The sequence below is a fragment of the Pantoea sp. ACRSC genome, assembly GCF_022346785.1.
Classification (GTDB): Bacteria; Pseudomonadota; Gammaproteobacteria; order Enterobacterales; family Enterobacteriaceae; genus Pantoea; species Pantoea alvi.
In genome coordinates, this window is the sequence record NZ_JAKRNN010000026.1 from 1 (window position 1) to 56,411 (window position 56,411).

Consider the following 56,411-nt stretch of genomic DNA (forward strand, 5'->3'; position numbering starts at 1 on the left):
CAGTCGAACCTGCGCAGGTTCTCATCCTGCACGCTAACCCGCGGCGCACAGAAACGAAAAAAGCGCCATAAGGCGCTTTTCTCTGAACTGGTGGGTCGTGCAGGATACGCCTCGGCCCATCCAGGGCCTCGCCCTGCGGGTGATGCTGCGCATCAGCCTGAATCGCTCCGGCGATTCAGTCGAACCTGCGCAGGTTCTCATCCTGCACGTTAACCCGCGGCGCACAGAAACGAAAAAAGCGCCATAAGGCGCTTTTCTCTGAATTGGTGGGTCGTGCAGGATTCGAACCTGCGACCAATTGATTAAAAGTCAACTGCTCTACCAACTGAGCTAACGACCCGAAGTGGTGGGTGATGACGGGCTCGAACCGCCGACCCCCTCCTTGTAAGGGAGATGCTCTACCAACTGAGCTAATCACCCACTTCGGTACTGCTTAACAAGAGCGTCATCTGACTGAGATATGGTGGGTGATGACGGGCTCGAACCGCCGACCCCCTCCTTGTAAGGGAGATGCTCTACCAACTGAGCTAATCACCCATATCTTATCTCTTGTTCACTGCGGGCCACCTTTAGAGTGGTGGGTGATGACGGGCTCGAACCGCCGACCCCCTCCTTGTAAGGGAGATGCTCTACCAACTGAGCTAATCACCCCCGCTGTGTGGAGTCGCATTATAGGGATCCTTCGAAGTGAGTCAACGCTTTTTAAAACTAAAATGCGCGTTCGCTTTAAAATTAGACATCACGCGCTGCTTTTAGCCAATATGCTGGTTTTATTAGCAGAAACCCAGGGCATTCCCCCTTTGCGCTGGCGCACAGTCATTGAGGATTCAACGCCAGGTGCTAGAATGTGCGCACCGTTTTTTCGCGTCTAACCCATTTTTTGTCATCCAGACAAAGAACCTGCGCATCTAAGGCACTGCTGAATGAAAATCAAAACTCGCTTCGCGCCCAGCCCGACCGGCTACCTGCATGTCGGCGGCGCACGTACCGCGCTCTACTCCTGGCTCTTCGCTCGCCATCACCAGGGCGAATTCGTCCTGCGTATCGAAGACACCGATCTCGAGCGTTCAACGCCGGAAGCCATCGAAGCTATTATGGACGGCATGAACTGGCTGAACCTGGACTGGGACGAAGGCCCGTACTATCAGACCAAACGCTTCGACCGCTATAACGCGGTTATCGACGAGATGCTGGAAGCGGGCTCCGCCTATAAATGCTACTGCTCTAAAGAGCGCCTGGAACAGCTGCGCGAAACCCAGATGGCGAACGGCGAAAAGCCGCGCTATGACGGCCACTGCCGCGACAGCCATGAGCATCACGCGGCGGATGAGCCTTGCGTGGTGCGCTTCCGCAACCCGCAGGAAGGCTCGGTCATTTTTGACGACCAGATCCGCGGCCCGATCGAGTTCAGCAACCAGGAGCTGGATGACCTGATTATTCGCCGCACCGACGGTTCGCCAACCTATAACTTCTGCGTCGTTGTCGACGACTGGGATATGGGTATCACCCATGTGATTCGCGGCGAAGACCATATCAACAATACGCCGCGCCAGATCAACATCCTGGAGGCGATCGGCGCACAGGTGCCGGTCTACGCGCACGTCTCCATGATCCTGGGCGACGACGGCAAAAAGCTCTCCAAACGTCACGGCGCTGTTGGCGTCATGCAGTACCGCGACGACGGCTATCTGCCGGAAGCGCTGCTCAACTATCTGGTGCGTCTGGGCTGGTCCCACGGCGATCAGGAGATCTTCTCTGTGCCAGAGATGAAAGAGCTGTTTACGCTTGATGCCGTGAGCAAATCCGCCAGCGCCTTCAACACCGAAAAGCTGCAGTGGCTCAACCACCACTATATCAACAGCATGCCGCCAGAATATGTGGCAACGCATCTGCAGTGGCACATTGAACAGCAGAACATCGACACCCGCACCGGCCCGGAACTGGCGAAGCTGGTGACGCTGCTGGGCGAGCGCTGCAAGACGCTTAAAGAGATGGCGGCTTCCTGCCGCTACTTCTATGAGGAATTTGACGCGTTCGATGCCGACGCGGCGAAAAAACATCTGCGCCCGGTGGCTCGCCAGCCGCTGGAAGTGGTGCGTGACAAACTGGCCAGCCTTACTGACTGGACGGCGGAAAACGTGCACCAGGCGATTCAGAGCACGGCAGACGAGCTGGAAGTGGGGATGGGCAAGGTCGGTATGCCGCTGCGCGTCGCCGTGACCGGCGCCGGCCAGTCGCCGGGCCTGGACGTTACCGTCGAAGCCATCGGACAGCGCCGTAGCGTAGCGCGTATTGAAAAGGCGCTGGCTTACATCGCTGAGCGCGAAGCGCAGGCCTGATAAACGAAAACCGGAAGCGCAAGGCTTCCGGTTTTTTTTATTCTTCGCTGATTCCCAGCCGCTGCAGCACACCTTTTATCCCTTCACGCAAAATCATTGCGGCAAGTTGATCCTGCTCATTCTGCGTCATTTGCTGTACAGAACTTAATAGTAATGCCGGTAAGGCGTTCTGTTGTGCAGTGTAGGAAGCGTTCGGCTCGTTCAGGTTACGTAGGGACTGGATAAAGCTTTTCACGCGTTCATCAATAAGAACCACGCGCGCCTTACCTCCCTGTACGCCGGGCTTTGGCATGGTGGTCCAGTTTTCGCGCTTGATCCATTTATTTACCGTTTGCCGGCTGTAACCTGTTTCTTTCGCGAGTTCTTCCGGGGTTAACCATTCCTTTTTCACGATGCTGTCCCTGTTTAATACATTAGTTCCACATATTACAGCAAATCGTTACGCGTAAAAGTTACAGGAACTGTGGAAGCCATTGGACAGCGCCGTAGCGTAGCGCGTAGTGAAAAGGCGCTGGCTGAGATCGCTGAGCACGACGCGCAGGCCTGATAAACGAAAACCGGAAGCGCGAGGCTTCCGGTTTTTTTATTCTTCGCTGATTCCCAGTCGCTGCAGCACGCCTTTAATCCCTTCGCGTAAAATCATCGCGGCAAGTTGATCCTGCTCATTCTGCGTCATTTGTTGTACAGAACTTAATAGTAACGCAGGTAAGGAATTTTGTTGAGCGGTGTAGGAAGCGTTCGGCTCGCTCAGGTTACGCATGGACTGGATAAAGCTTTTCACACGTTCGTCGATATGGATCAGTCGCGCCTTACCTCCCTGTACGCCGGGCTTCGGCGTGGTGGTCCAGTTTTCGCGCTTGATCCATTTATTAACTGTTTGCCGACTGTAACCTGTTTCTTTCGCGAGTTCTTCTGGGGTTAACCATTCCTTTTTCACGATGCTGTCCCTGTTAAATACATTAGTTCCACATATTACAGCAAATCGTTACGCGTGAAAGTAACAGGAAGGCAAATTGCCTTTTGCCTCACGACAAAAGGCAATAAAAAATTACTGCGCAGTGCCTACCGCTTCGGCGGAAGGACGGAAAGCGAGGAAGTAGGCGAGGCCGACGAATACTGCGCCGCCGACGCCGTTGCCCAGGAAGACAGCGACGAAGTTCGGCAGATACTCCGCCCAGCTCAGCTGACCGGCAAAAATAGCCGCAGGTACGATAAACATGTTGGCAACAACGTGCTGGAAGCCGATGGCGACGAAGGCCATGACCGGGAACCACATGCCGAAGATTTTCCCTACCACATCTTTACTGGCGAAAGCGAGCCACACCGCCAGGCAGACCAGCCAGTTGCAGCCGATGCCGGAGATAAAGGCGTGCAGGAAGTCCGCATGCACTTTCGCGCTGGCGATAGCCACGGTTTTCTTCAGGTAGTCGCCTTCGGTCATGCCGAGCATATGGCCGAAAAACCAGGCGATGGCCAGGCTGCCGATAAAGTTGGCGATGGTGACCCAGAACCAGTTGCGCAGCACGGCGAAACCGCTGATACGGCGTGCAAACCAGGCGACCGGCATCGTCATCATATTGCCGGTCAGCAGTTCGCCGCCCGCCAGTACGGTCAGGATCAAGCCCACCGGGAAAACGGCAGCGCCCAGCAGACCGCCGAACGAGCCCCAGTCGGCCGGCAGCGAGTTAATCACGTGCAGGTCAAGCAGGAAGCCGGTAGCGATAAAGGCGCCAGCCATAAAACCCAGAATTAATAACGTCGGAATGGAGGCGCGGCTTTTAGTGACGCCAGCCTGAATCGCCAGTTGAGCGATCTCTTTAGGTGAATGCAGCGACATAGTATCTCTAATAGTATTGATAGCTGTGACAGGGATGGTGTTGTTATAAGGCGTGGGCAGCGATGTCCACTTGATTAGCGGGCTAAGTTTTACATGGCTTTTAACGGAAAACAAGAAAAATCCTAAAGGGTGTTTAACCGTAATTTAACCTGTCGCAGCGGAGAAAAAAGGCGACGCCGCGGTATCGGCTGAGCGCTTCTTTCACGCTGAATAAACGCCGCTGAAAACAACGCGATCCGGTATTTGCCGCCTTTTTCAGCGATCAAACGCAGTTTTTGATTTTGCCGTTGACACCCCGAGGGCGGTTTCATATTATGCCGTCCGTCGAGAACATCCGACGGTTTTTTCGGTTCGGGGCTATAGCTCAGCTGGGAGAGCGCCTGCATGGCATGCAGGAGGTCAGCGGTTCGATCCCGCTTAGCTCCACCAAATCGAATCCCAACGATTTGGCACTGAAAAAACGATTCCAGATGTGGGGGTATAGCTCAGCTGGGAGAGCGCTTGCATGGCATGCAAGAGGTCAGCGGTTCGATCCCGCTTACCTCCACCAAATCTTCATTCCCTTCTCATTCCGAGAAGCGAAACTTCAGTAAAAAGTCACTTTACTCAGTAATTGCCACAGTTTTGTTAGTGGGCAATTTGAGAGTCTAGCATCCCTGTGGTCTGTAGTTAAGTAGCTCGAACAGATAGCAGTTCCCAACTCGAAAGCTAATGACGCGCCACCGTCTCTAAACACCTCTCTCAAAACTTTCATTCGTTCCACACTTAGCGCGGTGTTCCGTAATGCCATGTCGTGAGACAGCACAGGGAATAAACAGGCGATAGATGGGAATCCTAACCAGATCGGGAAAGTGTCTGGCTCTGCCACGGTTTCAGCCACCGGAGTATAACGGCTACCTGATAAGAGAATGAGTGAAAGCAGAACCCAGATGACGCCTACGGCGCTGATCGGTTAGTACCCCATCACGGCGCTTATGTCTCTGTTGACTTGATTTTGGCTAGGTAAGTTTTAAGATAGATCTCAATCAAGCTCTGCAGAGGAAGCTAAATGAAAAAGCCTTTTGTAAATAACAAAGGAAAAGGAATTTTTAGCAGGCAAGATTGGATAAATGAGTCACTCAGTCTTTACATTTCGGCTAAAATTCTTAGAAAACAGAGCATAATTAATAGCGGAACATCCTTAAAAGTTGAGTGTGCAGACATTAATGCATATCACCCTAGTATTTTGATTACGGCTTCAAACAAAAGTAGTAGGCTTTTAATCGGATATTCTCTCGAATTATTACTTAAATCTGCTGTGCTTTTAATGAATTACGGGGCTAAGAAACAGACGATTGAAGGGAAGTTTAGAAAGTATGGACATGATCTTATTTTGATGGCGCAAGATTTAGAGTTGCCAATAAGTAAACGTGATTCAACATTGCTCTCTTATTGTTCAGAGGATATACGTAGCTATGCCCGTTATCCAGTTAGTGTTTATGAAGACGACCATTATAATAATGAATTTAAGAAAAGGCATTCTAATTTAGCTGATGATGATTTATTTAGTGAAATAGTTCATCTATACGATCGTTTAAAATCGATAATTGTCAATTTGGATAATAGCGTAGAAGATTGCGCTGAATATACTGAGCTAATTTTCAAAGACCTTACTCTATTCATGAGGGTTGGCGGTGGAATAAAAGCAAGGGCTATAGTGAGTTATATAGGTAACTATCCTACTGAGAAAAGAACTAAAGCTCATTTGAAAGTTATTTTGAATAATTTTCCTAATGGTTTAGCCCGGCTGTACACTACCTATTGGGATGAATATGATTTTTTTGAAGATAATGGGAAGGTGCTTTTACCGCTTAGAGATAAATAAGTGCATCGATTAAAGTACTATAGGCTTATTTCAGGTGTTTTAGCTTAAACACTCATGATTATAAAATTTCATGTGCTGTAAAGAGGGGGGTAGTAATATGATTTGGTTTCAATTAAAATTTTTTAAATAGTACTACTTTTAAGTGGCGTTGAGGTTGATTCTTTCCAGTTTTCGCTGCAGCCAATTGCCATCTTTCAGAAACCTTTTCAAAAAGGAGTAAATGTTATGATACCTTTCGAAGCACCTTTTCATAAAGGAGATGCATTTAATTGCCCTTATTGCAATGCTTATTCTAGGCAATCTTGGTACGTACTAAAGCATAATTGGGGGGTAGGGTATCGTGCGGTCCCTATGGATGTAGCAGAATGTCAACGCTGTGAAAATTTCAGTTATTGGTATGAAGAGAAACTAATTATCCCCTCCGCTGCCAACGTAGAAATGCCAAATATAGATATGCCTGAAGATTGTAAAGGTGATTACATGGAGGCACGATCTATTTTGAACTTGTCTCCTAAAGGAGCCGCAGCACTGCTACGCCTTTGTTTACAAAAGCTTATGAGACACCTTGGTGAGCCGGGTGATAATATTAATAAAGACATAAGAGCGCTCGTGGCTAAAGGACTTCCTGTCAGAGTCCAACAAGCCGCAGATGCTTGTAGAATTGTAGGTAATCAAGCAGTGCATCCTGGAGAAATTGAATTGAGCGATTCACCGGAGCTTGCACAAAGTCTTTTTAGTCTGCTCAATATTATTGTTCAAGATAGAATAACCACTCCTCGAATGATTGAAGATACTTATAACAAAATGCCTCAGAGATTAAGGGATTCTATTGAAAAGCAGGATAATTCATCTAAAAATCCGTTAAATTAATGATTTTAAAAGAATAAATTTAGTATTCTTGTATGAGGTGGCAAGAATAGCTTTTGTCACCTTAACAATTTGCTCAAATATTACTTTTTATACGCGAAAGGCTTTTTTAACAGGGGCGTGCATATCATCAAGGTTTATTAGATTTATCGGCACGGTTAAAGCTTTAGCCAATATTAGACGCTTTAAAGTCATGGACGGAATATTTTACATCAACAAGGAGTTTTAGTATAAAATACTTTAAGTGTACTTCCCTAATATTTTCTCCAGAAAATTATTAGTAATTTCCCTAGCTCTCCTCGCTTTTCATTATCTGAGACGCTAAGCACGCCCCATCCTACCTAAAAAGTATTCACTCAAAATATCAAAATATCATGAGCAATAAATGTTACTGGCTATCGGCATTACATAGCAAAACTTGTTTTGAAACCGCTTGTTTTCACTCAATTCAGTAGCGATTTAACATAATGACCATTTCGTGTACTTGACTATTTTAGTCAGGTATTACTTTTTACTAACTTCAAGCGCCAGCGAAGATAGCAGGGCTATTTGATCGCACAATCAAAGCATTTGAGTGGAAAGCAGGCCAACTTTTCTTGTTCAGAAAATTTGTAGGTAATCCGGCACGAACTGCTAGTTTTTAAGTTTTGAGGCTTTCGCCTGAAATTGACCGCAAACCATATGAGGACAGATTCATTCATCTGCAAACTAATTTCATACTGAAATAGTATCATCTGCAATCATTGGTGTTGCGATTTTCTCAAAGTAGAAAAAAATTATGAGTTATGGCCGACATTGTACGGTTTTGACCGCATGAAAGAGAAGAGGGAAAAGTTTGCTTAGCAAAGACCGAAGCAAGGCAGCTTGCACAATGTAGGCGTAGATAGATAACAGAGGGCAGGGCACAGCCTCGCAAGCCTTCTCCTGCCTGGCTTTAGGCACATTTGCAAAGTGAGCAATAAAGTTAGCAAAGTAAAATCATAGTTACTTTCAAAGTAAGATTGTCATTGCTGGTTAGTCTCTGAAGAGTCCTGACGGGCACATTTACCTATGAATTACCCGGCTTTTATCCCTCTATAAGCATTGAATATTAGTAGACTAAGCAGGCGCTCCTGGTAGTGGCTAAACTGATTTATGGTAAAACACATCTATTAGCTTAATACAGGTAGGTTATATCACTGTAATAATGGTGGGATATATTACTATGATATAGGGGTGTATTACTGTAATAAGGGTAGGGTACATTACTGTAATAAGGGTGGGTATATTACCGTGATACACTATAAGAATAATATAAGATTAATAGATAAGATTAGTTATAAGATCAGTAGTTATAATCCTTTCTTCTTTTTTTCTGCTGTTGTTAATACATATTGTGGGCTACTACATATGTAGTTACCGGATTAGCCCACAGTAATGATCGATGGACGTCTGTCCAACGCTCTCGCTACGCTCACCGCTTAACCTTGTGCAAGCAGTTCCTACGGAACTAATCGCAATGCACATGTGTAACAGTTCTGACCTGTACCGATAAACCCGATACATGCCAGACCTTAACACTCCTAACAAACTAACCAAGAGAAGATAAACAATTTCTCTTACTTAGTTTTACTCGTGCTATCTCTGTAAGCAGCTATCAGCGTTGCGTTATCACTACACTTGATAGATGCAAACATTCGTTAGACCAATCGAGATAGATCTCTCTTGGACTCATGCCAGGATGTGTAAATGCCTGCCATCGGCTGAGCCTTGACATACATAAACACTCGTTAGCTAAATCCCTTTTACTTTATGCAAGGATTTTAGACTCGTGTAAGTCAATCATCACATAGGCAGCAATTGCACCTTTTAAAGTACACCGATCATCATAACAGGCTTCACAGAATCCATTTTAAGGCGCTTTCTCAGATGAGGTAATGCGTTTGTATGGGTAAGAGCATAGAACCGCTTAAAATCGCTTACAGAGCGTTTTAGAGGGATTCACAGATTTGAGAGTTAACACTATGTGCTAAATCCTGCTGATTGATGTACCTCCGTTCACATTGCGCTTGCTTTTTACCTTGCGATATGAAAATATTGTCATATAATCGGAAATCTTTTCTTGACAAATTAATTGATACCTGATAATATAAAGATAGGTTACAGAAACAATTCTAAATCAGGAGGCAGTAATTAAGAGATCAGACCTAACTGATCTTGATTATGATTTTCTAGCAGGCTTGGTCTCAGGTAAATACAGCAGGAAGCAATATCAAACTTTCATCTCTTCTTATCCTAAACATCCTAATGCACCTCGCATAACTCAAGCACTGAGAATTCACAAGATCATCCAAGCTATCTCCGAATATACGGAGAGTGGCAAATGAACAAATTATCTAACACTCAAATCTTCTTCGGTCAGCTTATACGCAGAGAATATACGCTAGAAGAGTTAGAGCAAAGGTTAAATAATCCATATCTGGATACTCCAGAGATAAAAAGCAGTCTCAAACTGGCGATCACGGCCTATAGACGCCTTTATAAGTCGCATAGCCGATCCTGACGAAAAGAGATTAACCAAATGAAATTGAATTTTAAGGCAGAAACATTCCAGCGCCTGATTGCAGAAGCTAACAAACAGGGTATGCCTGTAGCTGCAATGGTATCAAAGATTCTGGATGAATATACAAATAACCTTAATAAAGAGGGAAGCAATGGAAGAGAAAGACAATAAAAAAGCACCACCACATTTGCAAGTCGATTACCGCATTTTGCAATTAACAGTAAAAGATAAAGATGGCAAAGAAATTGTTAATGCTAAGACATTATCAGCGAAAATAGTATACGCATACCTTTTAGGATGGCTAAACAGTTCTGATGACGTTTTTCCAGGTGCTAAGCGCATCGCTAAAGATACTGGCGTAGGCACGCATCAAGTTGCAGGAAGATGCGTTGATGATTTAGAAAAATGGGGTTGGATTAGCATAGAAAGACGCCCCGGCTATTCTCATAAGTACACAGTTAAACCTATTGAGGAAGTTATCAGAATCAACGATCAAAAGGGTGATAAGCAGCCGGTAGTCAATGAACCTGTTTCAGAACCTTTTGAGACAGCGCCAGAACCAGAACAACATTCTATTACTCGCAATTTTCACAGCTATGATGGTTTGTTTGATGATGATCAGGAACCATGCTGGGACGCTCAACCTAAGCAGACTATATCTCACGCTACGCATTCAGATAATAAATACGATCCAGGAGCGGTAGATCTATTTGCTTCTGACAATAAGCCAACGGTTACGCCTCAAGAAGCTTTAGCGCGCTGCTTTGTTCAGTGGTATGAAGAAGGAAACTTTAGGCAATGCACCACTTTTAAAGAAGCGGTGACGTGTTGTAAAAGTCTTATGCTGAGCGAGAAAGGCAGAAGTATAAATGTACCGGCAGGCTTTGAAAACTATATTATGACAAATCATAGTGGCATTTATGAACATTGGGGCGTAGCATTCTGATGCTAACTATATTCTTAACAGTAATGCTTTTGCACTTTATATTCACAACTAAACCCTAAGAGGGCCGCAAGGTAAAGCCAAGCGGCCTTTTTATTACCAAAATCTTATGGAGGAATTTTTGTCGTATGTGACACAAACCAGTTATAAAACAGCAGAACTATATGCAGTAAAGCCACAAAAGAAAGTAAAAGCGTTACCAGAACCTTACGCAGTAATCCTTAAATATTTCGAACCAGCGCCTTTGAGCAGTGCAGAACAGGTAATCATAAATGATATCGTATCAAACTGCCCCGGCGTCTATTTCAAACCTCGAAAGCAAGCTAAAACAATCATCACAGGTGAGCCTGAGAAATGGCAAGCGCTGGGGTTTGAATCAGAACTTGAATATTACACCAGATTTAACCTGCAAGAAGATACAACACATTATAACGGATATGAGCTTCAGTTAGCAGTATTTGGTGATCAAATAGATGAATAACGAATTAACACCCCTAACACGCTGGCGAAACTACCGTCAGATAATTGACTGCTATCTACAATACAGATCAGCATCGGTATTATCTCGCAGATTTAAACTAACACATTCAGAGGCTACAGCGATTGCAGCAGTTATAACAGAGATGGAAAATAACAATAATGAAGAATAAAGATTTTGAGTTTTATAATGAACAGATTAGCTTTGTTAGGAATGATCTAGCCGGAATTATTCGCCGCAAGGTGTTTCGTTATTATGAAGAAATTCAAAGAGGGATTTCTTCTCTCCTTGAGATTCTAGAAGAGATTTACAAATACTCTTATGAGTCTGCCAACGTTAACCAATTTGATAAGGCAGAGATTCAGAGGTCAATCTTAGAACTGCTTGAACATATCAAGGCAGCAAAGAAAGTATTAAAGGATATGTATCAACTTCAGGGTGAACTCCCTCAAGAGGGTTCTAATTTCTTGCTTGATAATTCTGGATTAAGGATTATCACCCAAACAAATCTCGTTAAGCTAAATGATGACTCAGTAAACGAACTTAAATATAAAATGAAAGAGGGCAAAAAATGGAAGTAATCTATAACAAAATTAAATCTGGGTTCGAGGCCGTAGAGCACATTATCCAAAGCCTCTGTATGGATGAGTACAAATCACCAGATGCATACTTCAGTAACTTCGAGTTCGTGCAAAACCATTACGTATCACTGCCCGAACTTGCTAACCTAGAATTCCTTGAATGGCTAGCATAACGTGACTCAGAGCTATATTGTGGGCTTGTGCGATGGGCTTCTACAGTGAGTGCAATTGGTGGGTGCATCGCTAATCTGTACCTGGAAGAGAAAAAGCACACCTCTATGCATTAAGTTGCATAAAAACTCATATTAAGTGAATAAATATGTTGACTGTAGTAAACATATGTGTTAATATAAATATATAGGGTGATTCTTTCAGCGGATATTACTCCATACCTTGTGCATAATTTCCATTATCTATTTTGCACCTCTCGTGCCGCTCTGTGCGAGCCTCCAAAACTGGCGATTACCCAGAAGAGCATCTTCTCTAAAGTTGTTTCCTTTTATCAATAGCCATTCTCCGTATGGCTATTTATTATGTTATTTTAAATAAGATAACATAATAAATATTGATTTACTCTCAAAGCAGCTTTCATATTGGGCTGCTTTCTTTTTATGGAACGTATAATGAATAATAAAATTCCTGTCACTCTATTTGTTGACTCACCAGAAATAGCAAATGACCTTTTTATCTTGGCAAAGCAAGCAGGCATTGAAGCTATCAAACCTGAAAGTGATGTAAACAAATCAACTGATATTACTTCCGCTCACAAAATCATGCTTATGAAAGCTAAGACGCTAGAAGCTGATATTTCTAAAAGCGATAATTCAACTGTAGAACTGTCATACGGCGAGATGCTTGCACAGAACTACCTCAATAAAAATAAATAATGGAGCCTCTTACCTATGGCACTGATTAAATATGAATCTCAACCGTATTCTATTACGGATGTTATATCTCACGAGCTAACCAGCTTTAGTCGAAAGGTGATTACTGTAAATCTTGCTCAGGACGTTGAGCCAGGTTCAGTTATTGATAATTCTGGCGCTATCGTCACTTCTGCGAGCACATCGGCCAACGTAGTGCTTGAGTATAAAGAAGCAGGCAACGCTGTTCCTGTCCTTTGTGCAGCTACTAATGTTTGGCTGAAAAAGTTTAGCCTGAAATGTGATGATGTTGAAAAAGCGGTGGAACTGCTGAGTGCAGATCCCGCTGTTCGTTTCTCTGATGCCGACGTTAACGGCCTTCCTACAACCTAATTGACCGTGTAACGGTTTAAATGCGTCAAGCATTTAACTCAATATGTGAGCAACCTAATAACTATAAAAGGATAAAATATGGCCTTTAACTATTCTGCATTCAAAATGGCGGATTTAATGCCGCTATTCGAAGTAATGCCTCAAGAAAATTACCTTCTGCAATCTCTGAATATCTTTGATAAGGTTGGTTCTAAGTCTATTGATGTATCACTCGATACTATGGCTGAAGATAACCGCACTCTGATCAATGATCCTCAGAAGCGATTTTCGTTTCAACATAACAGCACAGCACGCGATAAAGCGAGCAATTACCTGATCGAGATCCCGCATTTTCATCGTGAGGACACTGTAAGCGCCGCTGATTTCCAGCAAGGCAATCGCAAAGCAGGTACTGAGCGTGAAGAAACAATGATGGACATTGTGAGTGAATACGTTTCTAAGCATTCAAAAGCACATAAGCGCACTGTAGAAGCTGCTTACGCTCGTGCACTGTTTACCGGCACTGTGAATACTCCCTTTACTGATGAAGCGCCTTTGATCGATTATGCAGATTCGTTTAATGCTCCATTTATGACTGATACTCTTGATCTGACTCAAGTAGCTACAGATATGTTAGAGGTGTTTGATTCGTATCTGAGTCGTGTCTCTGATGCAACACAGGGATTATATTCTGATGTTCGCCGCGTAATTGTATTTGCAGGCGCTGACGCTTATTCAAAACTCCGTTTTCACGAGAGTATGAAAAGCGCCTTCCAGTATGTATCGCCACTTGATGCAGGCAATGTAATTACTCAGCGCCGCGAGATTCTCAGCAATATTCAAACCTTCACAATGCCTGGAATTTCAGTAGATGTTGTCAAAGTAACTGACCCGCTTCTGACTCCGTTCATTGGCAAGAATGAAATGATCATGCTGCCTGTGTTTACTGCCGGTACTGGTGCTTACAAACACGTATTCTCTCCTGCTTCAGTAGATACGAACCTGGCTCGTCTGGCTGGCCCGCAAGAGGTATTCAGCTATCAGTACGAGAAGCCACGCGGTGAAATTGAGATCGTAAGTGAAGCCGGAATTCTGCCAGTAAACCACGCTACCGCCTTTACTCTGAAGGTTACAGCAACCGTCTAATGCATAGGTTTTTTATTGTGCTGGCCTTGCTTAGTCTGGAAGCAGCACTTTATAGCGGATTGTTAGCGGGAATGTCCCATTACTTTCCGCTTCATATTTTTATCCCTATGTTATTTAAAGGTGTGTGAAATGGCAAAAATTACAATTGTTGATGATGCGGAAAATACTTTAGAGATAGATTGTCACGATGATGATGTTTTCCAGTTTCTCGATTTAGCCGGTCTCGCACGCGAGCATGGACTATCAAAGCAAGTTCTTTGTAACCGCCTGGCACGCAGAATGCCATTAATAATTGCTCTCAAAACTGAAAAGCGCAGTTATTCTAAAAAGTGATCATCAAGTCTAAATAATAGCCCTGCCCTTTTAGGGTGGGGCTTTTTTATGTGCGTAGCTAACTGGCTATGCAGATACTATGGAGTTTATATAATGACAAATAAAATAAATGCTGCAACGCTCGTTAACAGGGTTATTTATTCTACTGACAGAGCCAGCCTTAAACGTGTCCGAGCTGAATTAAAGAGCCTGCAAAATCAGTTTAGTAAAAATGCGACGATGCAAAGCAAGCAGACAATTGCGAATGCTAAAGCAGCAGCGATCGCACAGGTAGCAGCAGCACGCTCTACTGCCATTGCACAGAAGCAAGCTAACCAGACAGCACAACAATCGGCTAACCAGGCTGCGAAGCAGCAAAGGGCGCAGCAGGCCGCACAGCAGAAGATAATCAGTGCACAGCTAAAACAGCGTGAGAAGGCACAGAAAGCCGCTGACAAGGCTAAACAGACGGCACAGACACGTGACCAGAGAGCTACTCTCAAACTCAAAGATGCAGCTTTCTCTATAAGCCGGATGCAGGGATTAGACGGCGCTCAACGTTATGCAGCAATTCAGCAGGCTAAGCAGTTAACAGACCAGTACCGTAAAGGTGCTATCGATCTTGCTGAAATGAACCAACAAATGAAGTTTTTAAGAGTAAATACTTCAGCGGCTGCGCGACAGGCACGCAATCTTTCACGTAAACAAGGCCAAAAACCCGCTACAGGCAATTCTAAATGGTTGGTCGGTGCTGCGCTTACTGGCGTTGTAGGCGGTGGCGCTTATGCGGTAGGACGTGGACTAGAGACAGCAAGAGATACGCTCTCAGAGGCTACAGAACGCAATGCTGACCGCCTCAAGCTTAGAATGCAGGGCATTAGTCCAGCAGAAGGCGATGCGATTATCCAGCAGGTTTATGCACGTACCGGCACACGCTTAAGCCGTGAACAACTGGCAGACCAGGCAAAAGATTTTCAGGAGAAAGCCGGTGAAGCTTCACAAGGTACATTCAAGAAGCAGAAAGACGGTTCTTATAATTTCTCTGGCGGCGGTGAGCTATCCGACCTGATACAGGCGATCACTAACAAAGGTGGTGTTGATGCTGGTAAACAGGTTCAGCAAAACATTCAGTCTATGAACTGGCCGCAGTTCCTGGTCTACGCAAAGCAGCTACAAAACCAGTTTGGCTTCACTCAGAAGGAAATGACCTTCTTCACAGAAGCGATCAATGACGGATCTCTGACCTTCCAGGCTATCGACGCTAACGGCAAGAATGTTACTGACGCTATGAAGCGCATGGCCGAAAGTGGCTTAGCAGCTACTAATCAGCAGATAGATGCAATTCAATGGCTATCAAGCCTCTCTAGCGTGACACAACAAGCCTCTGAGAACTTAGGCGACGCATTTAGCGCGGCATTCGCGGATAAGCTGAAATCACTAGGTGTTAACGCTGACAGCGCTATTGATGCATTCAGCGAAACTAAACCAATCGTTGAAGAGTTTGGCCGTTCTCTTGCCAGCCTTACTTCCTGGGCAATGAGCATTCTCAAGCATATCCCTGGCAGCAAAACCTATAACGAGAATGCATATCGTGATGCTCAGGATAACTACAACGAGCATAAAGACGATAGCGCCTTATCCCAATGGTTCTGGAAGCGCTGGAGTAGCAACAGCACAGCAGGCGATCAGGGATGGCAAGACGCAGCGAAAGGACTTAATAGACAATCGCCGGTTGTGAATATGGCAACAGGAGAAAACTCAAACATGTTCAGCAATGGATATGCTCAGCGCCAGATGCCGCCGATTAACAACAATCTTCAAATGAAGATCCAAGTAGTCCCGGATGGATCAGCCTTTGGTAATGCTGTTTCAGCACATGCCACTGATATTTTTAACAATGGTATCAATGATATAAGCTTTGATATGAACAGCAGCATGTTAAGGGGGTAACAGATATGGCTTTAAGTACCTCTACAAGTAATAACTCTGGCTCTTCGACTACAGAAGAATCAAAAGTGACTTACCTGTTTCTGGCTTCTCGTCTTTATCCATTTGGCCTGAGTGGTGAAGTTAAGACAGACGACAAAGGCCAGTTAGTTAAATCTGACGATCAGCAAATAATGTCGCTCGATGTCACTACTAGGTTTACTAACGACTGGAGCGGGGAAGTAACACGTTACCCGGTTAGCCAGGGTTCAGAGATTACTGATCACATCACCATCAGAAACAGCAAATTCACGCTGGAAGGTATGATTAGTGATATGCCGTTTGAAAAACATCCGGCAGAGTTCTTTGGCAGCTATGGCACAGGCTCTTATCGTGCTATGGCCGCTGTAGAGACTTTCCAACAGATGTTTGAGGAAAAGGTGGTGTTTACTCTGTTTTCTGAATATCAGCAGATCGATAACTGTGTGATTACGTCAGTTAACTTTGAACAGTCTGGAGAGTATGCCGTGCATTTTGCTATCGGGATTGAGCAACTCAGGTTTGCATATGCAAAAACAGTGACTCTGAATGTTAGCTCAGCTACGAAGAAAAAGACGGGCAGCAACAAGAACGGCGGCGGCACAACTAAGGTTCAGATGGACCCAACGAGCTACCAACAAAACCGGGATGCTGCACAGAAGGCAGCAGATCGGACAGGATGACTTGAACATTAATCACTACATATAGTGTTTTTTTGCACATGCATATCAATATGTGCCATTTTTACTTGACGCCGTTCCGTTTGCTATCTAGGATTTTCTTTAGAGGGCAAGTGCCGTGCTTGCTCCGATGCCTGAAGGGGGGCGCTATGACTCATAAGATTGGTCGTGATGCAAAAACTGGGCAGTACATTCCTGTGAAGGAAGCTAATAAGCGACCTAACACAACGGTTGTAGAGACAGTAAAAACCCCAAAGAAAAAAGGTAAATAGTAAAAAAATATCAAGCGTCCACTGTGGCGCTTTTTGTCTATCTCTGGAGACTATACGCATGGCCATAAATATTTTTGTAACTTACGATCTGATAAAAACTAAAGACTATCTTGCTGTTCATACCGCTATTAGAGCATTAGGAACTTGGGCAAAAGTAACTGAGTCTAATTGGTATGTTCGAACTCAATATGATTTAGAAACGTGTTTTAATCATGTGCGAAAGTCATTGGACGCAGATGACAAGTTAATATTGGTAGATGCAACAAATAATAGCGCTAGATGGAACAATATTGACCCAGTTGAAGCCAAAAAAATAGTTGATAATTGGCAAAAATGACTACAGGCGGCGTTGCCGCCTTTTTTATTTTATTTATTCATACTCTATCAAATCAATTAATCTTTTAAGCTCTTTGATGTCTGCGCCTGCTGAATAAATCTGGTAAGAAATTGTTTTAGCTTTTTCGTGTCCAAGCAGTTGATTAGCGCGTATTTCTGGCACTTCTTTCCTGTCTAGCTCAGTGCTGAAATTATGCCTTAAACTATGGAACACTTTGTTCTTAACGTTTTTACCTAACGTTTTAATTCTTGCCCTAGTAAACGCTTGACTATACCAGTAACTTTTCTTCCCATCCGTTCTATCAGAAACGCTTGCCCGATAAAATAGATAGCCAGAATGACTTCCTTTAACCAGTCGCTCAACGATGGCAAGTAACTTTGAGTGTATTGGAATGACACGAATAGCATTTTTGTTCTTGCCTTCCTTAATGTCGAAACACTTAATCCCGTCAATCTCAATTATGTTTGTAACCCGAAGACTTGCTAACTCTTCCAGCCTAGCACCAGAATACAGCCCCATCATTGTCAGGTCATGCAATTCACCATCCAGCGAATCGAGTAACAAACGTAACTCTGCATACGTAAAAGGCTTATAGCTTTCGCTCTGTGCATTATCAAGCTTATGGCCTCGGAAGGGGTTTAAATGCGCTTGTGGCGCATCCTGATAACGCGAAGCAGCATAATCGAACAACATCCCTAAGTTAGCTACATAATGCCTTACAGTCTGCGCTGCACGTTCCTTGCTGGCGTATTCAATAAAGTTTGTCACCATTGTTCGGTTAACCTGCGTTAGCTTCACATCCTTCCGGCTCAAAAACTCCAGAAACAATTCAACGCCTTTGTTCAGCTTTGACAAGGTTGTTAGCTTCCTCTTCGCCTCATGCTGAAGCAGATAAATATCTGCAAGCCGCCTTAGAGTAGGGCAGGCATTAACGGAAAAACTAAAGTTGTCCGGCGTATTCTCTACGTGATTACGGAGACGTTTAATCTCAGTAAGCACAGCATCAATCCTCTTTTCGGTTTTAGGTTTTACTTGCTCACGTAGCAGATTAAATTCAGCGATCATTGCATCTCTGAACAATCTGGCTTCCTGTATGTCTCCTGTGCCGCTCGATTTGCTGTATGAGGTGCGGCCCTGAAAGAGTCCTCGCAAATAGGGAGGGATGATAACGCGGGTGTACCAGATACCATCTTCTGAAAGGAACAGATAGGAGTTTCTACGATCTTTGTGCTTGATCTTCTTCATCGGTCTCTTTACCTTTGATCGGGCAATTCACAAGGTAGAGTGTGAAGATGTGGGGGGAAGGCTCCGGCTCGTTACCTCAGGTAACGGATAGCTCAGCTGGGAGAGCGCTTGCATGGCATGCAAGAGGTCAGCGGTTCGATCCCGCTTATCTCCACCATTATCTCACGCCTGATCCCTCAGGCAGCGTCTCAAATAATCCCAAAAAATCGACGAAAGCCTTGCCGCGCGCAAAAAAAGAGCGACATTGCTGCCGCCCTGTTTGCCTACGCCGTTACGCTTTGCTTCTCCGGCTGCAGCACGCGAAAGCCGTGCGTGCCGTCGCGATCCAGCTGCGCCACCAGCCCATACTCCCAGTCGAGATAGGCCTGCATCACCGCCGGTTCGATATCGGTACCTTCATACGGGCGACGATAGCGATCGATGGCGGGGGAGAGCAGCGTCTGTTCGCCAGCTTCCGTCGGCAGCCCGGCGTTGCGCCAGGCGGCATTGCCGCCCTGCAGCAGCCAGACCGGCTTGCCGGTTAGCGCTGCTACCTGCTGCACCGCATAGCCCGCCAGCAGACTACTGCCACAGGTCAGCACATAGCGTTCGGCCTCGGGCAGTAACGCGCTGCCCTGCTGCTGCAGCGTTGAGCGCAGCAGCCAGGCGGCCCCAGGAATATGGCTTTTTATATAGTTGGCGCGCGTGGTGAAATCCAGCACCTGGGTATCGCCCTGCTGTAGCCAGTCGTTCAGCTGCTGCGGAGAGATCGCTTCGGCCGCAGGCGCTGCGGGCAGCTGCGGTGACCAGCCGCCCGTGGCGCTGAAGTCCTGGGGTTGCAGCCCCTCCAGCACGGCGGCTTCCCAGCCCATCTGTGCCAGCCAGGAGGCCGTCATGCTGGCGCGCACGCCGTCGTTGTCAATCAGCACGATTCGCGCGCCGCGCACGCTGGCGTAGTGATCGGTTTCCTGCACCAGCTGGCCGCCCGGCACGTGACGGCTGCCTGGCAGATGCCCGGCGGCGTACTCGTCGGCGTCGCGCGTGTCGAACAGATAAGTTGTGCGTGGCGCCTGCTGCCAGCGGGCCAGCGTTGCCTTATCGATGCGCGCCACGCCAGCGCGATCCGCCACCTGCCGCGCTGCCGCTGCCGCATGGCGACGGGCGGTTTCGCTGGTCTCGCCGTAGCGGCGCGCCTGATGCTGCTCCAGAGCGAATCCCGCCAGCGTCCAGCCGATGGTGCCGTTGCGCAGCGCATAAACCGGATTACGGATGCCGGCGTTAACCAGCGACTGGGTGCCGATAATGCTGCGCGTGCGGCCCGCGCAGTTGACGATCACCGTGGTATCGGGGGAGGGGGCGAGATCGCGCACGCGCAGCACCAGTTCCCCGCCCGGCACGCTGATGCCGCCGGGAATCGACATGGTGTGGTATTCATCAAAGCGGCGCGCGTCGAGCACCACCACGTCAGCCTGGTCGCGCAGCAGCGCGTTGACCTCTTCAGCCGCCAGCGATGGCGTATGGTTGTGGTGTTCCACCAGCTCGCCAAACGCTTTGCTCGGCGAATTCACATCGATAAACAGCTCGCCGCCCGCCGCCTTCCAGCCGGCAAGGTCATCTTTAAGCAGGCTGATAGCGGTGTAACCCCAGGCCGCCACGCGCTCCGCCGCCGCCTGCGCCAACCCTTCGCCGTTGTCGTAAAGCGTAATCGCCGTATCGCGGCGAGGAAGGCGATCCAGCCACTCCAGCTCCAGCTTCGAGAGCGGAATGTTCACCGCGAACAGCGGATGCCCCTGCGCATAGCGCGCCTCGTCGCGCACGTCGACCAGCGCCACTTCCTGCTGCTGGCGCAGCGCCTGCTGAATCTCTGCGGCGTCGCGCAGAGGAAAAGTTTTAGCCATGTGAGAGATCCCAGATATTAGGTAAGTAGCGGTTGCTGTAACCGGAGATAAAGGGCTTTTCGCTGCCGTCATCGCGGTAGACCGCGCGTTTTACCGCGCCGATATTGGCGCCGTAGACGTGGATGCTGACAGAGACGCGATCGTCGTAAGCGTTGCTGACGCGATGGATATCGCCGACGCGCGGCGATACTGCCTCGATCTGGCCGGGGTCGAGACGAACCGGTGCGCCCGCCGCCGCCAGCCCGCCCTGCGCCGGCCGGAAGCTCTGCGACACTTCTGCGCCGCGCAGCATGCCGATTAATCCCCAGACGCGATGATCGTGCACCGGCGTCTGCTGGCCCGGCCCCCAGACAAAGCTCACCACCGAGAAGCGCTGCTGCGCGTCGGCATGCAGCAGATACTGTTGATAATGCTGCGGATGCGGCTGGGCGAACGCCTCATCCAGCCAGTCGTCGTGCTGCAGCAGCGGACGCAGCAGCTCGCTGCCGCGCGCCAGAATGGTCGCCTCGTCCGGCTGCCGATCGAGCAGGGCGGCGAGCTGCGCCACAAAGTCGCGCAGCCGCTGATAGTTCAGAACGCTCACGATTTGTTCTCCTGATAGTGCCGCGCCACCTGATTCGCACCGCTGGCCAGGCTGAAATCGAAGGCGCCGCTGACGTCGACCGCTTTTGGCAGCACCTGATAGCGATGGAAGAAGTCGGCGGATTTTTGCAGCGTCGCGATAAGAGAGGAATCGAACACCAGCGGGCGAATGCGCGCGTCGGCAATCCAGCTGCTGGTGATGGTGGTCGGCATATTCAGCGATTTGCCCAGCGCCTGCGCGAACGGCTGCGGATGCTGCGCCGCCCAGACCTGCGCCTTCGCCAGCCGCGTCAGCAGATCGGCGATGGCCTGGCGTTTCGCCGGGTCGGCCAGCGCCTCTTTGCGCGCCAGCGCATAGGAGTAGCCCGACATAATGCCGCTGCCGCCGCCCTGCGGCACGCGCACCGTGCCGTCAACCTGGGTTGAGGTAGCGATATAGGGCTCCCACGGCGCCCAGGCGGAAACCGCGCCGGAGGTCAGCGCCGCGCGGCCATCCACCGGGCCGAGAAAGCGCAGCGTCACCTCGTCCGGTTTCAGTCCGGCGCGCTCCAGCAGGCCCAGGATCAGATAATGGCCCCAGCCGCCGCGGTTGACGGCGATCTGTTTGCCTTTCAGATCCTGCAGGCTGTGGATGCCGGCGTCAGGGCGCGTCAGCAGCGCGATGCTGTCGGGATTGTTCTGCCAGGCACCCACCGCTTTTACCGGTGCGCCCGCGGCATAGACAAACAGAAAGGGCAGATCGCCGGTAAAGCCGACATCCAGCGCCCCCGCGTTCAGCGCCTCCTGCACCGGCGCGCCCGAGTCAAAGGCGGTGAGCTTCAAATCGTAGGGCAGATTATTGAGTTCGCCGGACGCTTTCAGCGAGGCGAAGCGATCCCCTTTGACATCGCCGAGGCGCAGCGACACTTTTTCAGCGGCCAGCGCGTGGTTAAGGGTGAGCGCCAGCGCGATTCCGGCAAATAAGGCGGCGAGACGCATCAGGCGCTCCTTTTGACGCGCGTCAGAGCGGCGACTTTTTCGCGCGTCAGCGGCAGCAGCTCGCGGCCATACTCTTTCGCGTCGTTGAGGGGATCGAAGCCGCGGATCAGCACGCTGTCGATGCCAAGGTTGTAGTAATCCAGCAGCGCGTCAGAGACCTGATCGGCCGTTCCCACCAGCGCGGTGGAGTTGTAGCCGCCGCTGACCAGCTTCGCCACGCCGGTCCACAGCACTTTATCGTGGCGGTCGCTGGCGTTCGCCGCCGCCAGCAAGCGCTGCGCGCCGACGCTTTGCGGCTTCGGCAGGCCAAAGGTATAGCCCGATTCAACCAGCTGCTTCTGCGCTGTCTGGTAGATATGTTCCGCGCGTTCCCAGGCCTCTTTCTCGGTTTTACCGATAATCGGGCGGAAAGAGATATTAAATTTAATGTCGCGTCCTCTTTTCGCCGCGGCGGCGCGCACGGTTTGCACCGTTTCCGCCGCGCCCTGCAGCGGCTCGCCCCACAGCGCGAAGACATCGGCGTGGCGCGCGGCGACCTCTATCGCCTCGGGCGAAGAGCCGCCGAAGTAGATCGGCAGTTTGCTTTGCAGCGGCTTGATCGCCGAGAAGGCCTGCTCGGCCTGATAAAAATCGCCCTGATGATCGTAAGGCTGCGCGGAGGTCAGGCTTTGGTTCAGCACATGGAGAAATTCGTCGGTACGCGCGTAGCGTTCCGCCTTGTTGAGAAAGTCGCCGTCGCGGCGCTGTTCGCTGTCGCTGCCGCCGCTGATGATATGCACCGCCAGGCGTCCGTCGGTCAGGTGATCGAGCGACGCCAGCTTGCGCGCCGCCAGCGTCGGCGAGACAAAGCCGGGACGGTGCGCCAGCAGAAACTTAATGCGTGACGTGCTGGCGGCGGCGTGCGCTGTTACCAGAAAACCGTCTGGTTGATCGGACCAGTAGCCCACCAGAATCCGGTCAAATCCCGCCTCTTCATGGGCGCGGGCAAAATCAGCAATATAATTTTTATCGAATAACGGCCCGCTGGCCGGAATGATTTCAGAGGCCAGACGATGGCCGATCATACCCAGAAATTGAATGCTCATGCGCTTCTCCCGATGTTGAGTAATGAAAAAACTACGGGGCGACGGGCCTGAGATGAAATTCGATATTGTGCAAAGGATTTGCGGGAATCGGGGAAGGGCGACGCCGCGCGGCTGAGGCGGTGCGACAGGCGTTATATCAGTCAGGAATAATTAAGAATAAGCGGAGAGAAGCCGTGCTGACGTGAATGACAGGGAACCCTCGCGCCCTCGCTGGCGGCTCGTCCCGCGCACTCCCTTACGCAGGTGTCATTCACGTCCTGAATTTATGTGCCGTCTGCAGGGCGAGAACCTGTCTCGCCCCTTATTATCAGAACGCCAGCACCAGACCGGCGATGGCGGCGGAGAGCACGCTGACCAGCGTTGAACCGTAGAGCAGCTTCAGGCCGAAGCGCGACACCACGTTGCCTTGCTCTTCGTTCAGGCCTTTGATCGCGCCAGCGACGATGCCGATAGAGGAGAAGTTAGCGAAAGAGACCAGGAAGACCGACAGAATGCCTTCAGAGTTCGGCGACAGCTGGCCCGCCAGCTTCTGCAGATCCATCATCGCCACAAACTCATTGGAAACCAGCTTGGTAGCCATAATGCTGCCGACCTGCAGTGCTTCGTGCGCCGGTACGCCCATTACCCAGGCGAACGGATAGAAGACGTAGCCCAGCACGCCCTGGAAGCTGATGCCGAAGATAAAATCGAACAGCGCGTTCAGGCCGGAAATCAGCGCGATAAAGCCGATCAGCATCGCCGCGACGATAATCGCCACGCGGAAGCCGGCGAGGATATATTCGCCCAGCATCTCAAAGAAGCTCTGGCCTTTATGAATATCCTGCAGCTGCAGATCCTCTTCGCTGTCGACGCGGTAAGGGTTGATCAGCGACAGCACGATAAAGGTGCTGAACATGTTAAGCACCAGCGCGGCGACCACATACTTCGGCTGCAGCATGGTCATATAGGCGCCGACGATCGACATGGATACGGTCGACATCGCGGTCGCGGCCATGGTGTACATGCGGCGCTGCGACATTTTGCCGAGGATATCCTTATAGGCGATAAAGTTTTCTGACTGTCCCAGAATCAGAGAGCTGACGGCGTTAAAGGATTCCAGCTTGCCCATGCCGTTGATTTTAGAGAGGACGGTGCCGATGCCGCGGATCACCCACGGCAGAATGCGGAAATGCTGCAGGATGCCGATCAGCGCGGAGATAAAGACGATCGGGCACAGCACGTTGAGGAAGAAGAAGGCCAGGCCTTTCTCATTCATGTTGCCGAACACGAAGTTAGTGCCTTCGGCCGCATACTTGAGCAGATGATCGAACAGGCCGGCGAAGCCTTTTACAAACCCGAGGCCCGCCTCGGAGTTGAGGAAGAACCACGCCAGCAGCACTTCAATGACCAGAAGCTGGACAATGTAGCGAATACGAATACTTTTACGGTCGTGGCTGACGAGTAACGCCAGCACGCCTACCACCACCAGTGCTAAAAGGAAGTGCAAAATATGGGACATGCTTGCTCCAGATTTGAGGAGGGTTGTAATTTGCTGCGTATTCTATGTAACGCGTTACTTAAAAACGAGATCAATTCCACATTATAAGGATTCGCTATCACCCCTTTTCTCAGAAAACTCTTACCAGTCACAGCCTGTTCACAAAATGTTCACACCTAATATCCACAAATTCATTGTCTATAATATGTCCGAAGCGTAGAGTGAGGTGCGTTGCACATTTTTTAGCAAGTCTCGCTTTACCGTAAGGTATAGCAATGGCTATACTTTATAGCACTATCTATCACAACGATAACGATAACCTCATTTCACTTGCCGCGATCAGACCATAAGCTGCCATGGTAAAAACGCGTTCAGACAGGTAGAGAGATATGTTTGAGAGCCGTACCGCCGAGCGTGCCGCTCGCGGAGTCAGAAAAATCAAGCTCGCGCTGCTGGGGCCGGCCTTTATCGCCGCCATCGGCTATATCGATCCAGGTAACTTCGCCACCAATATCCAGGCCGGTGCGGCCTACGGCTATAAGCTGCTGTGGGTCGTGGTGTGGGCCAATATCATGGCGATGATCATTCAGCTGATGTCCGCCAAGCTCGGCATCGCCACCGGTAAAAACCTCGCTGAGCATATTCGTGACCGCTTTCCGCGCCCGGCGGTCTGGTTCTACTGGGTGCAGGCGGAGATTATCGCCATGGCGACCGACCTGGCGGAGTTTATCGGCGCAGCGCTCGGTTTTAAGCTGCTGCTCGGCATTTCGCTGCTGCAGGGCGCCGTGCTGACCGGCGTGGCGACCTTCCTGATCCTGATGCTGCAAAACCGGGGTCAGAAGCCGCTGGAGGTAGTGATAGGCAGCCTGCTGCTCTTTGTGGCGGCCGCCTATATCGTTGAGCTGTTCTTTTCGCAGCCGAAGGTTAGCGAACTGGTGACCGGCATGGCGCTGCCGTCGCTGCCGACGTCGGATGCGGTCTTCCTCGCAGCGGGCGTGCTGGGCGCGACGATTATGCCGCACGTTATCTACCTGCATTCGGCGCTGACGCAGGGCGGCGAGAGCGGCAATAAGAGCCAGCGCTACTCGTCGACCAAGCTGGACGTGGCGATCGCTATGACTATCGCCGGCTTTGTTAATCTGGCGATGATGGCGACCGCCGCCGCCGCGTTTCACTTTAGCGGCCACAGCGGCATCGCCGAGCTGGATCAGGCCTATCTGACGCTGACGCCGCTGCTAGGCCATGCGGCGGCGACGGTGTTCGGCCTCAGCCTGGTGGCGGCGGGTCTCTCCTCTACCGTGGTAGGCACGCTGGCGGGTCAGGTGGTGATGCAGGGCTTTATCCGCTTTCATATTCCGCTCTGGGTGCGTCGTCTGGTGACTATGCTGCCCTCGTTTATCGTGATTATGGCGGGCTGGGATCCGACGCGCATTCTGGTTATGAGCCAGGTGCTGCTGAGCTTCGGCATTGCGCTGGCGCTGATGCCGCTGCTCTCCTTTACCGGCAACCGCGAGATTATGGGCGAGATGGTCAATTCACGCCTGATGCAGAACGCTGGCCGCGCTATTGTGGTGCTGGTAGTCGCGCTCAACGCCTATCTGCTTGTTGGCGAAATCCTCGGCCTGTAAAGGTAATTCACAGGCTGGCCCGCGTATGCCGGGCCAGCCGCGCTTTTAACCGCCTGTGCTGCCGCCCTTGGCGGCCCGCCTCAGCTCATTTACTCTCGGTATGCAGCCGTTTTCTCTTTTCACACAGGAGTCAGGTTATGCATGCACTGGTAGTGGTCGCCCATCCCGATCAAGATTCTTTTACTCACGCCGTCGCGCGGGCGCTAACTAACGAGATTCGCGCGCCGCACACCTTTGAAATAGCCGATCTGATAGCGGAGGGGTTTGATCCGCGCTATGCCGCCGCCGATCTGGCGCTGTTCCGCAATGAATCCGCGCCGCCCGCCGATGTGCTGGCCGAGCAAAAGCGCATTGATGGCGCCGACGCGCTGGTGCTGGTTTATCCCGTTTACTGGTGGTCATTTCCCGGCGTGCTGAAGGGCTGGATCGATCGCGTCTTTACTCACGGCTGGGCATATCAGGAGAGTCCCGACGGCAAAATCGACAAGAAGCTGGGCCGCCTGCAGGTGCATCTGCTGGGAATTGGCGGGGCAAATCTGCGCACCTATGCGCGGCGCGGCTACTATGCCGCGATGCGCACGCAGATCGACGAGGGCATTTTTGACTATGTCGGCGCGCCGGTGAAAACCTCGGAGCTGATCCTGCTGCCTGACGCCGACTCGCCGGAAGCCCATCTGGCAACGGCGCGGCAAACGGGACGTCGGCTGTTTGCTGATTAAAGGCCGCTCAGCGCCGGTATTGCGCAGCGGCCTTTAGCCGCGCCATCAGTGATGGTGGTGGTCATGGCGATCGTGGCGATCGTGATGGCGCTGCGCGTCGCGCCAGTGGTGGCGACGCTCGCGCTCATGCCAGCGTCGCTCGCGCTCCCACTGCTGATGACGGCGCCACTCTTCATGGCGCCACCAGCGATGGTTATTATACTGATAGCGGTCGTGCCACCAGCGTGGCTCGCGCCAGCGGCCGCCGTCCCAGTAATAGCCGCGACGATCCTGGTCTCCCAGATTCAGGGTCACGCCCGGCGCCAGGCTGATAGAAGCGCCGGCAGCCTGAACGTTGTGGATCGCCAACGGCGACAGGCAGGTCAGCAAAGCAGCAAAAACAGCAAATTTCATCTTCTTCTCCTTATCAGCGACAGCGCCGCTGTGGTGCAGGCGTTATGCCCGCGCATTGCTTGTGTAGCGATTCAGAGTGTCGCTGACAATTGTGAGGAAAATTGGAAGAAAAAGGGGATTGAGACAATTCTGTCTGCAGAAACGCCCGGCGCGGCGGCCGGGCGGGCAGGGATTAGAGCAGCACGCCTTCGATAGCGGAGAGTTCGGCGATGGTAAAATGCTGATTAGCCAGCATCTCCACCGCGTCGTCGATCTGCGCGGTTTTGCTTGCGCCGATCATCACCGAGGTGACGCGCGCGTCGCGCAGCGTCCACGCCAGCGCCATCTGCGCCAGCTTCTGGCCGCGCTGCTGCGCAATCTCATTCAGCTTGCGCACTTTTTCCATTTTCTCGTCGGTAAGCTGATCTTCGCGCAGGAACTTGCTGCCGCTCGCCACTCGCGAATCCTCGGGAATACCCTGCAGATAGCGGTCGGTCAGCACGCCGCCCGCCAGCGGAGAGAAGGCGATGCAGCCGACGCCGTTGTCGCCCAGGGTTTCCAGCAGGCCATTTTCCGGGCCGCGTTCAAACATTGAATAGCGCGGCTGATGGATCAGACAGGGCGTGCCGAGATCGCGCAGAATGGCGATCGCTTCTGCCGCACGTTCCGCCGGATAGTTGGAGATGGCGGCATAGAGCGCTTTACCCTGACGTACCACCTGATCCAGCGCGCGCATGGTCTCCTCCAGCGGCGTTTCCGGGTCGGGGCGGTGGTGATAAAAAATATCTACATACTCCAGCCCCATGCGCTTCAGGCTCTGATCGAGGCTGGAGATAAGGTATTTGCGCGAGCCCCAGTCGCCATAGGGGCCATCCCACATGGTGTAACCCGCTTTGGTGGAGATCACCAGCTCATCGCGAAACGCGCGGAAATCTTCGCGCAGAATGCGGCCAAAGTTCTCTTCCGCCGAGCCCGGCGGCGGGCCATAGTTATTGGCCAGATCAAAATGGGTAATGCCGCGATCGAACGCGTGGCGCAGCAGCTCGCGGCTGTTGTCGACGCGCGTGTTGTCGCCAAAGTTATGCCACAGGCCAAGCGAAATCGCGGGCAGTTTTAGCCCGCTGCGGCCGCTTCGGCGATATTCCATTTGCTGATAACGACCGGGATGCGGAAGGTAGGTCATACGGCTTTCCTGTCAGAGGGAAGAATTTTAAAGCGCAAGAATAGCAGTGTATGCGCTTACACACAGTCACACTGGGCTGCAAAACGCATACTTACAGAATAATCCCCCATCGTAACGCCGGGTTGCCACTTTTTTGTTCAGCCGATTGCGCTGCTTTCTCGCCGCTTTTGCAGCATAGCGGATACTCAAACCAGACATCGGGTGAAAGGAGTGGCATATGCAACGCTTTACCGTAGGAGATTATCTGCTGACGCGTCTGCAGGAAATGGGCGTCGGCCATCTGTTTGGCGTGCCGGGCGACTATAACCTGCAGTTTCTTGATCGGGTGATTGCCCATCGCGATATCGGCTGGGTAGGCTGCGCCAACGAACTCAACGCCGCCTACGCCGCAGACGGCTACGCCCGCTGTCGCGGCGCGGCGGCGTTGCTGACCACCTTCGGCGTCGGCGAGCTGAGCGCCATCAACGGCACTGCCGGCAGCTTCGCCGAATATCTGCCGGTGATCCATATTGTGGGCGCGCCCGCCAGCGGGGCGCAAAAGCGCGGCGACTGCGTACACCATTCGCTAGGGGATGGCGATTTCCGTCACTTTCTGCGCATGGCGGGCGAAGTCAGCGCGGCGACGGCGCAGCTCAGCGCGGGCAACGCCGCGGCGGAAATCGATCGGGTGCTGGCCACCGCGATGCGTGAAAAGCGGCCGGGCTACCTGATGCTGGCGGTTGATGTCGCCGAGGCTGAGGTGGCGCCGCCCGCCGCGCCGCTTGACGCTGCGCCGGGATCCAGCGAGCAGGCGCGCCGCGCGTTTCGCGCCGCCGCCGAACAGCTGCTGGCGCCGGCGCGCCGGGTCGCGCTGCTGGCGGACTTTCTCGCCGGACGCTGGCAGCAGCAGGCGGCGCTGGCGCAGCTGCGGCGGCTGCGCGCCGTTCCCTGCGCCACGCTGCTGATGGGCAAAGGCGTGCTGGACGAGCGCCAGCCTGGCTACGTCGGCACCTATGCCGCAGCGGGCAGCGAGCCCGGCATCTGCGAGCTGATTGAGCAGACCGACGTCACTGTCTGCGTCGGCGTGCGCTTCAACGATACCCTGACGGCGGGCTTTACCCAAAACTTTGCCGCTTCGCAGCTGATCGATCTGCAGCCTTTCGCCGCCAGCGTTGCGGGCGAGCGCTTTGCGCCGCTCAACATGGCGGATGCGCTGGGCGAGCTGGAGGCGCTGTTTGCGCGCTACGGCGCAGGCTGGGCGCTGGCGCCGCAGCCGCAGCCGGTCGAAACCGCGGATGCGCGCGCCGATATCAGCCAGAGCGCCTTCTGGCAGGCGATGCAGCGCTTTCTCCAGCCGGGCGACATTATCCTCGCCGATCAGGGCACCGCCGCCTTTGGCGCGGCGGCGCTGCGCTTGCCGTCCGGCGCACAGCTGCTGGTGCAGCCGCTCTGGGGCTCTATTGGCTATACTCTTCCGGCAGCCTTCGGCGCGCAGACCGCCGCGCCTGCGCAGCGGGTGATCCTGATTACCGGCGACGGCTCGGCTCAGCTGACGATCCAGGAGCTGGGCTCGATGCTGCGCGACCGGCAAACGCCGATTATTTTCCTGTTGAACAATGAGGGCTATACGGTGGAGCGCGCCATCCACGGCGCGACGCAGCGGTATAATGATATTGCGCAGTGGAACTGGACCGCGCTGCCGCAGGCGCTTTGTCTGCATGGGCAGGCGCAGAGCTGGCGCGTCACCGAATGCGTGCAGCTGGAAGAGGTGATGGCGCGTCTGCAGGCGCCCGACTACCTGACGCTGGTCGAGGTCGTGATGCCCAAAGACGATCTGCCGCCGCTGTTGCACAAGGTGACGGCTTGCCTGGCGCAGCGCAACGGAGGATAAGATTCGGAGTGTTGCCGCTGTCAAGCGGCTTGCCGGACGGGTAGGCTGTGCTCACCACCTTCAACGCTCCTCTTTTGTCACGGCGAGCGTTGTTGTTTTACCGGCAGACTTTTATAGTGTCCTGCATCTTAGGGACCCCAAGCGGAGCAACAAAAGAATGACAACTTATGCCCTGGTCGGCGACGTCGGCGGCACCAACGCCCGACTCGCCCTGTGTGAGGTGGAAACCGGCAGCATCTCCCAGGCCCAAACATTCTCAACATCAGATTATGACAGCCTCGAAGCCGTCATCCGCCACTATCTTGGCGAGCAGCTGCAGAACGTTAAAGACGGCTGCATTGCCATTGCTTGCCCTATCACGGAAGACTGGGTCGAAATGACCAACCATGACTGGGCTTTTTCCACCAGCAAAATGAAAGCCAGCCTTGGCTTCGATCATCTGGAAATCATTAACGACTTCACCGCCGTTTCGATGGCGATCCCGATGCTGAAGGCTGAGCACGTGATTCAGTTCGGCGGCGGCGAGCCGGTGAAGGATAAGCCTATCGCAATTTACGGCGCGGGCACCGGGCTGGGCGTCAGCCATCTGGTGCATGTCGATCGCCGCTGGGTCAGCCTGCCGGGCGAGGGCGGCCACGTCGACTTCGCCGCCAACAGCGATGAGGAGGATTTGATCCTGGAGGTGCTGCGCGCTGAGCTGGGCCACGTCTCCGCGGAGCGCGTGCTCTCCGGCGCCGGTCTGGTGAATCTCTATCGTGCCATTGTGAAGGCGGATAACCGCGTACCGGAAAATCTCAAGCCAAAGGATGTCTCTGAGCGTGCACTCGCCGACAGCTGCACCGACTGCCGTCGCGCGCTGTCGCTGTTCTGCGTGATTATGGGGCGTTTCGGCGGCAACCTGGCGCTGAATCTCGGCACCTTCGGCGGCGTCTATATCGCGGGCGGCATCGTGCCGCGCTTCCTGGAGTTCTTTAAGGCCTCGGGCTTCCGCGCCGCCTTTGAGGATAAAGGGCGCTTCCGCGACTACGTTTCCCGCATTCCGGTCTATATGATCACCCACGATCAGCCCGGCCTGCTGGGCGCTGGCGCGCATCTGCGACAGACGCTGGGGCGGATCCTGTAACCCCTTCTGAAAACGGCCTGCGGGCCGTTTTTTATCGCCCTTACGCCTGTTTATCTACAGGCGCATCAGCTCGCGAAAACGCTTTGCCTTGCTGCGGCTGACCGGCACCTGAAACGCCAAATCGCGCAGCCTGAGCAGGTAGGTATTGTTAAACCAGGGTTCAATCTCGGAGATTTTGCTCAGGTTCACGCAGTAGGAGCGATGACAGCGGAAAAAACGCTGCTCCGGCAAACGGGCGCAGAACTCGCTGATGCTCATCGACATCACATAGGCCTCGCGCCGCGTATAGACAAAAGTTAGCTTCTCATGCGCCTCCACGTAATAGATATCATCAATATCCGTCACGATAATGCGATCGTCTTTCACCAGATTCACCGTGTGCGGGCCATCGGCGATCGGCGCCTGCGCCACGCTCTGCTGCTGCCCGGCGGCTTCCAGCTTGTTGAGCATGGTGACGATGCGCGCCTCGTGATAGGGCTTGAGAATATAGTCGAAGGCTTCCAGCTCAAAAGCCTCTACCGCATGCTCTTTCCAGGCGGTGATAAACACAATCAGCGGCCGCTGCGCGAACTGACGAATATTCTGCGCCAGCAGCATGCCGTCCAGCGACGGAATATTGATATCAAGAAAGATGACGTCGACGCGGTGCTGCTGCAGATACTTCAGCACCTCCAGCCCGTCGTCAAAGCAGGCCTCGATTTCGATCTTGCTGTGCTGCTGGATCATCCAGCTCAGCTCCTGCTGCGCCAGAAATTCATCTTCGACAATAATGGCTTTCATTACACGCTCTCCGCGACGGCAGGCGGCGGCTCGGTCAGCAGCTGTCCGCTCTTGCTCAGGGTAAAGGCGATTTCGGTGCCGGGCTGCAGCCGGGTAATCTCGAGCCCCTGGCCGGTCAGCAGTTTGACGCGGTGATGCACATTCAGCAGGCCGATCTTATTGCCCGGCATCTCATTATTCGCCACGCGGCGCATCACCTCGTCGCTGATGCCCGGCCCGGTATCGCGCACGGCGATACGCACCCGGTCGCCATACGCCTTAACGCTCAGCGTCACCACGCCTTTGCCGCGGCAGGGCTGAATGCCGTGTACAATGGCGTTCTCCACCAGCGGCTGGATCAGCAGGCTGGGCAGCGAGAAGTGAAGATCGTCGTCAATGTCATAGATCATTGACAGTTTGTCGCCGAAGCGCGCCTGTTCGATGGCGATATAATCTTTTACCTGCCACAGCTCGCGTTTGATATCGATCGTCTCGTCGTCGTTCAGCTCAAGGTTGTAGCGCAAATAACGGGAGAGATTGATCACCAGCTGCCGCGCCGTATCGGGATTCAGGCGAATAGAGGAGTTAATAGCGTTTAGCGCGTTAAACAGAAAATGGGGATTAATTTTGCTCTGCAGCGCGCGCAGTTCCGCTTTATTTGCCATTTCACGCAGCTGCTCAGCGCGCGACACCTCAAGCTGGGTTGAGATCAGCTGCGACAGGCCGATCGCCATCTCTTTCAGCGAGCCGGTAATGCGGTGCGCGCGGCGGTAGTAAATCTTCAGGGTGCCGGTAACCCTTCCTTGCTCCCGTAGCGGAATAACGATCATCGAGTGAATATCCCGGGTGCGATGCGCCTCATCGTTGTTTTTAATGATGATTTTTCCCGTGGCCATCGCCTGCGCGGTGGTGGGGCTGATGCCGTCGTCGCCGTTCTGGTAGTTCTGCTCGCCGTAGCCGACGTAGGCGAGAATATGGGTTTTATTGGTAATGGCAACGGCGTCAGCGTTGATATCGTTACAGATAATTGCGCAGATGCGGCGCAGCGAGTCGCTGTTGACGTCGCGGAACAGCGGCAGCGTTTTGTTGGCAATATCCAGCGCCAGCTTGGCCTGACGCGCCGCAATCGCCTCTTTCTCGCCTTCGACGCTCTGCACCAGCAGCACAATCAGACCGATGCTTGAGGCGCCGAGGATCATCGGCAGCGCAATCTCCGACACAATCGCCAGCCCAAGGGATATCGGCTTTGCCCACAGCACAATCAGCAGCATGGTAAGGCTCTCGCACAGCATGCCGCCGATGATGCCGACGCGCCAGCGCTGCGCTTTCGGCACGCGGCGGTTGATGGCACCGGCCACGCAGCCCGCGATAATGCTGGTAATCAGGCAGGGCACCGAGGTGACGCCGTGGATATCGATAAGAAAGCGGTGCAGGCCGGCGATAACGCCGGTGGTGATGCCGACCCAGGGACCGAACAGAATGCCGCCGGCCATCACTGCGATCACCCGCACGTTCAGCAGCGAGCCGTCGACGTGAATGCCCGACCAGGTGCTGAAGAGGGCAAACAGCGAGAAAATGGCGATAACGGCGGCTTTCTCCAGCGGCGCATGTTCATCTTTTTGCAGCAGCTGGCGGAAAAGCTGGGTTCGGGTCAGGAAGAAAAGGCAGATCAGCATCAGGGCGGCGCGGTCAAACACCGCCAGCAGCATATCGAAGTGAGAGATCACAGCCAGCCTTCAGGTCATAACAGGGAGAGGCCTATGATAAAAAATGTGATCGCGATACGCCAGTCTGCAAAAAGAGTGAGCGCTTCCTTCATGTTGTGGATCAATTTTCACGGCTGAAATGGTAAAAAGGGGAAACCTGAGTAGCAAAACAGGGAAGGTTTTTCGCCGACCGCAGGCTGGCGAGCCGATAGCGTTTTTATTCCGACAGCCCTTATGGCTATCCTCACCGGGAGCAGTTCATGCAGTTAATCACGCCGCGCCTTACCCTCACCACCCTAAAGCCCGAAGACTGGCTGCTGTTTCGCGCCGTGCATGAAGACGCGGCCACCATGACCTGGGTTAGCGAAATACCTGACGAGGCGGATTTGCGCCAGCGCTTCAGCGAGCGTCTGGCGCCCTGGCAGGTCAGCAGTTTTCATATGCTGTGCGTGGTGGCGCGCCTGCGCGACAGCGGCGAACCGATCGGCCTGTTCGGCTGCAGCCCGGAGTGGCAACATCGCCAGGCAGAGGTCGGCTATATGCTGCTGCATCGATTCTGCGGCAAGGGATACGGCAGTGAGGCGCTGGCCGCGCTGAGCGACTTTCTGCTGACGGCAGGTTTCCATAAGCTCAAGGCGATGGTGGTAGAAGGAAATGTGGCATCGCGCCGTATTCTGGAGAAGAATGGCTATGAGCTTGAGGGTACTTTGCGGGATAATTATCTGCTAAATGGCGAATGGGTGAACGATTGGGTGTTTGGTCGCCTGAATCCGGAAAATTAAAAAAATTTTATTCTCCTCTCGACAGCGCGGCGATCGCCGCGTTATGGTCTTTTTTCGGTCACAGCAGTGACCTGCGTCGCTCGGACGGTCCGGGCGCTTACGTATTCAAGAGGACATTATGGCTGACAACAGCACACCCCGTCGTTTCTCGCGTATCGATCGCCTTCCCCCCTATGTGTTTAACATTACCGCTGAGTTGAAGATGGCTGCGCGTCGGCGCGGCGAAGATATCATCGACCTCTCGATGGGGAATCCCGACGGCCCGACGCCGCCGCATATCGTGGAAAAACTCTGCCAGGTGGCGCAGCGCGAAGATACGCACGGCTACTCCACCTCGCGCGGCATTCCGCGCCTGCGCCGCGCCATTTCGCGCTGGTACGCCGAGCGCTATCAGGTCGAGATCGATCCTGAGTCGGAAGCTATCGTCACCATCGGCTCGAAAGAGGGGCTGGCGCACCTGATGCTGGCGACGCTCGATCACGGCGATACGGTGCTGGTGCCGAACCCCAGCTACCCGATTCATATCTACGGCGCGGTGATCGCCGGCGCGCAGGTGCGTTCGGTGCCGCTGGTGGCGGGCGTCGATTTCTTCGCCGAGCTGGAGCGGGCCATCCGCGAAAGCTATCCAAAGCCAAAAATGATGATCCTCGGCTTTCCTTCTAACCCTACTGCGCAGTGCGTCGAACTGGACTTTTTCGAGCGGGTTATCGCGCTGGCGAAACAGTACAACGTGCTGGTGGTTCACGATCTCGCCTACGCCGATATCGTCTATGACGGCTGGAAAGCGCCTTCGATTATGCAGGTGCCCGGCGCCCGCGACGTGGCGGTGGAGTTTTTCACGCTGTCAAAAAGCTACAATATGGCGGGCTGGCGCATCGGTTTTATGGTGGGCAACAAAGAGCTGGTCGCCGCGCTGGCACGCATCAAGAGCTATCACGACTACGGCACCTTTACGCCGCTGCAGGTGGCGGCTATCGCCGCGCTGGAGGGCGATCAGCAGTGCGTGCGCGACATCGCCGAGCAGTACAAGCGTCGTCGCGATGTGCTGGTGAAAGGGCTGCATGAGGCGGGCTGGATGGTGGAAAATCCCAGGGCCTCAATGTACGTCTGGGCAAAAATCCCCGATCGCTACGCCGATCTCGGCTCGCTGGAGTTCGCCAAAAAGCTGCTGCAGGAGGCGAAGGTTTGCGTCTCGCCCGGCATCGGCTTCGGCGAGTATGGCGATACCCACGTGCGTTTCGCGCTGATTGAAAACAGCGATCGTATCCGACAGGCGGTGCGGGGGATTAAAGCGATGTTTCGCGCGGACGGCATCTTGCCGGGCAGCGTAAAAGCAGTAGAAGAAGCGGAGTAAAGCAGTGCGGGGCGACAGCGCTGTCGCCCCTGGCTTAGGCTACAGCATCAGCACAAATGTGCCGAGCCAAAGCAGCGCAAAGAAAGAGATTCCCATCAAGGCGTATTTCACAGACAACTCCTCTGAGCGGTTACGACGATAGCGATCCCAGGCCAGCGCAACGCGAACAGAATGAGAAAAACGCATCAGGTCATCATCGCCTCAGGCATTTTCTCAGGTCGTTCTGAGTAACTCAGAACAGGATCGAACGCTAATTTACGCGTAATCGATCCTAAAATAAATAGCACCAGCGTGTGAGATGTATCACATTTTTACTCTGCTTCAATCTCCGGGATCGCCGACATTCCAACCCTCAACTGCGAGAGGTCAGGCTGGTTCGTATCCAGCACGATTTTCACCGGGAGGCGCTGGACGACCTTAGTATAGTTACCAGTCGCATTATCGGGTGAAATCGCTGAAAACGTTGCGCCGGTCGCCGGGGCGATGCTGTCGACATGGCCGGTGAAATGCTTGCCCGGCAGCGCATCGATGGCGATCTGCACCCGCTGTCCTGGACGCACGTCGCTGAGCTGCGTCTCAAGATAGTTCGCCGTGACATAGGTCTGCTGCAGCGGCACCACCGCCAGCAGCCGCGTCCCGGCAGAGACGTATGCGCCGACGCGCGCCGCGCGCTGGCCCACCATGCCGTCCACCGGCGCGACGATGCGCGTATAGGAGAGATTCAGGCGCGCCTGATCCACACTTGCCTGCGCCGCCGCCACATCCGCCTGCGCCTGACGCACCGCCGCCTGCAGCACGCCGGTCTCTTTTATCGCGGAAGCCAACGCAGCCTGGCTCTGGCGCACCGTTGCCGCGGCGGAGCGCTGGGTTGAGCTGGCCTTTTGCTGGTCGTCTGCGGCGATAATGCCGCTTTTATAGAGTCGGTTATAGCGGTCGGCGTTCTGGCCGGCATACTGCGCGGTCGCCTGGCTGGCCGCCAGGGTCGCCTTTGACTGCTCGATAGCCGACTGCTGCTGCTCAAGCTGCGCCTTGCTGCTGAGCAGTTTCGCCTGGCTGACCTGCAGATCCGCCTCGGCGCTCTCCAGCGCCACGCGATAGTCGCGATCGTCCAGCGTCGCCAGCACCTCACCCGCTTTCACCTGCTGGTTATCCTGCACCTTCACCTCGGCGATATAGCCCGAAACCTTGGGCGCCACCAGCGTGTAGTCGGCGTTGACGTAAGCGTCGGTGGTGCGGTGATCGTTGTCGGTCATGGCTGACCAGATAAAAAATGCGATGGCCAGCAGCACCAGCAGCAGCAGGCTCAGCAGCACGGTTTTTCTCATTACTAAAGCACGCATAATCTTATTTTCTCGATGTCGAAGAAGCAGGTTGAATCAGGGTTTGCGGCGGCCAGACGCGCTTCGGCAGCCAGCCGGTTAGCAGCAGCAGCAGCGCGGCGAAGGCAATCAGCATCAGCCAGCTGTCGCTCAGGCTGAGTACGGTGGCCTGATGCTTAACCAGCGTGGCGAAGCCGCTCAGGTTTTCGCTGCTGCTGACGCTGCCGTCCATAAGCAGCGGCCGACTGGCGCTGGCCTCCGCGCTGCTGGGCGCGCTCATCAGCCAGGGGCGGCTGGCGGCCTGATCCAGCAAAATATTGGAGTGGATCTTTTCGCGGTGGCTGAGGAACACCTCTACCAGCACCGAGGCCGCGACGCTGGAAAAGCCGCGCACGGTATTAAACATCGCCGAGGCGAAGGGGCCTTCCGGCGGCGCTACCACGCTGGTGGCGCTCATCAGAATCGGCAGGATCACCATCGGCTGGCCGAACGCCTGCAGTATTTGCAGCGTCCAGAAGTTCTGGCGCGCCCAGTCGCTGGTGATCTGCGCGCCGAGCAGACAGGCGGCGATCAGCAGCGCGACGCCCACCGCCAGCACCCAGCGACAGTCGATCCAGCGGATATTCAGCAGCGCGGCGACCAGCGGCGCGATCAGCAGCTGCGGCAGGCCAACGGTCAACGCCAGCGGCGCAAACTGCAGGGTGCGGAAGCCCTCTACCTGGCCAAAGTAGGCGGAGGGCAGCGCCGAGCCGGAGAGCGAGACGATCAGCACGGTTGCCAGCGCCAGCAGGCCATGCGTCAGATTGCGGCGCGACAGCATCTGCAGCCGAAACAGCGGCAGCGGGTGAAACCATTCGTTAATCAGAAATACCAGCAGCAGCGGCGCGGCGGCGAGCAGCATAGCGGCGATCAGCGGCGAGTCGAACCAGTCCAGACGCTCGCCCTGGGTGAGCCCCAGCACCAGCAGCGCCATACCGCTGCAGCCGGTGAGCATGCCGAACAGGTCAATCTGCTTAAAACGCTCCAGGCGCAGCGGATCCTGCGGCAGGCCCCAGCCGAACAGCAGCATGGCGATAAGCATCAGCGGCACCACCTGCCAGAATACAAACATCCAGCTGACGTCATCGGTCCAGAAGGCCGCCAGCGAGGCGGCCATATTCGGGCCGAAGGTCGCCGTCAGCGCATAGCCGCCCAGACCGTAGAGCTTGAGCGGCGGCGGCAGAAAGCGCAGCGCCACCGTCATTAGCATCGGCGGCAGTGCGCCGCCGAACAGCCCCTGCACTACGCGCAGGGCGATAAAGCTGCCGGGCGAGGGGGCCAGCGGCAGCAGGATGCCGCACAGCATAAAGCCGGTCGACACCGTCAGCGAAAAACGGCGCAGCGAGAAGGTGACGGCAAACCAGGGCGCAATCATCATTGCCGCGACTTCGGCGGCCTGGTAGGCAGAGACGATCCAGCTCCCCTGGTCATAGCTGACGCCAATAGCGGCGCGAATATCCGCCAGCGCGATATCGGTAACGCGATCGTTAAGGCCCGAAGTCAGGGCGGCGATAAGCACGCCGACCAGTCCCAGCGCAAGGCGAAGCGTAAAGGGTTGCGGCGTCGGCGCAGCGGCAGGCTGAGCGTTCATAGCAGGTTTCTCATTATTATGATGCAGTGTATTGCGATGTGATACAGGGTGCGATCTTACATTTCGATATGCTGTATTGCAATGTGGTACATGCTGTAAATCGTGCCTTTTTCGCGTTAGAGTAAGGCAGCTGAAAAGGACGACTCATGGCAAAACTTCCATCCAGCCGCGAGGATGAAAAATCGGGCGGTATCCAGGTCATCGCCCGCGCGGCAAAAATTCTTAACGCGCTGGGAGAACATCCCGGCGGCATGAGCCTGGGCGAAATCGCGCAGGCGGTGGATCTGCCGCGCTCCACGGTGCAGCGCATCGTCGCCGCGCTCGACAACGCCCAGCTGGTGCGCAGCAGCGGCGCAGGCGGTTTGCGGCTCGGCCCGGCGCTGCTGAAACTGATCTCCAGCGTGCATACCGACGTCGTCGATCTGATGCGGCCCAAGCTGGAGGCGCTCTGCGCGGCAACCAATGAAACCGTTTCGCTGTCGCGCGCCAGCGGCACGCAGCTGACTATCATTCACCACGTCGTAGCGTCGCGCGAACTGCGCGTGGTGCCGCGCATGGGGCTGAACCTGCCGCTCTACAGTACCTCGGGCGGCCGCGCGCTGCTGGCACTGGAGTGCGACGAGGATGTGCGGGTTATAGTTGGCGAAGCCTGGCGCGAGCTAACGGATAAAACGGTCAAAACGCTGCCGCAGCTGATGGCGCTGATCCATGAGGTGCGTAAAACCGGCATCTCTTACGATCGCGGCGAAACGCTTGAAGGCATCTCCACCATGGCGGTGGCGCTGGATACGCTGTTCGGCCGCTTCTCTGTCTCTCTGCTGGTGCCTACGTCGCGTTTTCAAAAAAATGAAGAGGCATACCGTGAAGAGATGCTCAGGTGCAAAGAGGCGCTGATACGTGAAATCGGCAAAACCGCCGCTGTTGAAGGATAAACTCTGATGAAAACACTGCTGATGGCTGTTGATAATTCGCCGGTTGCCCAAAAGGTGATTGCGACGGCAATTGATGAGGCACTGGCGCACAAGGCGCAGGTTGTGGTGCTGTGCTGCGTCGATCCTGCTTACTCCTCCTGTAATCAGCCGATCGAGATTACCGCTGGCGAAGATCCAGAAGATTTTGCCGTGGCAAAAGATGAACAGAATACCGCCGAGCTGGTGGTGCGACACGCGCTGGCGCCGCTGCTGCGCGCCGGCGTCGACGCGCGCGGGCTAATCGTCGCGGGTGAAGCGGCGGATACCATCGTCGCCCAGTCGCAGCAGCTTAACGCGCAGATGATCATTATGGGGCGTCGCCATCTCTCCTCTTTTAATCGCCTGCTGAAGGGCTCGGTAAGCGCGGCGGTGATCGAGCGCGCCCACTGCCCGGTATTAATCGACGTTCGAAAGGATTGAGCAACTTCGCATGACCTCGCTGTGGATCGTCACGCTGGCCGCCTTCGCGCTGCTGGCGTTTATCATCGTCGTTCTGATTAAAACTACCCGTCTGCGCGCCTGGCAGGGCGTGCTGCTTTTCCTGCTGCCGCTGCTGCTGGCAAACCTGCTCTGGTTTAGCTGGCTGAAGCCGCAGCAGCAGCAGGCGGCGCAGCAGCAGGCGGCGATTGATTATCTGGCGCAAACGCCGGGCTATCGCGTACTGCAAACGCAGGAGCCTGCGCTTTGGCAGCTGCTGGTGCAGGAGATGCAGCTCAGGCTGCGCCGCGGCGAAACGCCGCAGCAGGCAACGGGCGAGCTGCGCGGCTGGCTGGCCGACCTGATCAATCAGCGGCTGATGCGCGCGCCGGATGCGGCGGTGGTTAACTATATTCGCGTCTCGGTCAGTGCGATGCAGGCCCTGGGGCAGCGCGATCCCCGGCTCTGCTTCCGTTTTCTTTATCCGCAGGTGAATGGTGGGGTTAATCTGACGAAGACGCTGTCGCCGACGCTTAACGCGCAGGAGGCGGCGGCGATGGAGCAGCTGCTGCTGTCGAGCCGCGGCGGCGATTTGCCGGTGGATCAGCCGCAGGCGCAGCAGGATTTGCAGCGCATCGTGGCGGCGCTCTATAAGAAGTGGGGCGATAAACTGCAGCAGCTGAATATGCCTGCCGATACGGCGGTCGATCGCTCATCAATGTGCGCGATGTCAGTGGATCTCTACAGCGCGATCCTCGCATTGCCGGACAAACAGGCCGCCAATCTGTTGCGTAGAATGGTGGCTCTCTCTGGCTGACAGACGAAAAAATGCCCGCTTAGCACGGGCATAAAATCAATCTGAATGTCTTCTTAAGTATCACCTGGTGTGGTGCAGACGCTGTTTTGTCTGAAGGCATCATCTCACCCTTTTGGTGATAGAGATAACCGTTTGGTAGTATCACTTTAATCGGTAAAAACTTAGATTTGTGGCATCAAGTCGGGCAGTTTTCCGATAGGCGACGCCCGCGCGGCGGCTTAAACTGCTGCGGCAATAAGAGGAAGAAAGAAAAAATGAAATCAATTATCGCCAGCGCGATGGCGCTGTTATTGCTGACCGGCTGTAGCGTCAGCAAACCCGGAGGCTTTGAACGCGTTGATGAAGATCCGAGCGCAAATACCGTACAGTACCGTTACGATCCGCAGAAATTAAACAGAGATGCGATGGAGCTGGATCTGGCGAATTATTGCGGCAGCAAAGGATTTGATAAAGTTGAATCGCTGACGCCGAAAGACAGCTATATTCCAGGACTGAAAACCAGCTGGTTCCAGTGTAACTATGCGCTGAAAAGCTAATATTGCTTAATAATAAACTGGGCGGGTAATATCCCGCCCTTTTTTTATTGTTTGCTGTGTGAAATCTTTGCCCTTAGCGGTGATGATGATGCCAGCCATGCCCGCCGCCGTGATGCCAGCCGCCGCCATGACCTCTGTCGATAATGCACCCGCTAAGCATAGAGATAACGGCAAAAACGGTGGCAACTTTAACGATTTTTTTCAAACAAAGTTCTCCTCTTTTCCGATAGGTACGACATTACGCCGGAATAGTGGAGTGATGATGCAGCGAATGTAGAGTTATTTAGAGAGATATTACGGAATATTTCAGAGCCAGCGATTGCCAGAGTCTTATTTAATAAGCCTATCGGAACAGGCTGAATAAAAGAGATTATCGGCAAGATAATTCTGAAAAGCAAGCGCGGCGTTTTTACCCGTCGCGACGAATTCAGGCTAAAGTATGCTGATGCGAAATAAAAAGGAGCGATAATGAAGCCCGAAGTCAAAAATGTACTGGCGCTGCAGGCGGAGCTGGGGGAGTGCCCCACCTGGTCGGCGCGCGAACAGGTGCTGTGGTGCGTGGATATCCTGGCGCCCGCGATTCACCGCTTCGATCCGCGCAGCGGCGCGCTGGAGACTTTTCCGCAGCAGGAAGAGGTGGGCTGTATCGGCCTGCGTGAGCAGGGCGGGCTGATTGCGGCGCTGCGCAGCGGCGTCTGGCTGCTGGATGAGCAGGGCAGGCCAGAGCGTAAGATTGCCGACAATCCGGGCGAAGCGGCAAAAAGCCGCTTTAACGACGGGCGCGTCGATCCCTGGGGTAATTTCTGGTGCGGCAGCCTGTGGGAGCCGCAGGATAAGAATGGTGGGCTGCTGTGCCGCGTCACGCCCTCGCTGTCGCTGGAGGTAAAAGCGCGCGACATCATGATCTCCAATGGCGTCGCCTTTTCACCCGACCGCCGCTGGATGTACCACAGCGATACGCCGAATGAAGTGCTCTACCGCTATCCGCTGGATGAAAAGGGCGAGCCGGGCGCGCGGGAAATCTTCCGCCAGTTTGACGCCGCAGGCGGTTTGCCGGACGGCGCCGCTGTCGACAGCGAAGGTTTTTACTGGTCAGCACAGTTTGACGGCGGACGTGTGGTGCGCATCGATCCCGCCAGCGCGGAAATTGTTGATGAGATTGCGCTGCCGGTGCGCTGGCCGACCATGGTCGCCTTTGGCGGTCCCGATCTGAAAACGCTCTATATCACCAGCTCGCGTGAGGATCGCACCGAGGAGGAGCTGGCGCGCTATCCGCAGTCGGGCGATATTTTTGCCGTAGAGGTGGAGGTAGCGGGGATCGCCGAGCCCTGTTTTCCAGGCTAACAGGGTGCCGGAATAATTAAGGCGCACCTCATCGCTGAGGTGCGCCTTTTTTCGGGCCAGCGCGCCGGCTGGCGCATTAACCCCCGCTGCGCTGCAGCTGTTGCCCGGCAAGCGGCTGGCGCTCCGGCAGGCGAATGATCAGCGACAGCAGCAGCGACATCACCAGCAGCGTCATAATCAGGCTAAAGGTAACGGTAAAGCCGCCAAACAGTGACGCCACCAGCGAGCCGAGTACGCTGCCGATACCGAAGCCGAGATAGAGCAGGCCATAGTTTTTCGTCAGGTTGTTGAGGCCGAAGAAATCGCTCACCAGCGACGGGAAGACGGTAATGGTGCCGCCGAAGCTGAAGGCGACGCAGGCGATAGAGAGAAAGAAGGTAGTTTCATTCATGCGGGTAAACAGCAGGATACTCATGCCCGCCAGCGAAACGATCTGCGCCAGCGAAATCACCCGAATGCGGGCCATTTTATCGGACAGCACGCCCAGCACCAGCCGACCGCTGAGGTTGGCGATAGCGATAATGGTGACGGCGTTGGCCGCCGTTTGTGTGCTGAGATGCACCAGGCCTTCGCCAATATCTTTCGCCACGCCGATGACATAGAGGCCGCTCATGCAGGCGGTCAGGAACATCATCGCCAGCATCCAGTATTGCGGCAGCCGCACCGACTCAGCCAGGGTGTAGTCACGCGCCTGCTGGGCAACCGGCCCGGCTGCGCGCTGAACCGGCGCATCGCGCATCATCAGCGCACCGACCAGGATCATGCCCATTGCCATCAGTCCCCAGAGAATAAAGGTCTGCTCCAGGCCGACCGCCCCCAGCAGCGCGCCGCAGATAAACTTAAAGCCCAGGCTGCCGAGACCGTACGCGCCGATGGCGCAGGCTGAAATCACCCCTTTGCGCTCCGGGAACCACTTCACACAGTTTGACAGCGTCATCAGGTAGCCCGCGCCATCCGCCAGCCCGACCATAATGCCGGCACTGAGATAGAGCATCATCAGGTTGCTGGCGTGGGCCGTCAGCCAAAAGCCCAGCGCCATCAGAATGCCTGCGCCGATAGTGACCCGCCGCACGCCGAAACGCTCCTGTAATTTCCCCGCCAGCGAGGAGGCGACCGCCAGCCCCAGGCTTAACAGCCCAAAGGAAAAGGCGACCTGACTGACCGGCTCATCCAGTTTTGCGGCGAGCTGGCCGTTAAACAAACTCCAGGTGTAGACCGACCCCAGCGCGAACTGAGTAATGATGGTGCCGAATAATGTTAGCCAGCGGGTACGCTGGTAAGAGGGGGATATTGACTGGTTCATGATTTTTCTCTCCCGTTCGGGAATCTGGAAACTGTTGCCAGATTAAGCCGCCGCTACGCGCGTGCGAGACAAAAAGGCATGAACGGAAGGAAATGCGTCATGAAATGCCGCTCAGAAGGTATGAATAACAGCGCCTGTCGCTTCGTTAAACTGTGAATAATCCGGCAACCTGATAATCATTGGTTACAGCGGGTAAGCAGATGTGTCATACAGGGCGCTTCACCGGCAGGCTCACAGAATTTTTGCCAGGCTTATAGTTCACTAAACAGGAGGAAATATGAAAGACCGGGCATATGAATCCCTTAGCTGTGAGGATGAAGTTCGCTGCATCATCGGTCAGGCAGTGATTGAACTTAGCGATGAGCAGCAGCCAGTCACTAAATCGACGCTGGCATTGAAATTGCTCTCCATGGCCGACCAGGACACCGACGATGAGCGCGTGCTGCTTTACTGGATCGCGCGCAAGGCTATCAATCGCCCCCATCAACTAACCGCTATGCAGCGCCGGGCATAACGCTCACGCGGAACGGGCAGCAGCCCGCTCTTTGCTTTATGCCGTCACGCGCCGCCTGAAGGCAGGCAAGCGAGCAAACATCACCAGATTTCCCGCCAGGATCATGGTTAATCCCAGCAGCGCCCCGGCGTGCCACTGATACCCTTCATAAAGCGTAGATAACGCCAGCGCCACCAGCGGAAACAGCAGCGTGCTGTAGGCTGCCTGACTGGCGCCGATGCGTCCCACCAGCGTGAAGTAGGCACCAAAGCCAATGACGGAGCCGAATATAGCCAGATAACCGAGCGCGCCAAGCCATTGCAGGTTCCAGACCGGAGCGAGTGATTCCCCCCGTAGAAGAGTGAACAGGGCGATGGCCAGCGCACCGTAGAGCATGGCATAGCTGTTGGTGGTCAGCACATCCCGTTGCAGACGCTGATGGCGCAGGCTGATCATATTGCCCAGCGAAAACCCCAGCGTGCCCAGGGCGCTCAGACCCATGCCCCACAGCAGCGTGACGGAGGCTTCGCTGCTGTGCAGATCCTGCCAGAACAGGGCGATAATGCCGCCGATACCCAGCACGATAGCGGGCAACAGTCGGGCCGAGGGGCGCAGCCGAAAGAAAAACCAGCTGTTCAGGGCGTTATAGAGTACCGCCATAGAAAAAATCACCGACTCCAGCCCGCTGTTGATCCAGGCGGCAGCGTGATAAAAGCAGATAAAGTTGAAGCCAAAGACGCAGCAGCCCTGAAGCAGGCAAAAGAGGTGATCGCGCGCCGTCAGCCTGCGCAGACGTTTCAGCGCTTTTAAGGCAATCAGCATCACCAGCGACGCCACGATAAACCGCCAGAATACCGCTGCGCCGACGCTGCCGCCGCTTGCCGCCTGCTGCGCATAGATCGCAATCCAGGTTGTGCCCCAAATAATCACCACGGAAAGATACAAAAACAGATTCATCCTACGCCTCCTGTTGATTCAGCGCTCAGTGTCGTGCTTCCTGGAGCGTGCCGCTTGCACCGGCCTGCGCTGCACTTGCATATTCTTGCGCTTTTTTTTCCACGGTGGCGGATAAGACTGTTCTCGCGGCGCGGCTCTTTTTAAACTGGCATGCCGCCATCAGGAGATCGCCCGTGAACTACCAGACCTTTGATATGCTGCAACGCCATAAAGCCCAGCTGCGTCATCACGCCCGGCTTAACCACGGCATTCAGCTGGCGCACTGGTTTAACAGCGGCGATCGCGTCACCAACCTCAGCAATCACCATACCCTGAGCCTCTATATCGCTGACGGCTATGATACCTGGCATAAAACGCCCTATGGCTGGCGTAACGGCGGCGGGCCGGATCGCTTCTGCCTGATGCCCGCCGGTACGGAATCCACCTGGGATTTGCGTGCCGATCTCTCGTTTGTACACCTTTACTGCACCGAAGCGCATTTGCGCCAGATGGCAGAAGAGATATGGGATCGCAGCCCGGCGCAGCTGCAGCTGCACGAGAAGGTGTTTGCCAGCGACGACCGCATTACTCAGCTCTACCGCCATTTTCTGCTGAGCTGCGACTGGCAACAGCCTGCCAGCCAGCTGATACTCAGCAGCGCCTCAACGCTGCTGATGACCCATCTGTTGCAGCATTACAGTGATGTGCAGTGGCGTGCGCCGCGGGTGCGCGGAGGGCTTGCGCCCGTTGTGCTGCGCAACCTGCTGGATTTTATTGAGGCTCATCTCGATCAGCCGCTGACCCTGGCGCAGCTGAGCCAGCAGGCGGCGCTGAGCGAATTTCACTTTGCGCGTATGTTTCGCCACTCGGTGGGCGAAGCGCCGCATCAGTATGTGATGCGCCGCCGGATGCTGCGGGCGAAGGCGATGCTGGCTGATGACTCGCTGTCGTTAACGGCGATCGCCCTGAGCTGCGGGTTCTCCTCACCCAGCCACTTCACTAATCGCTTCAGGCAGATGCATGGCATGTCGCCTTCCCTGTGGCGCAGCAATTCCCCATCCAGCGGTGCAGACGAAGGTTAATCGCGGGCTGCTTCAACACTATTTACCCCTTCCTGCTATTGCCACGATAGCGGGTAACAGGGATCGCGCGGGTGTGAATTCAGCAAAGCGGGCTGGCGCTGCCTGAGCTGAGCGCCTGCCGGCTACGGCGAAAATCATTCAGGGAGGCGGGGCGCATCAGATTATTTCTCTCCGCTTCAGGAGCCTGCTGAAATATGAGCAACCCCTGAAACCGGTCGCCGTTTTCATGCTGCAACAGCCCATGCCTGCCGAGTGGAAATATGCGATAGAGGATGAATTAAAAGGCGCTGGCCTGGTGTGCCAGGGATCCCCCTTTATGCCAGAAGAGAAAGTGATGCCAGGCCATCTCCGGCGGCAGCAATTGTTTACTCACATTCATTCCAAATAAATAAACTGCCGTCCGTTCTGCCCGGCCTGATGAGAAGAGAGGATGCCGCCGCAGATAATATCTCTCTGCAGAGCGATCGGCGGAAGGTGTCATTATTTTGCTCGCGGGATATAAGAATTTTCCACACGAAAATTCTGTGATCTATTAACGGCGATGTTTAATGGTGATCGGTAAGATGACGATCTGTGTAGCGGGGTGGTTTTATATTTTTGCAATTAAAATCAATGGTTAGCAATTAAATTTTTAGGGTATCATTAAACGCTTCTTGCTGAAAAATATCTATAGAAATAGTGAAGAAATTAGCGGGACTAACCAGTATTTTCTGTCAAAAAAAGAGATTAAGCAGCACAAATAATTAAGAATATCCTAGTTGAATATCGTCGAACTTTATATTTGATCGCGGGCGGTAAATTGCTCTATTATCTCGCTCGCACAAATAAATATCTGATACCACACAGCGATTAAACGAGGGAAAGAATAATGGCTGATAGTTTCCAGAACGAGGTGCCAAAGGCACGTATTAACCTGAAGCTTGATCTGCATACAGGAGGTGAAAATAAGAAAACCGAATTACCGTTAAAGTTACTGGTCGCGGGCGATTTCAGCCACGGTCAGGAAACGGCGCCGCTGTCAGAAAGAAAAAAAGTGAACGTAAATAAGAATAATTTTAACAGCGTGCTTTCTGAATATTCCCCAAAAGTTAATCTCACTATTAAAAATACGCTGGCCAACGACGGCAGTGAAGAAAATATCAGCCTGACTTTCCAGGATTTAAAAGATTTCTCCCCCGAACAGGTGGCGCGCCAGATCCCGCAGCTGAAAGCCATGCTGGCGATGCGCAATTTGCTGCGCGATTTAAAAGCCAATCTGCTGGATAACCAGGCTTTCCGAAAAGAGCTGGAAAAAATTCTGCTCGACCCGGCATTAAGTGCTGAGCTGCGCAATGAGCTCTCTGCGCTGGCACCCAAGTCTTAATCGCATCAATAACTTAAATGGATTAGAGGAATGCTCATGACTGTTCAAAACGAAGGTCTGGCTGGAAGCGAGAGCGTGGTGCAGGAACGTTCTGAAGCGGACGGCGTTTATGCCTCCCTGTTTAGAAAGATCAATTTAAACCCGGTTTCTCAACTGAGCGCGCTGGATATCTGGCAGGACAACCAGGCGATGTCGGATGCCACGGCGGATGAGCGTCTTACCGCCGGCATGCAGGTGTTTCTGGAGTGCCTGAGCAAAGCGGGAGCAAGGGTTGACAAGCTCGACAAATCTCTGATTGATCACCATATTTCCGAGCTGGATCGCCAGATTAGCCGCCAGCTCGATGCGGTGATGCACCATGAAGATTTTCAGGCGGTAGAGTCCCTCTGGCGCGGGGTGAAATCGCTGGTGGATAAAACCGATTTCCGCCAGAACGTGAAAATCGAGCTGCTGGATATGTCGAAAGACGATCTGCGCCGCGACTTTGAGGACAGCCCGGAGATTATCCAGAGCGGCCTCTATCTGCAGACCTACATCGCCGAATATGACACCCCGGGCGGAGAGCCGATTGCCGCGCTGATTTCCGCCTACGAATTTGACGCCTCGGCGCAGGACGTTGCCCTGCTGCGCAATATTTCAAAAGTCTCTGCCGCCGCGCATATGCCGTTTATCGGCTCGGCCGGCCCGAAATTCTTCCTGAAAGAGAGCATGGAAGAGGTGGCGGCCATCAAGGATATCGGCAACTACTTCGACCGCGCCGAATATATCAAGTGGAAATCCTTCCGCGAGACGGATGACGCCCGCTATATCGGGCTGGTGATGCCGCGCGTGCTGGGCCGTCTGCCCTACGGCCCCGACACCGTGCCGGTGCGCAGCTTTAACTACGTGGAAGAGGTGAAAGGCCCGGACCACAACAAATACCTCTGGACCAACGCCTCATTCGCTTTTGCCGCCAACATGGTGCGCAGCTTTATCAACAACGGCTGGTGCGTGCAGATCCGTGGGCCGCAGGCGGGCGGCGCCGTGCAGGATCTGCCGATCCATCTGTATGACCTGGGAACCGGCAATCAGGTGAAGATCCCGTCTGAGGTGATGATCCCGGAAACCCGGGAATTTGAATTCGCCAGCCTGGGCTTTATCCCCCTGTCGTACTACAAAAACCGGGATTACGCCTGCTTCTTCTCGGCCAACTCGGCGCAGAAGCCGGCCCTGTATGACACGGCGGATGCCACGGCCAACAGCCGCATCAACGCGCGTCTGCCCTATATCTTCCTGCTGTCGCGCATCGCGCACTACCTGAAGCTGATCCAGCGTGAAAACATCGGTACCACCAAAGATCGTCGCCTGCTGGAGCTGGAGCTGAATACCTGGGTACGCACGCTGGTAACGGAAATGACCGATCCCGGCGATGAGCTGCAGGCTTCACACCCGCTGCGCGACGCAAAAGTGGTGGTGGAAGATATCGAGGATAACCCGGGCTTCTTCCGCGTGAAGCTGTACGCGATCCCGCACTTCCAGGTAGAGGGAATGGACGTCAACCTGTCGCTGGTTTCCCAGATGCCGAAGGCGAAAGCGTAACGTAAGGCAGGAAGCCGATGAAAACGGAACAACCGTTATGGGGCAGGGGCGTTATGGTCTCTCCCCAACACTTCCAGCAACAGGTCGCGTATGCGGCCTGGTCTGCCGAAGGTATCGCCCGGATGGGGTTATCCCAGCCCTGGGGGGTGATAAATGTCGCTTTCGAAGCGGAAACGCTGAAGCTGGGCCGCCTGCAGGCCCGTCATCTGCACCTCCGTTTTTCCGACGGGACGCTTATCGACACAGATAATGCTGACGAACTGCCGCCGGTGCTGGCGCTTGAGGGTGAATCACCGGAGGTAGTCGTGGTTCTGGCCCTTCCGCTGCTGCGGGCGAATGGCGGTAACTGCCTTAAACCCGATGAGGTGGCCGATCGTCCCGTGCGCTATCGCCAGCGCTGGCGCGATGTTCGCAATATGTTCGGAGATGATACCCGCCAGATTGCGGTGATACAGCCAGAGCTGACGCTGCGGTTTGCCCATCAGAACAACAGCGATTACCTGACCTGTCCGGTTGCCCGCCTGCAGCAGGATTCGCAGGGGGCGTGGCAATTTGATGAGACCTTTCTTCCCCCGCTTCTGACCATACAGGGCAGCCGCTGGCTCACCACCCAGCTTGAACAGCTGATGACCCAGCTACGCGCACGTCTGAGTCGCCTGATGGCGATGCGTCGGGAGAGTAACGAGCGGATGGCCGATTTTGCCGTGGCCGACGTCTCCCTGTTCTGGCTGCTCAATGCCCTGAACAGTGCTGAGCCCGTGCTCGGACAGTTTCAGCGCCACCCGCAAAGCCCGCCTGAGCGTCTCTATCCAGAGCTGGCCCGTCTGGCGGGCAGCCTGCTGACCTTCTCGCTGGAGCACCAGGTGATTGCTATTCCGGTCTGGCAGCATGAGCAGCTCAATAACGTCTTTCCGCCGCTGTTTGATCTACTGGGCGACCTGCTGGAGGCCAGCCTGCCGTCGCGGGTGGTGGCGATTGCGCTCGAACATGATGCCCGGCTGCACTTCTGGCAGGCTCGCCTGCATGACCCACGTCTGCGCGAAGGAGCCGACTACTACCTCTCCGTGCGTTCGCCGATGCCGGTGGCGCAGCTGCAGGAGCAGTTCCCGCGCCAGTGCAAGGTCGGCAGTCCCGATCATGTACGTAGCATCGTCAACTCCTCACGGGTGGGCGTTCCCCTGACGCCGCTGCGTCATGTGCCGGCAGCCATTCCGCTGCGTCTGGAAAACCAGTATTTCAGCCTCGATGTCTCGCATCCGCTGGCCACCGAAATGCTCCAGAGCGGCACCTGTATGTTTTACGTTCCGGGCATGCTCGGCGAGCCTGAACTTGAACTCTTTGCGGTACTGAGAACATGAGTGAGCCTAAACGCGGCGCTGCCGCGTCCATTGATATTGATGTTCTGCTGCAGGACACCTGGCTGCAGGCGATCAGCCTGCGTCACGGCCCGCAGTTTCAGGACGGCGAAGGCCGGCTGCTGTGGGAGTGCTGTATCGCCGATGTGGAGCGCGTGCAGTGCGAGCTGAAAGCGTGCGGGCTGGATGAGAACAGCTGCCGACACATCATGACCGCACAGTGTGCCCTGCTTGACGAGGCGGTTAAAGGCCGGGGCGTGGAGGATGATGCCTGCGTGCAGTGGTATGACATTCCGCTGCAGGGGTACTTCCTCGGCACCATGGACGCCGGCGATACGCTGTGCGACCGAATGCGTGATGTGCTGCGTGAACCGGCGCCTGACCTCGCTGTCGTGACCTGCTTTCAGCGGGTGATGATGCTGGGGTTTCTCGGCAGTTTCCGCTCTCTGAATGACCCGGAACGGCAGAAGCTGGTCAGCGCACTCAGTGAACATGTCACGCCGTTCAGTTATCCGCAGACCCACCCGGTCCTGGCGGAAAGTCGTGCCGGGCGGAGCATGGGCGGCTGGCTGGCATCCTGGCCCGTGCGTATTGGCCTGAGTGTGGGCGCCATCGCCGCACTCTGGTGGGGACTGGATCACTGGCTCGATCAGACGCTACAGACCCTGTTACCGGGAGCGGTGAAATGAGTTCTGCACAACAGCGCGGGCTGGCGCTGTGGGCCGCTCTGCTGAGCACAGTGGTCTGCCTCGGCTTCCTGCCGGTGACGCGCCTGGCAGCGGTCATCATTCTGCTGCTGATGCTGGGATTGATTGCGGCATTATGGTTTGCGGCCAGCCGCCGCGCGGAGCATGAACCGACCCTGAAGCTGGATGACCTGCCTGAAGCTGCTTATCGCCAGCCAGTGGTGCTGGTCTGTGGTGATCTGCCCCAGGCCTGGCCGCAGGCATCACAGGTGCTGACGGTGACGCAGGGGTGCTGGATCCGGGTAGAAGAGCATCAGGATCTGCAGCAGGTTGCCCGCCAGGTGCTGTGGCTGCGCCCTGACTGGGGACGTCAGCTGTCGGTGATGGTCAGCGTCTGCCCGCAGAAGCATGGTGATGCAGAGGCACTCACCAGCCGTCTGCTGGCCCTGCGCTGGCAAATCAGTCAGCTGCGAAAAGAAACCGGGCACAGCGTACCGCTGGTGCTTAACGGTCAGACCGGTAGTGCGATGGTGAACGCTATGCTCTGGCAGGCCGCCCTGCCGGGAGAAGGTATTAGCGTATGGCGCGAGTCTTCCGCCCCCAGCTCGATTGCGGCGTGGGTCACCACCGGCGGGGCCATGGCCATGCAGCAGCAGGTACTGATGAACAGCCTGATGACCTGGTTCCATGCTCATGTTAAAGCCGTATTTATGGATGAGGATCCCGATATCCCGGCTGTTGCGCCTGCCGTAGTGCTGTGGGGCATCGGGCCCATCCTCGCCGGAAGTCTGGCTTCCTCTCTCTGGACCGCCTGGCTCTCGCACCACACTGCCATGCAGCAGGTGGCGGGCTGGCAGCCGGTGGGCACTGACAGCACGGTAATGTCACCGTTTCCGGACTTTGTGTTGCCGCTGCTGCCAAAAGGGCAGGGTTTAACAGCGCGTGGCCGGGCCTGGCGTTGTGCGCTGGGACTCTTCACGCTGGCGGCCATCGCTGCCCTGCTCAGCAGTGGCTGGAATAACCGCCAGCTGCTGCACCGGGTGAGCTTCGATATCGTCCGTTACGACCGTATTTCCATGAACGACTACGGCGCGAAAGCCGATGCGGTTGCGGTGCTGCGCGAGGATGCGGCGCTGCTGGATGACCATGCGCGCAACGGTGTACCGGCCCGAATGAGTCTCGGTTTGTATCAGGGCGAGCGCCTGCGCATGCCGGTGCTGGATGCAATCCGCTCTTATGTGCCACCACCACCACCTCCATCGCCGCCAAAACCTCAACCTGCACCGAAGCCGGCGCCGGAAATTATCCGCCTCGACAGCATGTCGCTGTTCGACTCCGGCAAATCAGTCCTGAAGGCCGGCTCCACCAGAATGCTGGTCAACTCCCTGGTTGGCATCAAGGCGAAGCCGGGCTGGCTGATTGTGGTGGCCGGACACACCGACAACACCGGCAGCGCCGCACTGAACCAGACGCTCTCCCTCAGGCGTGCCGAAGCGGTGCGCAACTGGATGCGGGACACCGGCGACGTGCCGGAGAGCTGTTTCGCGGTGCAGGGCTACGGCGCAGGCCGGCCGGTGGCAACCAACGACACGGCGGAGGGCCGCGCGCTCAACCGCCGCGTTGAAATCAGTCTGGTACCGCAGGCGGATGCCTGTCAGATACCGGGCCAACCCTCAGCGTCATCCCGGGACGATGGCGCTTCACAACACAAAGGAGAGTAATTCCATGGCAATTCCTGTTTATCTCTGGCTGAAAGACGACGGCGGCGCGGACATCAAAGGGTCCGTGGACGTTCAGGATCGCGAAGGCAGCATCGAGGTGGTGGCTCAGTCGCATAACCTCTACATCCCGACCGACAACAACACCGGCAAGCTGACCGGCACCCGTATCCACACCCCGTTCCTGTTCACCAAGGAAACCGACTCCTCCAGCCCGTACCTGTACAAAGCGGTGACCACCGGTCAGACCCTGAAATCTGCGGAGTTCAAATGGTACAAAATCAACGACGCGGGCCAGGAGGTGGAGTACTTCAACACAAAACTGGAAAACGTGAAGGTAGTGAAGGTGAATCCGGTGATGCATGACGTCAAGGATCCGGCTTACGAGAAGCACAACCACCTTGAGCAGATCGAACTGCGTTACGAAAAAATCACCTGGACCTACAAAGACGGCAACATCATTCATTCCGACTCCTGGAACGAACGCGCCACCGCGTAAGTCAGCAGCGGACAGAGTCTCTCTGTCCGCGTTTTTATTTTTGCTGAACGTCTGCCCGCGCGGGCGTTGAGCAAAGAAATCCACAAACTGCCAGCCCGACCCTGTGCGCTTTGGTCCCCTTTACGGGAAACAGCGAGGGGCGGTAGCGTGCCCGGCAACCGACCAGGAGAAAATGTTATGGAAAACCCAGCCAGCCTGTTGCGACGTCTGAACCCTTACTGCGCCCGCGCGATGGAAGGGGCGGCCTCGCTGTGCCAAACCCGCGCCCACGCGGAAATCCTGCCGGAGCACTGGCTGCTGAAGCTGCTGGAGCAGGGAGAGGGAGATCTGACGGTGCTGGCGCGCCGCTATGAGTGGGATATGGATGCCCTGTGGCAGGATCTGCTGGGCTGGCTGGATAATCAGCCGCGCTCGGTGCGCAGCCGTCCGCAGCTCTCGAAAAACATACAGTCGCTGATGCAGCAAGCCTGGCTGATTACCTCTCTCAATGGTGAGGCGCTGATTCGCAGCGTACATCTGCTGATGGCGCTGGCAGATAGCCCCGGCCTGGTGCGCTGCGACGGCCTGTGGCCACTGCTGACGCTGGGGCAGAGCCAGCTTGAGCGCCTGCGCCCGCTGCTTGACGCCCGGTCGGACGAGCGACCGGAGGTGCAGCAGGAAGCGGCGCTGGCGCAGAGCCACGGCGGCGAGGTGGAGTTTATCGGCCGGCCGGCCGGCCGGGGCGGAGCTGAAGGAGGGCGAGCTGAGCCCGGCCCTGCAGAGCGCGCTGGATAAATTTACCCTCGACGTCACCGCCAGAGCGAAAGCGGGCAGGATTGACCCGGTCTTTGGCCGCGATACCGAAATCCGCCAGATGGTGGACATTCTCTCCCGTCGCCGCAAGAACAACCCGATTCTGGTGGGCGAGCCGGGGGTGGGGAAAACCGCGCTGGTGGAGGGGCTGGCGCTGCGCATTGCCGACGGGGACGTGCCTGAATCCCTCAGGCCGGTCATCCTGCGCACCCTCGACCTCGGCCTGCTGCAGGCGGGCGCGGGGGTGAAGGGGGAGTTTGAACAGCGCCTGAAAAACGTTATTGCGGCGGTACAGCAGTCGCCGGTACCCGTTCTGCTGTTTATCGACGAGGCGCACACCCTTATCGGCGCCGGGAACCAGGCGGGGGGCGGGGACGCGGCCAACCTGCTGAAGCCTGCGCTGGCGCGCGGGGAGCTGCGCACCATCGCCGCGACCACCTGGAGCGAGTACAAGCAGTACTTCGAGCGCGATGCGGCGCTGGAGCGCCGCTTCCAGATGGTGAAGGTGGATGAGCCGGACGATGAGACGGCCTGCCTGATGCTGCGTGGCCTGAAGTCCCGCTACGCTGAGCATCATGGCGTGCATATCACCGACGATGCGGTGCGCGCCGCCGTCACGCTGTCGCGCCGCTACCTGACCGGCCGTCAGCTGCCGGACAAGGCGGTTGATCTGCTGGACACCGCGGCCGCCCGCGTGCGGATGAGCCTCGATACGCTGCCGGAACCGCTGATCCATATCCGCTCGCAATTAACCTCTCTCGATATGGAGAAGCAGGCGCTGCAGGAAGACATTGCCGTCGGTAAGCAGACTCATGGGGAACGCCTGACGGCAATCGAACAGGAAGAGCACAGCCTTATGGTTGAGCAGGACGCTCTGCAGACCCGGTACTGGCAGGAGCGGGCGCTCACTGAGGAGCTGCTGGAAAGCCGCCAGGATATCTCCTGCCAGAGCGAGATTTGCGCACTGCAGCAGGCTCTGAACGATATGCATGGCCACAACCCGCTGCTGTCGGTCGATGTAGAGGTGCGCACCGTCGCCAGTGTGATTGCAGACTGGACCGGCGTGCCGCTCTCTTCCCTGATGAAGGATGAGCAGACCGAACTCCTGACTCTGGAAAATGAGATCGGCCGGCGGGTGGTCGGGCAAGATGCGGCGCTCAGCGCCATCGCCCGGCGCCTGCGGGCGGCCAAAACCGGCCTGACGTCAGAGAGCGGGCCGCAGGGCGTGTTCCTGCTGGTCGGCCCGAGCGGCGTGGGCAAGACCGAAACCGCCCTGGCGCTGGCGGAGGTGCTGTACGGCGGGGAGAAGTCGCTGATTACCATCAATCTCTCTGAATATCAGGAGCCGCACACCGTCTCCCAGCTGAAAGGCTCACCGCCGGGCTACGTCGGCTACGGCCAGGGGGGCATTCTCACCGAAGCGGTGCGCAAGCG

Annotated in this window: 53 protein-coding genes, 6 tRNA genes, 1 other RNA gene and 1 pseudogene (1 of these 61 running past the window's edge); 37 read left to right on the forward strand and 24 right to left on the reverse strand. The window is 54.8% G+C overall.

Translation table 11 applies throughout. The annotated features are described in order from the left end of the window. Positions 1-88: 88 nt before the first annotated feature. The 5 genes from MHZ97_RS19400 to MHZ97_RS19420 all read right to left on the reverse strand — a co-directional run bounded on the left by MHZ97_RS19400 (position 89) and on the right by MHZ97_RS19420 (position 651). Positions 89-222: non-coding RNA, RtT sRNA (locus MHZ97_RS19400), on the reverse strand. A 42-nt stretch (positions 223-264) separates the two neighbouring features. Continuing rightward, positions 265-340 (reverse strand) — tRNA-Lys (locus MHZ97_RS19405). Positions 341-344: 4 nt separating this feature from the next. Next, a tRNA-Val gene (locus tag MHZ97_RS19410) sits at positions 345-420 on the reverse strand. 41 nt (positions 421-461) lie between these two features. Further along, positions 462-537: transfer RNA gene (locus MHZ97_RS19415), tRNA-Val, on the reverse strand. A 38-nt stretch (positions 538-575) separates the two neighbouring features. After that, positions 576-651 (reverse strand) — tRNA-Val (locus tag MHZ97_RS19420). A gap of 272 nt (positions 652-923) precedes the next feature. On the opposite strand from MHZ97_RS19420, the gene gltX reads away from it, so the two are divergent. After that, positions 924-2,339, forward strand: coding sequence for a glutamate--tRNA ligase (gene gltX, locus MHZ97_RS19425; protein ID WP_103794279.1), 1,416 nt, complete (start codon positions 924-926; stop codon positions 2,337-2,339). A 37-nt stretch (positions 2,340-2,376) separates the two neighbouring features. On the opposite strand, the gene MHZ97_RS19430 is transcribed toward gltX, so the two are convergent. The 3 genes from MHZ97_RS19430 to MHZ97_RS19440 all read right to left on the reverse strand — a co-directional run bounded on the left by MHZ97_RS19430 (position 2,377) and on the right by MHZ97_RS19440 (position 4,176). After that, a complete protein-coding gene (locus tag MHZ97_RS19430) occupies positions 2,377-2,730 on the reverse strand; it encodes a YfeC-like transcriptional regulator (RefSeq protein WP_239315461.1) in 354 nt (117 codons plus the stop codon). A 192-nt stretch (positions 2,731-2,922) separates the two neighbouring features. Then, a complete protein-coding gene (locus tag MHZ97_RS19435) occupies positions 2,923-3,276 on the reverse strand; it encodes a YfeC-like transcriptional regulator (protein WP_103794277.1) in 354 nt (117 codons plus the stop codon). Between the two features lie 111 nt (positions 3,277-3,387). After that, positions 3,388-4,176 carry a formate/nitrite transporter family protein gene (locus MHZ97_RS19440; RefSeq protein WP_033753670.1) on the reverse strand — a complete coding sequence of 263 codons (789 nt, stop codon included), beginning with the start codon at positions 4,174-4,176 and terminating at the stop codon, positions 3,388-3,390. Positions 4,177-4,529: 353 nt separating this feature from the next. On the opposite strand from MHZ97_RS19440, the gene MHZ97_RS19445 reads away from it, so the two are divergent. From MHZ97_RS19445 to MHZ97_RS19515, 16 genes are all read left to right on the forward strand, one after another. Next, positions 4,530-4,605: transfer RNA gene (locus tag MHZ97_RS19445), tRNA-Ala, on the forward strand. A gap of 45 nt (positions 4,606-4,650) precedes the next feature. Beyond that, a tRNA-Ala gene (locus MHZ97_RS19450) sits at positions 4,651-4,726 on the forward strand. Positions 4,727-5,224: 498 nt separating this feature from the next. Continuing rightward, positions 5,225-6,040, forward strand: a complete 816-nt coding sequence (locus MHZ97_RS19455) for a hypothetical protein (RefSeq protein ID WP_239315462.1) — start codon at positions 5,225-5,227, stop codon at positions 6,038-6,040. Positions 6,041-6,265: 225 nt separating this feature from the next. After that, entirely contained in the window at positions 6,266-6,910 is a 645-nt protein-coding gene (locus tag MHZ97_RS19460; protein ID WP_239315463.1) for a DUF4145 domain-containing protein, read from the forward strand. A gap of 2,557 nt (positions 6,911-9,467) precedes the next feature. Continuing rightward, positions 9,468-9,620, forward strand: a complete 153-nt coding sequence (locus tag MHZ97_RS19465; protein ID WP_239315464.1) for a hypothetical protein — start codon at positions 9,468-9,470, stop codon at positions 9,618-9,620. Beyond that, positions 9,601-10,395: a helix-turn-helix domain-containing protein gene (locus MHZ97_RS19470; protein WP_239315465.1), complete on the forward strand. Its 795-nt coding sequence runs from the start codon at positions 9,601-9,603 to the stop codon at positions 10,393-10,395. Before MHZ97_RS19465 ends, MHZ97_RS19470 begins: the two co-directional genes overlap by 20 nt. Before the next feature lie 127 nt (positions 10,396-10,522). Further along, positions 10,523-10,873: a hypothetical protein gene (locus tag MHZ97_RS19475; protein WP_239315466.1), complete on the forward strand. Its 351-nt coding sequence runs from the start codon at positions 10,523-10,525 to the stop codon at positions 10,871-10,873. A gap of 158 nt (positions 10,874-11,031) precedes the next feature. Then, the gene (locus MHZ97_RS19480) at positions 11,032-11,451 is read left to right on the forward strand and encodes a hypothetical protein (protein ID WP_239315467.1); all 420 of its coding nucleotides are present in this window, start codon (positions 11,032-11,034) and stop codon (positions 11,449-11,451) included. A gap of 623 nt (positions 11,452-12,074) precedes the next feature. Beyond that, complete coding sequence (locus tag MHZ97_RS19485) at positions 12,075-12,338, forward strand: hypothetical protein (RefSeq protein ID WP_239315468.1); 264 nt, start codon at positions 12,075-12,077, stop codon at positions 12,336-12,338. Between the two features lie 15 nt (positions 12,339-12,353). Next, positions 12,354-12,707, forward strand: a complete 354-nt coding sequence (locus MHZ97_RS19490) for a hypothetical protein (RefSeq protein WP_239315469.1) — start codon at positions 12,354-12,356, stop codon at positions 12,705-12,707. A gap of 78 nt (positions 12,708-12,785) precedes the next feature. Continuing rightward, positions 12,786-13,832 (forward strand): major capsid protein, encoded by a 1,047-nt coding sequence (locus tag MHZ97_RS19495; RefSeq protein WP_239315470.1) that lies wholly within the window; start codon positions 12,786-12,788, stop codon positions 13,830-13,832. A 129-nt stretch (positions 13,833-13,961) separates the two neighbouring features. Further along, complete coding sequence (locus MHZ97_RS19500; protein WP_239315471.1) at positions 13,962-14,165, forward strand: hypothetical protein; 204 nt, start codon at positions 13,962-13,964, stop codon at positions 14,163-14,165. Positions 14,166-14,258: 93 nt separating this feature from the next. Next, positions 14,259-16,094 carry a hypothetical protein gene (locus MHZ97_RS19505; protein WP_239315472.1) on the forward strand — a complete coding sequence of 612 codons (1,836 nt, stop codon included), beginning with the start codon at positions 14,259-14,261 and terminating at the stop codon, positions 16,092-16,094. A gap of 5 nt (positions 16,095-16,099) precedes the next feature. Further along, the gene (locus tag MHZ97_RS19510) at positions 16,100-16,792 is read left to right on the forward strand and encodes a phage baseplate protein (protein ID WP_239315473.1); all 693 of its coding nucleotides are present in this window, start codon (positions 16,100-16,102) and stop codon (positions 16,790-16,792) included. A gap of 146 nt (positions 16,793-16,938) precedes the next feature. Then, entirely contained in the window at positions 16,939-17,061 is a 123-nt protein-coding gene (locus MHZ97_RS22325; protein WP_255729685.1) for a hypothetical protein, read from the forward strand. Between the two features lie 58 nt (positions 17,062-17,119). Continuing rightward, complete coding sequence (locus tag MHZ97_RS19515; RefSeq protein ID WP_239315474.1) at positions 17,120-17,398, forward strand: hypothetical protein; 279 nt, start codon at positions 17,120-17,122, stop codon at positions 17,396-17,398. Between the two features lie 33 nt (positions 17,399-17,431). On the opposite strand, the gene MHZ97_RS19520 is transcribed toward MHZ97_RS19515, so the two are convergent. From MHZ97_RS19520 to MHZ97_RS19545, 6 genes are all read right to left on the reverse strand, one after another. After that, complete coding sequence (locus tag MHZ97_RS19520; RefSeq protein WP_239315475.1) at positions 17,432-18,643, reverse strand: site-specific integrase; 1,212 nt, start codon at positions 18,641-18,643, stop codon at positions 17,432-17,434. A 263-nt stretch (positions 18,644-18,906) separates the two neighbouring features. Further along, entirely contained in the window at positions 18,907-20,520 is a 1,614-nt protein-coding gene (locus tag MHZ97_RS19525) for a rhodanese homology domain-containing protein (RefSeq protein WP_239315476.1), read from the reverse strand. After that, positions 20,513-21,103 (reverse strand): cysteine dioxygenase, encoded by a 591-nt coding sequence (locus MHZ97_RS19530; protein ID WP_103794275.1) that lies wholly within the window; start codon positions 21,101-21,103, stop codon positions 20,513-20,515. The genes MHZ97_RS19525 and MHZ97_RS19530 overlap by 8 nt, the downstream gene beginning before the upstream one ends. After that, positions 21,100-22,080 carry an ABC transporter substrate-binding protein gene (locus MHZ97_RS19535; protein WP_239315477.1) on the reverse strand — a complete coding sequence of 327 codons (981 nt, stop codon included), beginning with the start codon at positions 22,078-22,080 and terminating at the stop codon, positions 21,100-21,102. Before MHZ97_RS19535 ends, MHZ97_RS19530 begins: the two co-directional genes overlap by 4 nt. Continuing rightward, the gene (locus MHZ97_RS19540; protein WP_239315478.1) at positions 22,080-23,165 is read right to left on the reverse strand and encodes an LLM class flavin-dependent oxidoreductase; all 1,086 of its coding nucleotides are present in this window, start codon (positions 23,163-23,165) and stop codon (positions 22,080-22,082) included. The genes MHZ97_RS19535 and MHZ97_RS19540 overlap by 1 nt, the downstream gene beginning before the upstream one ends. A gap of 307 nt (positions 23,166-23,472) precedes the next feature. Further along, a complete protein-coding gene (locus tag MHZ97_RS19545) occupies positions 23,473-24,663 on the reverse strand; it encodes a NupC/NupG family nucleoside CNT transporter (RefSeq protein ID WP_103794272.1) in 1,191 nt (396 codons plus the stop codon). A gap of 368 nt (positions 24,664-25,031) precedes the next feature. On the opposite strand from MHZ97_RS19545, the gene MHZ97_RS19550 reads away from it, so the two are divergent. Together MHZ97_RS19550 and MHZ97_RS19555 are read left to right on the forward strand one after the other, a co-directional pair. Then, positions 25,032-26,270: an Nramp family divalent metal transporter gene (locus MHZ97_RS19550; RefSeq protein WP_103794271.1), complete on the forward strand. Its 1,239-nt coding sequence runs from the start codon at positions 25,032-25,034 to the stop codon at positions 26,268-26,270. Positions 26,271-26,407: 137 nt separating this feature from the next. Continuing rightward, the gene (locus MHZ97_RS19555; protein WP_239315479.1) at positions 26,408-26,989 is read left to right on the forward strand and encodes an NAD(P)H-dependent oxidoreductase; all 582 of its coding nucleotides are present in this window, start codon (positions 26,408-26,410) and stop codon (positions 26,987-26,989) included. A 45-nt stretch (positions 26,990-27,034) separates the two neighbouring features. Here MHZ97_RS19555 and MHZ97_RS19560 read toward each other — a convergent pair whose 3' ends face one another. After that, positions 27,035-27,382 (reverse strand): DUF2502 domain-containing protein, encoded by a 348-nt coding sequence (locus MHZ97_RS19560; protein WP_239315480.1) that lies wholly within the window; start codon positions 27,380-27,382, stop codon positions 27,035-27,037. Between the two features lie 172 nt (positions 27,383-27,554). Further along, positions 27,555-28,544 carry an L-glyceraldehyde 3-phosphate reductase gene (mgrA, locus tag MHZ97_RS19565; RefSeq protein ID WP_239315481.1) on the reverse strand — a complete coding sequence of 330 codons (990 nt, stop codon included), beginning with the start codon at positions 28,542-28,544 and terminating at the stop codon, positions 27,555-27,557. Between the two features lie 217 nt (positions 28,545-28,761). On the opposite strand from mgrA, the gene MHZ97_RS19570 reads away from it, so the two are divergent. Together MHZ97_RS19570 and glk are read left to right on the forward strand one after the other, a co-directional pair. Next, a complete protein-coding gene (locus MHZ97_RS19570; RefSeq protein WP_239315482.1) occupies positions 28,762-30,414 on the forward strand; it encodes a thiamine pyrophosphate-binding protein in 1,653 nt (550 codons plus the stop codon). 157 nt (positions 30,415-30,571) lie between these two features. Continuing rightward, a complete protein-coding gene (gene glk, locus MHZ97_RS19575; RefSeq protein ID WP_033753641.1) occupies positions 30,572-31,537 on the forward strand; it encodes a glucokinase in 966 nt (321 codons plus the stop codon). A gap of 54 nt (positions 31,538-31,591) precedes the next feature. Here glk and MHZ97_RS19580 read toward each other — a convergent pair whose 3' ends face one another. Then, entirely contained in the window at positions 31,592-32,317 is a 726-nt protein-coding gene (locus MHZ97_RS19580) for a LytTR family DNA-binding domain-containing protein (protein WP_103794266.1), read from the reverse strand. Then, the gene (locus tag MHZ97_RS19585) at positions 32,317-34,005 is read right to left on the reverse strand and encodes a sensor histidine kinase (protein ID WP_255729688.1); all 1,689 of its coding nucleotides are present in this window, start codon (positions 34,003-34,005) and stop codon (positions 32,317-32,319) included. Before MHZ97_RS19585 ends, MHZ97_RS19580 begins: the two co-directional genes overlap by 1 nt. Before the next feature lie 257 nt (positions 34,006-34,262). On the opposite strand from MHZ97_RS19585, the gene MHZ97_RS19590 reads away from it, so the two are divergent. Continuing rightward, the gene (locus MHZ97_RS19590; RefSeq protein ID WP_239315484.1) at positions 34,263-34,784 is read left to right on the forward strand and encodes a GNAT family N-acetyltransferase; all 522 of its coding nucleotides are present in this window, start codon (positions 34,263-34,265) and stop codon (positions 34,782-34,784) included. Between the two features lie 118 nt (positions 34,785-34,902). Next, the gene (alaC, locus tag MHZ97_RS19595) at positions 34,903-36,138 is read left to right on the forward strand and encodes an alanine transaminase (protein ID WP_103794264.1); all 1,236 of its coding nucleotides are present in this window, start codon (positions 34,903-34,905) and stop codon (positions 36,136-36,138) included. 39 nt (positions 36,139-36,177) lie between these two features. Here the strand turns inward: alaC and ypdK are convergent, their stop codons facing one another. The 3 genes from ypdK to MHZ97_RS19610 form a co-directional block, all read right to left on the reverse strand. Continuing rightward, positions 36,178-36,249, reverse strand: coding sequence for a membrane protein YpdK (gene ypdK / locus MHZ97_RS19600; protein ID WP_102990980.1), 72 nt, complete (start codon positions 36,247-36,249; stop codon positions 36,178-36,180). A 200-nt stretch (positions 36,250-36,449) separates the two neighbouring features. Then, positions 36,450-37,478, reverse strand: a complete 1,029-nt coding sequence (locus tag MHZ97_RS19605; protein ID WP_239315485.1) for an HlyD family secretion protein — start codon at positions 37,476-37,478, stop codon at positions 36,450-36,452. A gap of 4 nt (positions 37,479-37,482) precedes the next feature. Next, a complete protein-coding gene (locus tag MHZ97_RS19610) occupies positions 37,483-39,087 on the reverse strand; it encodes an MFS transporter (protein WP_103794262.1) in 1,605 nt (534 codons plus the stop codon). A 146-nt stretch (positions 39,088-39,233) separates the two neighbouring features. Here MHZ97_RS19610 and MHZ97_RS19615 point away from each other — a divergent pair, with 146 nt between their 5' ends. From MHZ97_RS19615 to MHZ97_RS19630, 4 genes are all read left to right on the forward strand, one after another. Next, a complete protein-coding gene (locus MHZ97_RS19615) occupies positions 39,234-40,019 on the forward strand; it encodes an IclR family transcriptional regulator (RefSeq protein WP_103794261.1) in 786 nt (261 codons plus the stop codon). A 6-nt stretch (positions 40,020-40,025) separates the two neighbouring features. Further along, complete coding sequence (locus MHZ97_RS19620) at positions 40,026-40,478, forward strand: universal stress protein (RefSeq protein ID WP_103794260.1); 453 nt, start codon at positions 40,026-40,028, stop codon at positions 40,476-40,478. A gap of 10 nt (positions 40,479-40,488) precedes the next feature. After that, positions 40,489-41,292 carry a hypothetical protein gene (locus MHZ97_RS19625; protein ID WP_103794259.1) on the forward strand — a complete coding sequence of 268 codons (804 nt, stop codon included), beginning with the start codon at positions 40,489-40,491 and terminating at the stop codon, positions 41,290-41,292. Positions 41,293-41,546: 254 nt separating this feature from the next. Beyond that, entirely contained in the window at positions 41,547-41,828 is a 282-nt protein-coding gene (locus tag MHZ97_RS19630) for a hypothetical protein (protein WP_103794258.1), read from the forward strand. A 73-nt stretch (positions 41,829-41,901) separates the two neighbouring features. Here the strand turns inward: MHZ97_RS19630 and MHZ97_RS22330 are convergent, their stop codons facing one another. Continuing rightward, positions 41,902-42,033 carry a hypothetical protein gene (locus tag MHZ97_RS22330; protein ID WP_255729686.1) on the reverse strand — a complete coding sequence of 44 codons (132 nt, stop codon included), beginning with the start codon at positions 42,031-42,033 and terminating at the stop codon, positions 41,902-41,904. 263 nt (positions 42,034-42,296) lie between these two features. On the opposite strand from MHZ97_RS22330, the gene MHZ97_RS19635 reads away from it, so the two are divergent. Continuing rightward, entirely contained in the window at positions 42,297-43,172 is an 876-nt protein-coding gene (locus tag MHZ97_RS19635; protein ID WP_239315486.1) for an SMP-30/gluconolactonase/LRE family protein, read from the forward strand. Between the two features lie 76 nt (positions 43,173-43,248). Here MHZ97_RS19635 and MHZ97_RS19640 read toward each other — a convergent pair whose 3' ends face one another. After that, positions 43,249-44,475, reverse strand: a complete 1,227-nt coding sequence (locus MHZ97_RS19640; protein WP_239315487.1) for an MFS transporter — start codon at positions 44,473-44,475, stop codon at positions 43,249-43,251. 277 nt (positions 44,476-44,752) lie between these two features. On the opposite strand from MHZ97_RS19640, the gene MHZ97_RS19645 reads away from it, so the two are divergent. Further along, positions 44,753-44,989, forward strand: a complete 237-nt coding sequence (locus MHZ97_RS19645; RefSeq protein WP_103794255.1) for a hypothetical protein — start codon at positions 44,753-44,755, stop codon at positions 44,987-44,989. A gap of 36 nt (positions 44,990-45,025) precedes the next feature. On the opposite strand, the gene MHZ97_RS19650 is transcribed toward MHZ97_RS19645, so the two are convergent. Further along, positions 45,026-45,925, reverse strand: a complete 900-nt coding sequence (locus MHZ97_RS19650) for a DMT family transporter (protein WP_103794254.1) — start codon at positions 45,923-45,925, stop codon at positions 45,026-45,028. A 194-nt stretch (positions 45,926-46,119) separates the two neighbouring features. On the opposite strand from MHZ97_RS19650, the gene MHZ97_RS19655 reads away from it, so the two are divergent. From MHZ97_RS19655 to tssH, 8 genes and pseudogenes are all read left to right on the forward strand, one after another. Then, on the forward strand, positions 46,120-46,986 hold the full coding sequence (locus tag MHZ97_RS19655) for a helix-turn-helix domain-containing protein (protein WP_239315499.1): 867 nt from the start codon (positions 46,120-46,122) through the stop codon (positions 46,984-46,986). Between the two features lie 868 nt (positions 46,987-47,854). Further along, entirely contained in the window at positions 47,855-48,349 is a 495-nt protein-coding gene (tssB, locus tag MHZ97_RS19660; RefSeq protein ID WP_239315488.1) for a type VI secretion system contractile sheath small subunit, read from the forward strand. A 30-nt stretch (positions 48,350-48,379) separates the two neighbouring features. Next, positions 48,380-49,927, forward strand: coding sequence for a type VI secretion system contractile sheath large subunit (gene tssC, locus MHZ97_RS19665; protein ID WP_239315489.1), 1,548 nt, complete (start codon positions 48,380-48,382; stop codon positions 49,925-49,927). 17 nt (positions 49,928-49,944) lie between these two features. Next, entirely contained in the window at positions 49,945-51,285 is a 1,341-nt protein-coding gene (gene tssK, locus MHZ97_RS19670) for a type VI secretion system baseplate subunit TssK (RefSeq protein WP_239315490.1), read from the forward strand. After that, positions 51,282-51,971, forward strand: coding sequence for a type VI secretion system protein TssL, short form (tssL, locus tag MHZ97_RS19675; RefSeq protein ID WP_239315491.1), 690 nt, complete (start codon positions 51,282-51,284; stop codon positions 51,969-51,971). Before tssK ends, tssL begins: the two co-directional genes overlap by 4 nt. Beyond that, positions 51,968-53,689, forward strand: coding sequence for an OmpA family protein (locus tag MHZ97_RS19680; protein ID WP_239315492.1), 1,722 nt, complete (start codon positions 51,968-51,970; stop codon positions 53,687-53,689). The genes tssL and MHZ97_RS19680 overlap by 4 nt, the downstream gene beginning before the upstream one ends. Positions 53,690-53,693: 4 nt before the next feature. Beyond that, complete coding sequence (gene hcp / locus MHZ97_RS19685) at positions 53,694-54,185, forward strand: type VI secretion system effector Hcp (protein ID WP_239315493.1); 492 nt, start codon at positions 53,694-53,696, stop codon at positions 54,183-54,185. A gap of 177 nt (positions 54,186-54,362) precedes the next feature. Continuing rightward, positions 54,363-56,411: pseudogene (gene tssH, locus MHZ97_RS19690) on the forward strand (type VI secretion system ATPase TssH); it runs 610 nt beyond the window's last position.

Coding starts and splice junctions, on each gene's coding strand:
- gltX (WP_103794279.1), top strand. CDS start 924: ATGAAAATCAAAACTCGCTTCGCGCCCAGCCCGACCGGCTACCTGCAT.
- MHZ97_RS19440 (WP_033753670.1), bottom strand. CDS start 4,176: ATGTCGCTGCATTCACCTAAAGAGATCGCTCAACTGGCGATTCAGGCT.
- MHZ97_RS19455 (WP_239315462.1), top strand. CDS start 5,225: ATGAAAAAGCCTTTTGTAAATAACAAAGGAAAAGGAATTTTTAGCAGG.
- MHZ97_RS19460 (WP_239315463.1), top strand. CDS start 6,266: ATGATACCTTTCGAAGCACCTTTTCATAAAGGAGATGCATTTAATTGC.
- MHZ97_RS19465 (WP_239315464.1), top strand. CDS start 9,468: ATGAAATTGAATTTTAAGGCAGAAACATTCCAGCGCCTGATTGCAGAA.
- MHZ97_RS19470 (WP_239315465.1), top strand. CDS start 9,601: ATGGAAGAGAAAGACAATAAAAAAGCACCACCACATTTGCAAGTCGAT.
- MHZ97_RS19480 (WP_239315467.1), top strand. CDS start 11,032: ATGAAGAATAAAGATTTTGAGTTTTATAATGAACAGATTAGCTTTGTT.
- MHZ97_RS19485 (WP_239315468.1), top strand. CDS start 12,075: ATGAATAATAAAATTCCTGTCACTCTATTTGTTGACTCACCAGAAATA.
- MHZ97_RS19490 (WP_239315469.1), top strand. CDS start 12,354: ATGGCACTGATTAAATATGAATCTCAACCGTATTCTATTACGGATGTT.
- MHZ97_RS19495 (WP_239315470.1), top strand. CDS start 12,786: ATGGCCTTTAACTATTCTGCATTCAAAATGGCGGATTTAATGCCGCTA.
- MHZ97_RS19500 (WP_239315471.1), top strand. CDS start 13,962: ATGGCAAAAATTACAATTGTTGATGATGCGGAAAATACTTTAGAGATA.
- MHZ97_RS19505 (WP_239315472.1), top strand. CDS start 14,259: ATGACAAATAAAATAAATGCTGCAACGCTCGTTAACAGGGTTATTTAT.
- MHZ97_RS19510 (WP_239315473.1), top strand. CDS start 16,100: ATGGCTTTAAGTACCTCTACAAGTAATAACTCTGGCTCTTCGACTACA.
- MHZ97_RS22325 (WP_255729685.1), top strand. CDS start 16,939: ATGACTCATAAGATTGGTCGTGATGCAAAAACTGGGCAGTACATTCCT.
- MHZ97_RS19515 (WP_239315474.1), top strand. CDS start 17,120: ATGGCCATAAATATTTTTGTAACTTACGATCTGATAAAAACTAAAGAC.
- MHZ97_RS19520 (WP_239315475.1), bottom strand. CDS start 18,643: ATGAAGAAGATCAAGCACAAAGATCGTAGAAACTCCTATCTGTTCCTT.
- MHZ97_RS19525 (WP_239315476.1), bottom strand. CDS start 20,520: ATGGCTAAAACTTTTCCTCTGCGCGACGCCGCAGAGATTCAGCAGGCG.
- MHZ97_RS19535 (WP_239315477.1), bottom strand. CDS start 22,080: ATGCGTCTCGCCGCCTTATTTGCCGGAATCGCGCTGGCGCTCACCCTT.
- MHZ97_RS19540 (WP_239315478.1), bottom strand. CDS start 23,165: ATGAGCATTCAATTTCTGGGTATGATCGGCCATCGTCTGGCCTCTGAA.
- MHZ97_RS19545 (WP_103794272.1), bottom strand. CDS start 24,663: ATGTCCCATATTTTGCACTTCCTTTTAGCACTGGTGGTGGTAGGCGTG.
- MHZ97_RS19550 (WP_103794271.1), top strand. CDS start 25,032: ATGTTTGAGAGCCGTACCGCCGAGCGTGCCGCTCGCGGAGTCAGAAAA.
- MHZ97_RS19555 (WP_239315479.1), top strand. CDS start 26,408: ATGCATGCACTGGTAGTGGTCGCCCATCCCGATCAAGATTCTTTTACT.
- MHZ97_RS19560 (WP_239315480.1), bottom strand. CDS start 27,382: ATGAAATTTGCTGTTTTTGCTGCTTTGCTGACCTGCCTGTCGCCGTTG.
- mgrA (WP_239315481.1), bottom strand. CDS start 28,544: ATGACCTACCTTCCGCATCCCGGTCGTTATCAGCAAATGGAATATCGC.
- MHZ97_RS19570 (WP_239315482.1), top strand. CDS start 28,762: ATGCAACGCTTTACCGTAGGAGATTATCTGCTGACGCGTCTGCAGGAA.
- glk (WP_033753641.1), top strand. CDS start 30,572: ATGACAACTTATGCCCTGGTCGGCGACGTCGGCGGCACCAACGCCCGA.
- MHZ97_RS19580 (WP_103794266.1), bottom strand. CDS start 32,317: ATGAAAGCCATTATTGTCGAAGATGAATTTCTGGCGCAGCAGGAGCTG.
- MHZ97_RS19585 (WP_255729688.1), bottom strand. CDS start 34,005: ATGCTGCTGGCGGTGTTTGACCGCGCCGCCCTGATGCTGATCTGCCTT.
- MHZ97_RS19590 (WP_239315484.1), top strand. CDS start 34,263: ATGCAGTTAATCACGCCGCGCCTTACCCTCACCACCCTAAAGCCCGAA.
- alaC (WP_103794264.1), top strand. CDS start 34,903: ATGGCTGACAACAGCACACCCCGTCGTTTCTCGCGTATCGATCGCCTT.
- MHZ97_RS19605 (WP_239315485.1), bottom strand. CDS start 37,478: ATGCGTGCTTTAGTAATGAGAAAAACCGTGCTGCTGAGCCTGCTGCTG.
- MHZ97_RS19610 (WP_103794262.1), bottom strand. CDS start 39,087: ATGAACGCTCAGCCTGCCGCTGCGCCGACGCCGCAACCCTTTACGCTT.
- MHZ97_RS19615 (WP_103794261.1), top strand. CDS start 39,234: ATGGCAAAACTTCCATCCAGCCGCGAGGATGAAAAATCGGGCGGTATC.
- MHZ97_RS19620 (WP_103794260.1), top strand. CDS start 40,026: ATGAAAACACTGCTGATGGCTGTTGATAATTCGCCGGTTGCCCAAAAG.
- MHZ97_RS19625 (WP_103794259.1), top strand. CDS start 40,489: ATGACCTCGCTGTGGATCGTCACGCTGGCCGCCTTCGCGCTGCTGGCG.
- MHZ97_RS19630 (WP_103794258.1), top strand. CDS start 41,547: ATGAAATCAATTATCGCCAGCGCGATGGCGCTGTTATTGCTGACCGGC.
- MHZ97_RS19635 (WP_239315486.1), top strand. CDS start 42,297: ATGAAGCCCGAAGTCAAAAATGTACTGGCGCTGCAGGCGGAGCTGGGG.
- MHZ97_RS19640 (WP_239315487.1), bottom strand. CDS start 44,475: ATGAACCAGTCAATATCCCCCTCTTACCAGCGTACCCGCTGGCTAACA.
- MHZ97_RS19645 (WP_103794255.1), top strand. CDS start 44,753: ATGAAAGACCGGGCATATGAATCCCTTAGCTGTGAGGATGAAGTTCGC.
- MHZ97_RS19650 (WP_103794254.1), bottom strand. CDS start 45,925: ATGAATCTGTTTTTGTATCTTTCCGTGGTGATTATTTGGGGCACAACC.
- MHZ97_RS19655 (WP_239315499.1), top strand. CDS start 46,120: ATGCTGCAACGCCATAAAGCCCAGCTGCGTCATCACGCCCGGCTTAAC.
- tssB (WP_239315488.1), top strand. CDS start 47,855: ATGGCTGATAGTTTCCAGAACGAGGTGCCAAAGGCACGTATTAACCTG.
- tssC (WP_239315489.1), top strand. CDS start 48,380: ATGCTCATGACTGTTCAAAACGAAGGTCTGGCTGGAAGCGAGAGCGTG.
- tssK (WP_239315490.1), top strand. CDS start 49,945: ATGAAAACGGAACAACCGTTATGGGGCAGGGGCGTTATGGTCTCTCCC.
- tssL (WP_239315491.1), top strand. CDS start 51,282: ATGAGTGAGCCTAAACGCGGCGCTGCCGCGTCCATTGATATTGATGTT.
- MHZ97_RS19680 (WP_239315492.1), top strand. CDS start 51,968: ATGAGTTCTGCACAACAGCGCGGGCTGGCGCTGTGGGCCGCTCTGCTG.
- hcp (WP_239315493.1), top strand. CDS start 53,694: ATGGCAATTCCTGTTTATCTCTGGCTGAAAGACGACGGCGGCGCGGAC.